Origin of the sequence: Roseomonas aeriglobus (assembly GCA_016937575.1) — a bacterium.
Classification (GTDB): Bacteria; Pseudomonadota; Alphaproteobacteria; order Sphingomonadales; family Sphingomonadaceae; genus Sphingomonas; species Sphingomonas aerigloba.
Window position 1 is genome coordinate 2,439,615 of sequence record JAFHKN010000002.1, and the last position, 56,427, is coordinate 2,496,041.

Sequence of the window (56,427 nt, forward strand, 5' to 3'; positions counted from 1 at the left end):
GCGCGGCCACCAACATCATCTTGGGCACCGATTTTTCGGCGACATCGCCCAGGTTCATCAGCGGCCCGGCCTGCAACCGGATCGCCTCGACCCTGGCCTTCATGTCAGTGTTCGCATCCAGCGTCTCGCGATCCTCATAGCCGGTTATGCCAACGTCGCCGGCGGCGATGACCACGCACGGCATCCCGTTGTCGATCAGCGTGCAGGCGATACCGTCGATCGTGTCGACGCCGTTCCCGGTCGGCAGCAGCGCGCCGCACGATGACCCCGCGGTATCGCGGAACGCCAGCGGCACCGGCGCTGCACTGCCCGGCACGCCGCTGATCGTCGCATCGCCGGCATAGGTCACGCGCCCGCCCGGCGTCTGGACGGTGGCGACGGCAACCTGCCCGGTATTTTCCATGAAGATCGCGACGCGGGTTTCGCCGTCCTGCGCCGGCACCAGCCCACGCTCGATCGCAAAGGGGCCGACGCCGGCAAGGATGTTGCCGCAATTCTGCGCATCGGTGACCACGGCCGTATCGACGAAGACCTGAAGGAACAGATAGTCGACGTCGACGCCTGGGCGCTCCGACCGGCTGACGACCGCGACCTTGCTGGTCAGCGGATCAACGCCGCCCATCCCGTCGATCTGGCGCGGATCGGGCGAGCCCATGACGCGCAGCAGAAAGGCGTCTCGGGTCGCCGGGTCGGCAGGCAGGTCGTCGCGCAGGAAATAGCCGCCCTTCGACGAGCCCCCGCGCATCCACATGCAGCGGGTCACGAGATCCTCCCCTGCAAGGGGAGGTGGCAGCGCGAAGCGCTGACGGAGGGGTGTTGCCCTCTCGATAGCGGGACACCCCTCCACCACCGCTTCGCGGCGGTCCCCCTCCCCTTGCAGGGGAGGATTGCCGCCTTACACATATTTCAGCCCCATCGCTTCGAGCCGCGGTCGCATGTCGTAGATGTCGAGGCCCAGCTCCCCCGCCGCGAGCCGCTGGCGCTTGGCCTCTTCCGCCGCTTCGCGCGCCTGCGCCTTGGCCAGCACTGCCGCCGCGTCGGCGCGCTTGACCACGCACACGCCGTCGTCGTCGGCGACGATCACGTCCCCCGCCTCGATCGCGGCTCCGGCGCAGACGATCGGCACGTTGACCGATCCCAGCGTGTTCTTGACCGTTCCTTGCGCGAACACCGCCTTCGACCACACCGGAAAGCCCATCTGGGTCAGGTCGCGCACGTCGCGTACGCCCGCATCGATCACCAGCCCGCGGCAGCCGCGCGCCATCGCGCTGGTCGCCAGCAGGTCGCCGAAATAGCCGTCGACACATGGGGACGTCGGCGCGAGGACCAACATGTCACCCGCCTTCAGCTGCTCGATCGCGACATGCACCATCCAGTTGTCGCCGGGCGCGGCAGAGATGGTCACCGCGCTGCCAGCGACGCGCGCGCCGGGGTAGATGGGTCGCATGTAATGGGCAAGCAGGCCGATCCGACCCTGCGCCTCGTGCACCGTCGCGACCCCGGCGGCGGCCAGGCCGTCGATGACGGCCGGATCGGCGCGATCGATATTCTGAACGACGACGGTCATGGCGATCCTTTCGAATGTCGGCGGCGTCGTCCGCCCGGGCGCGCGGCTTGGCCAATCGATCTTGCGGCGCACCCATAAGTTTTTGCTATAACCGATTCGTGAAACCGTTTGACCTGAACCTGCGCCATCTCCGCGCGATCGGGCATATCGTCGCCCAGCGCAGCCTGAACCGTGCGGCGGAGGCCGCCGGGCTGTCGCAGCCGGCGCTGACGCAGGGGTTGGGCAAGATCGAGCGGCAGCTGGGCGTCCAGCTGTTCGATCGCAATCCCGACGGCATGACCCCGACCGCTGCGGGACAGGCGCTGGCCGAACGCGCCGAACGCGCCTTCGCGCTGCTTGCCGGGGCGGGCCGACGTGGAGGCAAGCGTGGCTTCGCGCGGCCGGAAGCGTTGGTGACCGCGACTCAGGCGGAGGCGTTCCTGCATTTCGCCGACGCGGGCAGCTTCGCTGGCGCCGCCGCCGCGGGAGGACTGTCGCAACCGGCGATCCACCGCGCGGTACGCGAACTCGAACAGATCTGGGCGACGCCGCTCGCCGAACGGCGCGGGCGCGGCATGGTGCTGACCCCGGCCGGGCGCGCGCTCGCCCGGGGGGTCCGACTGGCGGCGCGGGAGATCGCGGCGGGAATCGCGGAGGCACGGGGCGACCCACAGGGCGGCGGGAGGATCGCGGTCGGCGCCATGCCACTCAGCCGGGCGCGACTGCTGCCCCACGCGCTTGCCCGCTTCCTGCCCGATGCGCCGGGCACGGTGGTCGATGTGGTCGAGGGGTCGTGGCGCGAGCTGGTCGATCCCCTGCTCGACGGCGTCATCGACCTGATGATCGGCGCGCTGCGGCCCGACCCGCCGGCCGGGCTCGACCAGGTGCCGCTGTTCACCGACCGGCTGGCCATTTTCGGCCGCGCGGGCCATCCGCTGGCGGGACAGGCCATCACGCTCGACGCGGTGGCGGCGCAGCCCTGGATCGTCGGCCCGGTCGGCACGCCGCTTCGCACACATTGGGAGGCGCTGTTCGCCGGGCGGACGCTGCCGGCCGTGCCGGTCGAATGCGGATCGGTGATGGTCATTCGCGGGCTGCTGGCCGAAAGCGACCTGCTGACCCTGTTGTCCCCTGACCAGGTCGCGCTGGAGGTGGCGGCCGGGCTGCTCGTGCGGATCGGCCCGGAACTGCCCGATACGGTGAGGAAGATCGGCATCAGCACACGGACCGGCTGGCGCCCGACGAGCGCGCAGACCCGATTGATTGCCTTGCTGCAACGCGCGTCGGTTGAAACAAGACTTCAGGAAAACCGATAGGCAGCAGCACTTTCCGATTGGCCGGTGTCCCGTGGCTCCGCCTAGCGGTGCGCCATGGCACGACCGCTCGTCTTCATCGGGTTCGGAGAGGCCGGACAGGCGTTTGCCCGATCCGGCGCCCGTGCCTTTGATCGCAAGACCGCCGACCCCGCAACCGCCGCCGCCAAGCACGCCGACTATCACGCCGCGGGCGTCACCGGCTGCGCGACCGCGGCAGAGGCGCTGGACGGCACGGATGCCGCCGTCTCGCTCGTGACCGCCGACCAGGCCCTTGCTGCCGCGCGTACCGCCGCCGCGCTGCTCGCCCCCGGGGCGCTGTGGCTCGACATGAACAGTGTCGCGCCGGGCACCAAACGCGCTGCGGCCGAGGCGGTCGAGGCGGCCGGCGGACGCTATGTCGACGTTGCCGTCATGTCGCCGGTCCTGCCCGGCCGGCTGGGCGTCCCGCTGCTGGTCGCCGGCCCGCACGCGCAGGCGGCCGTCGCGGTGCTCGAGGCGCATGGCTTCACCGAGGTCGCCCTCGCCGGCCCGACAGTCGGCGATGCGTCGGCGATCAAGATGATCCGGTCGGTGATGGTGAAGGGGATCGAGGCGTTGAGCGCCGAATGCATCCTCGCCGCGCATCGTGCGGGGGTCGCCGATGCGGTGCTCGCCTCGCTCGACGCCAGCTGGAAGCCGCAGGGGTGGAGCGCGCGGGTCGACTACAATCTCGACCGCATGATGGCCCATGGCCTGCGCCGCGCCGCCGAGATGGAGGAGGTCGCCGCGACGCTGGAGGCGCTGGGCGTCGAGCCCGCCATGACCCGCGGCACCATTCGCCGCCAGCGTGCGATCGGCGATCTCAGCCTGCCCGCGCCGGACGGGCTCGCCGCGAAACTCGCCGCCCTTGGAGACTGTGCATGATCATCGACTGCCACGGCCATTATACCGTGCTGCCCCAGGGGCACGACGCGTGGCGCGAACGCCAGGTCGCGGCGTACAAGGCCGGGGAGGCCGCCCCGCCCTATCCCGACATCACCGATGCCGAGATCCGCGAGACGATCGAAGCGAACCAGCTGCGCCTGATCAAGGAGCGCGGTGCCGACCTGACGATCTTTTCCCCGCGCGCCTCCGCCATGGCACCGCATGTCGGCGACGAAGGCGTCGCGATCGAATGGGCGCGCCGCTGCAACGACCTGATCGCGCGCGTCGTGGGGCTGTTCCCGGAGACCTTCGTCGGCGTCTGCATGCTGCCGCAGAGCCCCAAGGCGGACATGACCGCGAGCATCGCGGAGCTCGAGCGCTGCGTGCGCGACCTCGGCTTCATCGGTTGCAACCTGAACCCCGATCCCGGCGGCGGGCATTTCACCCACCCGCCGCTGACCGACCGCTACTGGTATCCCTTCTACGAGGCGATGGTCGCGCTCGACGTGCCGGCGATGATCCATGTGTCGGGCAGCTGCAACCCGGCGATGCACGCGACGGGCGGCTATTACATCGCCGCCGACACCGTCGCGTTCATGCAGCTGTTGCAGGGCGACCTGTTCGCCGACTTCCCTAAGCTGCGCTTCATCATCCCGCACGGCGGCGGCGCGGTCCCCTATCATTGGGGCCGCTACCGGGGGCTGGCCGACATGCTGAAGAAGCCCGCGCTCGACACGCATCTGATGAACAACGTCTTCTTCGATACCTGCGTGTATCATCAGCCGGGCATCGACCTGCTGGCCGATGTTATCGAGACCAAGAATATTCTGTTCGGCAGCGAAATGGTCGGCGCGGTCCGCGGGATCGACCCGACGACCGGTCAGTATTTCGATGACACCAAACGCTATGTCGACGCGCTCGACATTTCGGACGCTGATCGCGCGGCGATCTTCGAGGGCAATGCGCGCCGCGTGTTTCCGCGGTTGGATGCCAAATTGAAGGAGCGTGGGTTATGAGGACGATGATCGATCCTCCCCTGCAAGGGGAGGTGGCAGCGCGCAGCGCTGACGGAGGGGTGTCCTGGTCCGGAGGCGGGGGACACCCCTCCACCACCGGCTGCGCCGGCGGTCCCCCTCCCCTTGCAGGGGAGGAAAATCGATGACCCAGCCCCGCGACATTCACGCCTATCTCGCCGAGTTCGAGGATATCCCCGGCACCCGCGTCTTCACCGCCGCCCGGGCGCGTCAGGGCTATCACATGAACCAGTTCGCGATGAGCCTGATGAAGCCCGAGAACCGCGAACGCTGGAAGGCGGACGAGGCGGCGTATCTCGACGAATGGCCGCTGAGTGCGGAGCAGCGCGAGGCGATCCTGTCGCGCGACTACAACCGCTGCCTCGATCTGGGCGGCAACATCTATTTCCTCGCCAAGGTGTTCTCGACCGACGGTTTGAGCTTCGTCCAGGCGGTCAGCACCATGACCGGCGTGTCGGTCGAGGACTATCAGGCGATGATGAACGCCGGTGGCCGCTCGCCCGACGGCGTCCGTTCGAAGAAGGACAACAACTGATGGCCCGCATCACTGCCGGCGTGGCGACCAGCCATGTGCCTCTGCTGGGCGTCGCGCACGACCAGCGCAAGGACCGCGACGCCTATTTCGGCCCGATCTTCGCGGGCTACGACTGGACGCGCGAATGGGAGAAGACGGAGAAGCCCGACGTCGTGATCCTGGTCTATAACGACCACGCATCGGCGTTCGACATGAAGATCATCCCGACCTTCGCGATCGGCTGCGGCGAGCGCTACACGCCGGCCGACGAAGGCTGGGGGCCACGCCAGGTGCCCGACGTCCACGGCCACCCCGATCTCGCCTGGCATATCGCACAGAGCCTGATCCTCGACGAATTCGACATGACGATCATCAACGAGATGGACGTCGACCATGGCCTGACCGTGCCGCTGAGCATGGTATTCGGCGACGTTCCCGAATGGCCGGTCAAGGTCATTCCGCTTGCCGTGAACGTCGTCACCTATCCCCCGCCCTCGGGCAACCGATGCTGGGCGCTGGGCGAAGCGATCGCGCGCGCGGTCGCGAGCTTCCCGGAGGATCTGAACGTCCAGGTGTGGGGCACCGGCGGCATGAGCCACCAGCTCCAGGGCCCCCGCGCGGGGCTGATCAACGCCGAATGGGACAACGACTTCCTCGACGGGCTGATCGGCGACACCGATCGCCTGCGGCACGTGCCGCACATCGAATATCTTCGCGAAACCGGCTCGGAAGGGATCGAGATGGTGATGTGGCTGATCATGCGAGGCGCGCTCGGCAAGCGCACCGCGGCGCTGCACCGCCACTATCACGTCCCGTGCAGCAATACCGCCATCGGGCATCTCGTGCTGCGGCCGGACAATGGCGAGGGGCTCGACATGGCGGGGAGCGGGTACGCGCAGGCCGCGGACTAAGCCCTCCCCCCTTCAGGGGAGAGGGTCGGGAGAGGGGCAGTCCTCAAACCACAAGCGACAGGGCCGGAGACGAGAGACTGCCCCTCTCCCCGGCCAGTTTGAGGTGAACGTCACCCCGTGACGTTCAGATCATGCCCGGGGGCATGATCGACCACAAACTCCCCGCAAGCGGGGAGAGGGAGATATCATGAAAATCGCACTCGCAGGCGCTGGCGCATTCGGCGAAAAGCATCTCGACGGCCTGAGGAACATCGACGGGGTAGAGGTGATCTCGGTCGTCGGCCGCAACCTGGAACCGACCCAAGCCGCCGCCGCGAAATACGGCATAGCCCACGCGACGACTGACCTCGCCGAGACGCTGGCGCTTCCCGGGCTCGACGCGGTCATTCTCTGCACGCCGACCCAGATGCACGCCGCACAGGCGATCCAGTGCCTGGAGGCGGGCAAGCACGTCCAGGTCGAGATTCCGCTGTGCGACAGCCTGGCAGACGGCGAAGCGGTGCTGACCAAGGCACAGGAAACCGGCCTCGTCGCGATGTGCGGTCATACGCGCCGCTTCAATCCCAGCCACCAGTTCGTGCACAACAAGATCACGGCGGGCGAGCTGAACATCCAGCAGATGGACGTCCAGACCTATTTCTTCCGGCGCAAGAACATCAATGCGAAGGGCGAGCCGCGGTCGTGGACCGATCATCTGCTGTGGCACCATGCCGCGCACACGGTCGACCTGTTCGCGTACCAGGCCGGGCCGATCGTCCAGGCCAATGCGATCGAGGGGCCGCACCACCCCGAACTCGGCATCGCGATGGACATGTCGATCCAGCTGAAGGCGGAAAGCGGCGCGATCTGCACGCTGTCGCTGTCGTTCAACAACGACGGCCCGCTCGGCACCTTCTTCCGCTACATCGGCGACACCGGCACCTATATCGCGCGCTACGACGATCTGGTGACCGGCAAGGAAGAACCGATCGATCTGTCGGGCGTCGCGGTGTCGTCGAACGGCATCGAGCTGCAGGACCGCGAATTCATCGCCGCGATCCGCGAAGGGCGCGAACCCAATGCCAGCGTGGCGCAGGTCATGCCCTGCTACCGTGTGCTCGACGCACTCGAAAAGCAGCTCGAAGCCGCGCGATGAAGACCGGGGTCGCCATCATCGGCGCCGGCCCGTCCGGGCTGCTGCTCGGGCACCTGCTGCGTGCGGCAGGGGTCGATTGCGTCGTCGTCGAGCGTCAGTCGCCGTCCTATGTCCTCGGCCGCATCCGCGCCGGCGTGCTGGAGACGGTCACGACCGACCTGATGGCACGGCTGGGGCTCGATGCGCGGTTGAAGGCGGAAGGGCTGATCGAGGACGGATTCAACCTCGCCACCGCCGATCACCTCATCCGCATCGATATCAAGGCGCTGACCGGTCGCCATGTCACCGTCTATGGGCAGACCGAAGTGACCCGCGACCTGATGGACGCGGCCGACGAACGCGGGCTGCGCGTGATCTACGAGGCGAAGGACCTCGCGCTTCACGATATCGACGGTGATGCGCCGTTCGTGACCTATAGCAAGGACGGCGCCGAACACCGCATCGACGCGCAGTTCATCGCGGGCTGCGACGGCTTCCATGGCCCTTCGCGCAAGGCGATTCCTGCCCCGGCGGTGCGCGAGTTCGAGCGCGAATATCCCTTCGGCTGGCTGGGGATCCTGGCCGACGTGCCGCCCTGCCATCCCGAATTGATCTACGCCGACACGACCAAGGGTTTCGCGCTCGCCTCGATGCGGTCGTCGACGCGCAGCCGCTATTACATCCAGGTGCCGCTGAGCGACCGGGTGGAGGACTGGAGCGAGGACCGGCTGTGGGACGAACTCGCCGAGCGGTTCGATCCGCTGAGCGATCACAAGGTCACCCGTGGCCCCGCACTCGAGATGTCGATCGCGCCGCTGCGCAGTTATGTCTTCGAGACGATGCGCCACGGCCGCCTCTTCCTGGCCGGCGACAGCGCGCACATCGTGCCGCCGACGGGGGCGAAGGGGCTGAATCTGGCCGCTTCGGACGTCGCCTATCTGGCCGATGCGCTGACGGCGTTCTTCGCCCGGGGTGACGAGGCCGGGCTGGCCGGCTATCAGGCGCGTGCCCTGGCGCGCATCTGGAAAGCGGAACGCTTCAGCTGGTATCTGACCAAGCTGATGCACCGTTTTCCGGAGGACGGCGCGTTCGAGCACCGGATGCAGACCGCCGAGCTCGACTATGTCGCGACGTCGCGCGCGATGCAGACCGCGATCGCGGAGAATTACGTGGGACTGCCCCTTTGACGTCCATACCCAACCGTTCGATCGGTCCGTTTTCGGTTTCGGCGATCGGGCTCGGTTGCATGAACCTCAGCCACGCCTATGGCACGCCGCCGACCGAGGAGGAGGGCGTGGCGCTGCTCGACCATGCGCTCGACCTGGGCGTGACCTTCCTCGATACCGCGGCGCTGTACGGCGGCGGGGCGAACGAGCGGCTGGTGGCAAAGGTCATGCACCGGCGCGCCGAATTCACGCTGGCGAGCAAGTGCGTGCTCGACATGCGGGGTGGGCAGCGCGTGCTCGACGGCTCTCCTGACGCCATTGCCGCGACGCTCGACGCCGCGCTGGACCGGCTCGGGACCGACCATATCGACCTCTATTACCTCCACCGGCTCGACCCCGCCGTGCCGATCGAAGAGTCGGTCGGCGCGTTGGTGCGGGCGAAGGAGGCGGGCAAGATCGGCGCGATCGGACTGAGCGAGATGTCCGCCGCGACCATCCGCCGCGCGCACGCCGTCCACCCGATCGCCGCGGTCCAGAGCGAATATTCCCCCGCCGTCCGCAATCCGGAAGTCGCCGTGCTCGATGCGTGCACGGCGCTCGGCATCGGCTTCGTCGCCTTTTCGCCCGTCGCGCGCGGATTGCTCGCCGGCAGCGTCCGCGACGACGCCTATGTCACCGGCGACATTCGGCGCAGCATGCCACGGTTCGTCGAACCTCAGCTGTCGCGCAACCTGAGCGTCATCGAGCGCTTCGACGTCCTGGCCCGCGATGCCGGGCTGACGCCTGCGCAGCTGTCGCTCGCCTGGCTGCTCGCCCAGGCGCCGCATATCGTCCCGATCCCCGGCACGCGGTCGATCGCGCATCTGGAAGAAAACGTCGCGGCGGCGACGGCGACCGTCGATGCCGAACTGCTGGCAGCGATCGACGCGCTCCTGCCGCCCAACCGCCTGGTTGGCGCGCGCTATCCGGCAGCCGCGCAGGCGCAGATCGACACCGAACTTCTACCCGACGAACCGCTGGACGCGTAATACCAAACGGCGTTCGATCGAAAACGCCTTCCAACCTCGCCCGCAGGCCGTATAAATACTCAGACAATATCGGTTCGTCTGGGAGGGGTAACAAATTATGGACCGCGCGATCTGGCGCAAAGCGACGGCGATACTGGCCGCGTGTTTCGCGGCCGCCCCGGACCTGACCGTCCCCGCAGCGGCGCAAGCGCCACGGGCCCCGCGCGCCGTCGCCGCGCCGAGACCGCTCTACCGCGACCCGGTCCACGACGGGGCGGCCGATCCCGCGATCGTTCGCGACCCGGCCTCCGGCGACTGGGTGATGTTCTACACCAATCGCCGGGCCGATCTGGTGCCGGAGGATGCCAAGGACGTGCGCTGGGTCCACGGCACCGCGATCGGCGTCGCCCGGTCACGCGACGGCGCGCACTGGCGCTACGGCGGGACTGCGGCGATCCCGGCGCGCTGCACCGGCGAGACGTTATGGGCGCCCGACGTCCAGCGGTTCGGCGGGCTGTGGCATATGTGGGTCACCGTCGTGCCGGGCGTCTTCCGTGACTGGAACGCGCCGCGCTTCATCCAGCATCTGACCAGCCGCGACCTGAAGCGATGGACGTGCGCCGACCGCCTCGACCTCGGGTCCGACCGGGTGATCGACCCCAGCGTCATCGCCCTGCCCCGCGGCGGATATCGCATGTTCTTCAACGACGAGCGCATGGGCAAGGCGATCCGCACGGCCGACAGCCCCGACCTCGTCCGCTGGACGGTCGGCCCCCGCCTGACCGAAACGCCGGGCGAAGGGCCGAAGGCGTTCCGCTGGAAGGGCGCGTGGTGGCTGGTGTCGGACGCGTGGAAGGGCCTGCTGGTCATGCGATCCGACGACGGCGAACGCTGGACCCGCCAGCCCGGCTATCTCCTGGCCGACCCCGGCCGCACCTCGACCGACCGTGCCAAGGGGCAGCATCCCGACGTGATCGTCGCCGGCGACCGCGCCTATATCGTCTATTTCGTGCATCAGGGCGGCGAGGATCAGGCAAAAACAAATCCCCATTGGCACCAGCGATCGGTCCTGCAGGTCGCCGAACTGATCGAGAGCGGCGGCACCATCAGCGTCGATCGCAACACCCCTGCCATGTTGAGGCTTCGATAATGCGGACAGACGATGTGATCGCCACCGACCGCCGCGCCTTCCTGGCCGGGACCGGCGCGCTGCTCGCCGCCGGATGCGCGCCGCGCAGTCGATCCATTCCGCAGGGCCCACTGCTCTTCGCCTATTTCACCGGAGGCAAGGGCGAGGTGCTGGGCCTGAAGCTCGCGGTCAGCGACGACGGCTTTGCCTTTCGTCCGCTGGGCGCCGGGCGCAGTTATCTGGTGCCGCAGGTCGGCGAGGCGCGGCTGATGCGCGATCCGTTCCTGTTCCGCGGGCCCGGTCGCGACGCCCCCTGGCATCTGCTGTGGACGACCGCCTGGGACGGTCAGACGATCGGTCATGCGACCAGCCGCAACCTGATCGACTGGTCGCCGCAGGCCGCATTGCCGGTGATGGCGGGCGTGACCGGTACCCGCAACTGCTGGGCGCCCGAGGCCTATGTCGACCCCGTGACCGGGCTGGTCACGCTGTTCTGGTCGAGCACGGTCACCGGTCGCTACGCGGAGACCGCCGGCACGTCGGAGAGCGGTTACAACCACCGGCTGTGGCGAACGACGACGCGCGACTTCATCCGCTTCACGCCGGCCGAGCCGATGTACGACCCCGGATTCAGCGTGATCGACGGAACGCTCGGCCGTGCGCCCGACGGCGGACTGTGGCTGATCGTGAAGGACGAGACGGTGACGCCGCCGCGCAAGTGGCTGCGCGCCGCGCGGGCGGACGGTCCGGCGGGCCCCTTCGGTCCGCTGTCGCCGCCGTTCACGCCGTCCTGGGTCGAGGGGCCGATGACCGCGATCGTCGAGGACCGGCTGATCTGTTACTACGACGTCTATCGCGACGGCCGCTGGGGCGCGATGGCGACGCGCGACATGGTCCGCTGGGACGACGTCAGCGCCCGCCTGGCCATGCCGCCCGGCGCTCGCCACGGATCGCTGGTGCGCGTCCCTCCTGCGCTGGTTGCCGGTCTGGAGGCCTGAGACGCCGCCCGATGTCGGCACCGCCGTCGTGCCGGCTCGACATCCCTGAACATCATGATATTGTCTTACAAAATACCGTAGACGATTTTTCAGGGAGCCAGGGATGTCCGATCAGTTCATCGCACAAAGCGACGCGCCGCGCGCGGGAGTGTCGCGGCGCGTTGTGTTGGGATCGGCGATCGGTGCCGCAGCGGTCGCGCCCGTGCTTGCCGCAGCCGCGCCCGTCGCCAAGCCAAAGGGGCAGCTGGCCCCGACCCCGCCAATGGGGTGGAACAGTTGGAACAGCTTCGCCACGACCATCACCGAAGCGCAGGCGATCGAACAGGCCGACATCATGGCGCGGGTGCTGAAGCCCGCCGGCTACGACATCTTCACGGTCGATATCCAATGGTATGAGCCGGGCGCATCGGGCTATGGCTATTCCGCCCGGCCGGTCCCGACGATGGACGGCTATGGCCGCCTGCTGCCCGCGCCCAATCGCTTTCCCTCCAGCACCGGCGGCCGCGGGTTCGCGCCGCTGTCGGCGCGGGTGCGCGCGCTGGGCCTGCGCTTCGGCGTTCACCTGATGCGCGGCATTCCGCGGCTGGCGGTGCAGCGCGACCTGCCGGTGCTGGGCACGAGCGTCACCGCGCGCGCGATCGCGGATACCGGCAGCATCTGTGCCTGGAACCCGGACATGTACGGCGTCGACATGACCAAGCCCGGCGCGCAGACCTATTACGACAGTGTCTTCCGCCTGCTGGCCGACTGGGGCGTCGATTTCGTCAAGGTCGACGACCTCAGCCGCCCCTATGATTCGCACGCGCCGGAGATCGAGGCGATCCACCGCGCGATCGAACGCTGCGGGCGGCCGATGATCCTCAGCATGTCGCCGGGCGAAACGCCGGTGATCCGCGGCGACCATGCCCGGCGCCATGCCGAGATGTGGCGCATCTCCGACGACTTCTGGGACGACTGGGGCATGCTGGAGGCGCAGTTCACCCGGCTGGAGAACTGGAACCCCTATATGGGCGACGGGCATTGGCCCGATGCGGACATGCTGCCGCTCGGCAAGCTCGCAATGGGCGAGCGCAACACGCGCTTCACCCCCGACGAGCAGCGCACGTTGATGACGCTGTGGTCGATCGCGCGATCGCCGCTGATCATGGGCGGCGACCTGCGCCACCTCGACGCGGCGACCACCGCGCTGCTGACCAACCCGGAAGTCATCGCGGTCAACCAGGCTTCACGCGCCAACCGCCCGCATTTCGTCGCCGACGGCATGCGCATCTGGTCCGCCAAGGCCGCGAACGGCGACACCTATGTCGCGCTGTTCAATACCGCCGGCGACCCGCGCGATGTCGGCGTGCCGCTCACGATGCTGGGCCTGTCGGGCACTCCGAAGGTCCGCGACCTGTGGGCCCGCAAACCCGACGGCACCGCCACCAGCCACCTCACCCGCCGCCTGCCCCCACACGGCAGCGGCCTGTACCGGCTATCGGCCTGAGCCCCCGCACCGCCGGGCCGCACACCGGCCCGGCATAGCGGTTGACGACGGGATCATGCCCGTGGCAAGGACCCGAGTGCACGCGGGTGTAGCTCAATGGTAGAGCAGAAGCTTCCCAAGCTTACGACGAGGGTTCGATTCCCTTCACCCGCTCCACCTTGCCGTACGTAGCGAACTCTCTCTTCCCTTATGGCGCTTCGTCCTGCTGGGCTTCGCTAGGGGTTCGATCCCCCTCTCCCGCCCCACCTCCGCGCCGATCGGTTGGCGTTCGTGCCGTGATCAAAAGTCCGCCGTCACGCTGAGGGTCGCGCGGCGGCCCGGCAGCAGCGTGTACCCCCCGCCCCCCGATACACGCCAGCCGAACGTGTCGGCGACATTGCGGACCTGCGCGCGGATCAGGGTGGGGACGCGGGCGATGCGGGTGCGGTAGCGGGCACCGACATCGAGGATCGCACGCGCCGGCAACGCGGCGGTATTGGCGGCATTGGCGGTGCGCGCAGCCTCGAACGTGGCATGGGCGTCGATCGACAGCCGCGTCAGGCCGGGAATCTGATAATCGACGCTGGCATCGACGAACAGCGGCGTACGGCCGATCGGGCGCGCGCCGATCCGCCCATCGTCCACCGCCTGACCCGTGACCCGGGGGTGCAACCACACCGCACCGGCAACGACGCTGAGACCGGTCAACGGGCTCCCCGACAGAGATGCCTCCGCCCCGCGATGGGTGACCGTGCCGAGCTGGCGATAGACGCCGTCGCGGCGGTCGAGGTCGAAATAGGGCTTGGCGATGTCGAACACCGCCGCCGTGGCGCGCCAGCCGCCGGGAAAAGCATAGCGCGCACCCGCTTCATATTGCCGCGTACGCAGCGCCGGCAACGCCGCGCCCGGATTAGCGGCGTTGCCGGGCGCGATCCCACTTTCTTCCAACCCGCGTGTCGTCGCCGTATACAGCGTCAGCCGGTCAGTCGGCAGCAGCGCCAGTGCGGCATTCCACAGCCACGGTCGGTCGCGCTCCGTGACGACCGCCACCCCCGGCACCGCCACCGCCTTGCGACAATCGGTCCGCGTCAGCCCCAGGTTGAGCTCGAGCAGTTTCGCCCACCGCAGTTCATAAGCGACAGCATAGCTCGTCTGGCGCACGTCGTCGCGGGTGCGTTCGCCAACCGCAAACGCGGGTCGGGGCCGCGGATCGGGCACCCCGATCGCGGCGAGGCCGAAATCGGCGGTCGCCAGCCCGCCATACTGCGCCGTCACGTCGCGCGCGCGGATCGACGCCAGCACGCGGTGACGCCGTGGGCCATCGGCGAACACCCGGCTCGCCCGCAATTCGCCCGATGACGACGCCGTCGTCTGATCTTCGCCTGCCAGTACGAAGGATCGTCCGATACCGCTGGCATCGACCGCGCGGTAGAAGGCGGTGTGATATTCGTCGCGCGAGAAGCGGCTGCGGAAGGCACCGGCGGCGATCTGCCAATTGCCGAGCGTCACTTTGGCCAGCCCGCCGGCATTATAGGCCTGTCCTGCCCAGTCCGCCCAGTCCTGGCCAAAATAGCGGCGCCGTGCGATCCGCTGGGGCACGCGGCCGTCGGTGGTGAAGATCACCGGCGCCTGTTCCTCATCGCCATAGCTGTAACCGCCGTAGAAGCCCGTCAATTCGACCCCGTCCGCCGGCCGCACGCGAACGATGCTGCCGTAGCTGACGAAGTGCGCGCCGGCGCCGCTGACATATTCGTCGTCGTACAGGGCGAAATCGAGGTTGAGCCCGACGCGATCGCCAAGCGGAATGGCGGCATCGACGATCAGGTCGGTGCCCAGATAGTCCCCACTGTTCACCTGGACGCTGACCACGGTTTCGGTCCCGGCGCGGCGCAGGTCGTAATCGATGATGCCGGTCGGCGCCGGCAGGGGATAGCCGAACGCACTGAGCCCGACGCGCGTGGTCGATCCGCGCGTGATGACGCTGCTCAGCGTCGCCACCCGGTCCCAATAGACGCCTTCGATCCGGTTGTTGCCCGCCTCCGTCGCACTGAAGCCGCGGACGTCGCCGTTCGAATAGATGCCGATCGCTTCGCTGCCGACGCTCTTGCCGAAGCCGTCTTCAGCCTCCCGGACGGTATTCTCGGCGGTCCGCTGCGCGATCGCGGGCAGATGCCAACCGCCGGCGACGATCGCCAGCGCGATATGCCACCGCCTCACAGTGCAAATGCGATCCGGGCGCGAATCGTGCGCGGCGCGCCGGGCGTGATCCAGACGTTCGAATAGCTGCTCTCGAGATAATAGGCGTCGAACAGATTTTCGCCATCGAGGTGCGCAGTCAGCCCCCGGGTCAGCTGATACGACAGGTTGAGGCGTCCGGTGACATAGCCCGGCAGACGAAAGCCGCTGGCGACGTCGTCGCCGGCGCGGCTGCCGACATAGGTGACGCCGGCGCCGATTCCGACCGATCCGACCTCGCGCCCGCGCGATTGCCAGAACCCATAGGCGGCGGCGCTGTGGTGCGGGATGTTCGACAGCGCCGTACCGCTCAACCCCGGTCGCGTATCGCGCGTGACCTTGGCGTCGGTATAGGCATAGACCGCCGTCAGCGTCAGGCGATCGTCCGCGCGATAGTTCACATCCGCCTCCACCCCGCGGCTGCGTGCTTCACCGGTCGCGATCGAAAAGCCAGGGTTGCCGGGGTCGTTGACCAGGATATTGCGCTTGGTGATCTCGAACAGCGACACGGTGCTCGTCAGGCGTTTGTCGAGCGCGGCGAGCTTGATCCCGCCTTCCAGCGCCTCGCCGCGTTCGGGGGCGAAGGCGTTGGCGGTCGCATCGACACCCTGGTTGAACCGGAACGAGCGGCCCCAGCTGACATAGGCCGACACGGTGTCGGTCGGGGCGAAGGTGAAGGCGGCGCGGGGGCTCGTCGCCTGCGGGCGCTGTCGGTCGGTTCGCCCGGTGCGGAAATTGACGTTGTCCTGGCGGATCCAGTCATGCCGGATGCCCAGCAGCAGCGAAAAGCGGTCGTCGAGCGTCAGCAGGTCCTGCGCGTAGACGCTTTCGCCCCGCAGCTTTTCGAGAAGGTCCTGATTCAGCGTCGCGACCGGTTTGCGCTGACCATAGACGGGGTTGAAGATATCGATGTCGTACGGCTGTGCCGCGGTAGGGCTGAAGCGGTAGAAGACGCGTCGCTGGTCGAAGGTGAACGCGTCGGCGCCGACGCGCAGCTGGTGGCCGATGCCGAGCAACGTGCGGTTCGCGCTGAGTTCGACGCGGCCCGACACATCCTGCCAGTCATAGTCGTGGATACGCAGCTGGCGCCGCAGCCGCGTGCCGACTAGCGACGCATTGTGAGTCGATTGGCCGCGCAGCGACCCGTCGCGATACTGGACGCCACCTTCCAGCGCGATGCCGGAGGCCAGATCGACATAGGCTGTCGCCTGGTGTTGCGAGGTGCGCTGGGTCATCTGTCCGTCGTTCGGCTCGCCCAGGAAGCGGTTGCGCGGCAGCGCGCGCCCGTCGCCGTTGACGGCGACCAGCCCGCGGTCATGCGTGAAATGGACGAGGTTGTATTCGAGCTGGTAGAGCAGCCGGATCCGGTCGCTGAGCTTCAACCCGAGCGAGGGCGCGAACAGCAGCCTGTCGTTGTGGACGAAATCGCGGAAGCTGTCGCCGGCCTGATAGACGCCGATCACCCGCGTGCTCAGCCCGCCGCCGGCCGGTCCGCCGACGTCGAAGCTGCCGCGCCAGGTGTCGAAGCTGGCATAGCCGAGCTCGCCGCCGGCGTGGAACTGATCGAGCGGGGCCTTGGTCACGATGTTGATCGAGCCGCCGGGCTCGCCCTTGCCGGACAGCGCTGACGCAGGCCCTTTCAGCACCTGGAAGCTTTCGACCGTCGCCACGTCGCGTCGCGCATTGAACCCGCGGTTGGCGGTGAAGCGGTTGATAAGCAGATCAGGACCCTGGTTGATGTCCCCGGAAAAGCCGCGAATGGCATAGGCGTCCCACGCCCCGCCGAAGCTGTTCTGGCGGGCCATCCCGCCGGCCAGATCGAACAGCTGCGACAGATCCGTGAAGCCGGTCTGGATGATCAGCGCGTCGTCGAGCAGCCGGACGTTCTGCGGCAGCAGCAAGGGATCGACATCGAGGCCGTTGATACTCGCATTCGCCTGGCGGGAACCGGTGATGACGACATCGCCCGTCTGATCGTCGCTCGTCGGCGACACAGCGACAATATCGTCGTTCGCCGAGGCCGTGCCCGCAAGCAGCAGCGGCGCAAGCATCAGTCCCGGTGCAAGCCGGCGCAGGCGCATGGTCATGACAGTCCCCCAAATCGATGTGATGATGTATCGACGTGTCCGCGCTAAAACGGCGCCCCGCGGCAAATGTCAATGCCATGATACATCATTACACTTGACGACCGTTCCCGTCGCGGGCCACAGAGCGCGCCATGCAGGATATGTCCCCACCACCCGCCGCGTCGCCGGAAATCGCCATCGACCATGTGACGCTGTCCTATGGCACACACCGCGTGCTCGACGGCCTGTCGCTGTCGGTAGCCGCAGGGGACGTCTACGCCCTGCTGGGCGGCAACGGTGCCGGCAAGTCGACGACGCTGTCCGCTCTGCTGGGCTTCGTACGCGCCGATGGCGGTAGCGTGACGGTCGGTGGGATCGATCCGGCGGCCGACCCCGATGCGGCGCGCCGGCGGATCGCCTATCTCCCCGAAAATGTCGCGCTGTACGAACATCTGAGCGCGGTCGAGAATGCCGATTATCTGCTGGCGCTGTCGGGCACGCCACGGACGCGGACCGAGATTACCGACGCGCTGATCGCGGCCGGGCTGCAGGAACGCGCCTTCGACCAGCGGCTCGGCGGCTTTTCCAAGGGCATGCGCCAGAAGGTCGCGATCGCCGTTGCGTTGCTGCGCGAAGTGCCGGTGCTGTTGCTCGACGAGCCGACATCGGGCCTCGATCCGCGCGCCACGGCGGACTTCAACGCGCTGCTCCACGCCGTTCGTGCCCGCGGCACCGCGGTGCTGATGGTCACCCATGACCTGCTGAGCGCCGCCGATGTCGCCGACCGCATCGGCTTCCTCGAACGCGGGCGAATAGTCGAGGAAGTAAAGGCCGAGGGCAGCCAGCGCTTCGATGTACGCGCGTTGCACGAACGCTTCGCGGGCGCGACGTCGGCATGAGCGCGATTTCCCTTATCGCGCGGGACGAACTGCGGCTGATGCGGCGCAATCGCGTCGCCGTGACCGCGGTCATCCTCTTGCTGGTGCTCACCCTGACCGCAGTCGTCACGTCGTGGACCCATCAACAGGGCATCGCCGAAACGCGCGCGCGCCATCAGGCGGAGGCGAACCATGCCTTCGAAGCGCAGCCCGACCGCCATCCGCACCGCGTCGTCCATTACGGCCACTTCATCTTCCGCCCGCTGGGGCCGCTCGCCGCCTTCGATCCCGGCGTCGATGCCTTCACCGGCAACAGCATGTTCCTGGAGGGACACCGCCAGAACACCGCCAATTTCGGTGACGTGCGGCAAAGCTCGCTGCTGGTCCGCTTCGGCCAGTTGACCCCGGCGTTCGTATTACAGGCGGTCGCGCCGTTGCTGCTGATCTTCCTGGGCTATGGCGTCGTCGCGCGCGAAACCGAACGCGGCACGCTGCGTCCGCTGATGCTGCAAGGGGCGTCGGCCAAGGCGATCGTCCTCGGGAAACTCGGCGCGCTCGGCCTGGTCGCCGTTCTGGTCGGGTTGCCGGCGATGATCGGTTTCGTCCTGATCTCGGGCCAGCCGGGTGCCTATGCCGGACCGATGGCGGTTATCGCACTCGCCTATGCCGCCTATCTCGCGCTGTGGGTCGTCGCCATCACCCTGGTTTCGATCCTCGTCCGGCGTCGGCGCGACGCGCTGCTGGCGCTGCTGGCGATCTGGGCCGTGACGGTCGTGCTGCTGCCGCGTGTGGCCCCCGATATCGCGGGCCAGGCCCATCCGCTGGCGAACCGGCTCCAGACCGACGTCGCGATCGCCCGCGACCTGCGCCGCATGGGCGACAGCCATAACCCTGACGACCCGCACTTCGCCGCGTTCAAGGCGAACGTCCTCAAACGCTACGGCGTGAGCCGGGTCGAGGACCTGCCCGTCAACTACAAGGGTCTGCTGGCGCTGGAAGGCGAAGCGATGACCAGCAAGCTGTTCGATCGCTATGCCGGCGACAGTTTCCGGGTCCAGGCGGCACAGAACGGCCTGGTCGCCGGCATCGGCCTGCTCAGCCCGACGATCGCGCTGAAACAGGCGTCGATGGCCGCTGCCGGCACCGACTTCGCCGGACACCGCCGCTTCCTGGAGCAGGCGGAGGCGTATCGCTACGATCTGGTCCAGCGGCTCAATCGACTGCAGGCGGAGGCGGTCAGCTACGCCGACGACACCGCCAAGGATGCCGGTGCCGACCGCCGCAAGCGGATCGGCGCGGATAACTGGCAACGGATGCCCGAGTTCGCCTTCGTCCAGCCCGATCCCGCGACGCTGGTACGCGCCAGCCTGCCGGGGCTGGGCATCATCCTTGGCTGGCTGGCGATCGGCGCGCTTGCGCTGGCCGTCGCCACCCGCCGGTTGGGAGCGAAGTGATGCCGATCTGGATCCACGAAACCCGGCTGCTGCTCCGGTCGCGCCTGGCGAGCATCGCGCTCGTCCTGCTGGCGGTGCTGAGCGCCGCTGCGGTCACCGCGGGCATGGCCGAGATTGCGCGTCAACGGGCAGCGATCGCCGCCATCCACCCGGCGCAGACCGAGGATATCACCGCGATCGCCAATTTCGTCGATCGCGACAAGGATGCCGGCACCGCCGCCTATTACAGTTTCTACCCGACGTGGGACGCCCCCGCCCCGCTCGCCTTCGCCGCGATCGGCATGCGGGACGTGGCGCCCTATATCCTGCGCGTCCGCGCGCTGGGGCTGGAGGCGCAGATCTATGACGGCGATACGTTCAATCCCGAACTCGCGCTGCCGGGGCGGTTCGATTTCGCCTTCGTCCTGGTTTTTCTGGCGCCGCTGTTCGCGATCGCGCTGTTCCACGATCTGAGATCGGGCGAGCGCGAGGCGGGACGCGCGCGGATGCTCGATGCGATGCCGGGCAGCGGGCGGCTATGGCTGCGACGCGGGCTCGTGCGGTTCGCGCTGCTGCTGGCGGCACTGATCTTACCGTTCGTGGTCGGGGCGATCCTGTCCGGCGTGAGTGCGGGCGCGATCGTAGCGATCGTCGCGGTCGCCGCGCTCTACCTTCTGTTCTGGATCGGGCTGTCGGGGCTCGTCTCGCGGTTCGGGCGGGGCTCTACCGCCAATGCCGCGACGCTTGCGGGATTGTGGCTGGTGCTGGTGCTGGTCATCCCGACGCTTGCCAACGTGCTGGTCAATCGCGCCATCCCGGTCGACGAAGGCTCGCAGATCGCACTCGCCCAGCGCGAAAACGTCCATCACGCCTGGGAAATCCCGCGCGAGGAAACGATGCGCCGATTCTATGCGCGCAATCCGGAGTGGGCGGATTCGGCACCGCTTCCGGTCGCTTTCCACTATAAATGGTATTTCGCCTTTCATCAGAATGGCGACGACAGCGTCGCTGACCGAGTGAAGGCATATCGCGCCGGGCTGGAACGTCGCGCGGCGACCGCCAATGCGCTCGGCTGGGTCCTGCCCTCGGTCGGTGTGCAGGCACTTCTCACGCGAATGGCGCAAACCGACCTCGCCGCGCAGCTCGCCTACCAGGATCGCATCCGCGAATTCCATCGCCGGCTGCGGACCTTCTTCTACGGCTATATGTTCCGGGACCGTCCCTTCGCGAAAGCGGACTTCGATCGCGCGCCAAGGTTCGTCGACATCCGGTAACCATTAGCCATCTTCGCCGGCGCCAGGAACGCGCCCGATTGCACCGCCCCCCGGCGCCGGGGGCGGTGACACGGCGTCGGCGAACTAGGCGCAATCACACCAACCGTACAAAAACGCCGCTTTCCAGAACCTTACCCGGCATCAGTCGTTAACCACGCCAGCGACGAGCAGGCGTGAAGCGCCTTTTCGTATCTTCGGAGAGGCAATTGATGCTGGGCGATCGACCCGAACTGCACACAGTCGCGGCCGCGCTCGAGTCCGGGGCGACGGCCTTCACCGTCTGCGAGCTGGCCGAAGGCGTCACGCTGGCCGGCCCGGCTTTCGAAGGCGTCGCGGCCTATCATGTCCTTGCCGGGACGATGCATGTCCGCCTGCAGTGCGGCGCGCATCATGTCGCCCCGGCCGATACCATGATGCTTGTGCCCGCCCGACAGGCACCGCGTCTGTCGATGGCCGCGGACGGAGACGACGACGTCGTAATGGACGGCCGTAGCTGCTTGGTCCGCGCCGGCGGCTGGATCGTCGCCGATGCGACCGGTGGCCGCCCACCCGGGCTGATCGTCGCAGCCGCGCGGATTACGGGCACGGATCAGGCTTCGCTGTCCGCGCCACAGATCATCCCGCTGAGTAACGACGCCGTCGGGCGGCGCCTGTCGGCGCTGCTGCGCGAAGAGGTCGCCAATCCGGGTGCAGCCAATGGCGCGTTCGCGATCGCCATCATGACGTCGTGCATCGTACTCGCGCTGCGCAAGGCGATGGTCGACGATGGCGCCGGCGCTTCGACGACCGGACGGTCGGCGCCGTTCGTCAGCCGCGCGCTCGCCGCGGTGCGGTCGGAACCCGGTGCCCCGCATACCCCCGACACGCTGGCGACAGCAGCGGGCATGAGTCGGGCGACGTTCGTCCGCCAGTTCGCGCGTGCGACGGGCAAATCGCCGATGCAGTTCGTCCAGGAACTGCGCCTGAGCGAGGCGGCCGGAATGCTGCGCACCGGCGCGTTGCCGGTGAAGACGGTCGCCGCACAGACCGGCTTTGCCAGCAGGAGCCATTTTTCGCGCGCGTTTCGAAAGGCCTATGGCTGCGATCCGACGAGTTTTCGCCAGCAAGCCCCGCTTGCGTCGTCGGTGGAATAAGCGTGCTGCCGATGCCGCGGTGCTCACGCGTCTCAAAAGCGTGCTTCTTGCGCACCTATCGCGGATGGCGACACCAAGCATTTTCCGCCGAAATCAGGGCATCGTTTCGACTTCAATACACTTCGATCATGGTATTTGGCAAATTCTGCCGAGGAACGCCCTAAAACTCCACCCGTTCTTTCACCACGACCAACGACCCGCAGGTCGGTTCAAGGTCTTTTACGGACGAGGATAGGAGTTTCATCATGGCTGGTCTTACGAACATTTTTGGCGGCAACGACGATAGCTCGAGCAGCAACGATTCGAACTTTGCGACGGACACCGTCGCCGATGCGTCGAGCATGGTTGGTCTCGACGTCAACTCGTCGCAGTCGAACTACAGCGAAGACGAAGACGGCAACATCTCGTCGACGCAGAACGACAACAGCCTGGGCCTGGACGCCGATACCGACGGCCTGCTCGGCAACATGACCGACCTGGTGTCGAGCAGTGATCAGACCACCGAGTGATCGGCCTGACGTGATCTAACCAAGGGGCGGGCGGTCATTCGCCTGCCCCTTTTTCGTGATGTCGCACATGATCGAGACGCTGCTCAATCCCGACAACCGTCTGCTCACGTGGTCGATCAACGACCTGGGGCTCTACGGCGCTGCGTTGACGCCGGCGACGGTGTCGGCTGCTGAGCAACGGCGCGAATATTTCCGCGACGACAGCGCGCGGCCAGCGACGTCGAGCGACACGTCGCTGCATCCGGGCGGCGCCGCCGGCGGGCCTCCGTTCGAACTCGCGACAGGATCCGATCGCACGACGGTCACGGACGATGGGCCGGACGGGCCGGTCGCCACCGCTGCCGTCCAGCCGACGATGCTGCCCCTGCCGGCCCTCTCGGCCCCGGCGATCTCGACCTTGGCGACCAGCGCCCCGACCGATCTGAGCATGGGATCGACGACCGGGGTTTTCGTCCCCGCCCCCGTTCCGCCGCCGACGGCGCCGACCCTGGTGTCGACCAGTCCGATCGATCCCGCCACCACCCTGTCCGCACCGGTCCTTGCCACCGGATCGGTCGTCGACACCGCGACGCTGACCGTCCCCGGCCTCGTCGGACAGACGCAAACTCTCGCAACCGATACTGTCGAAGGCGTCGTACCGGCGGTCGCGCAGACCGCCCCGCCGCTCGTGGAAGCAGCCGCCGACACGGTGCAGGCCGCGACTGAGACGCTTGCCGATGCAGCAGCGACGACGGCGGCAACCCTGGACGCGGCGGTCGACGATATCGCGACGCGCGCCGAACAGGCCGCCGACGGCGCGCTGGATCCCGTGATGGCGACGGCGGATGGCATCATTGCTCCCGCGGTGGCCCCGGTCGTCGATGCTCTCGCTGCGACTGAAATTCCCGACACTGCGTCGGCGCTGATCGAGACCGCCGCGACCTCCACGACCGACCTGTTGTCCGGCGTCGGTGGAACCGATCCCGCCGGCGGTGTCGCCACATTGGTCGATATCGTCGCCGCCGCCGATGAATTCGACCTGTCGCACGTCGATGCAGCGCCCGTCGCCGACACCGGGTCGATCGTCGACCTGCTGGCGGTCGACTTGGACGACGCGCCGTTGCTGGGCGCCGGCGACGACGATCACGGCCCCACCGACGACGAGTCGCATGGGCTGCTCGGATTGGGATTATGAGGAGCGACACGCAGTGACGGCACCCCTGACCCCATCCGATATCCAGGAAGAGCAGAAGAAGGCCGACGTCGCCACGGCCGAGCTCGTCGCCCTCGACAGCGCCGCGCGCTCCGCCGAACTCGAACAAGGCGACGAGTTCGCCTCCGCGCTTCGGCAATGCAAGCGACTGATCTGGACCGCGGCGATCTTCAGCGGCGGGGTCAATCTGCTGTTCCTCGCCTCCCCGCTCTACCTGATCGAGGTCTATCAGCGCGTCATCCCCAGCGGCAGCATCCCGACGCTCGTTTCCTTGAGTATCGGCCTGGTCATGGCGCTCGCGACGCTGGCGGTGTTCGACGCGGTGCGCGCGCGGATCCTGGTGCGGGCCGCGGCGCGGCTCGATCGCATCCTCGCCCACCGCGTTTTCCAGGCGATCGTCGACATCGCGCCGCGCACCGGCGCGACGGCACGCAACGCGCAGATGCTGCGCGACCTCGACCAGTTCCGCACCGCGCTCGCGGGACAGGGCGCGCAATTCTTCTTTGACGTGCCGTGGATGCCGCTGTTTCTGATCGCGCTGTTCATCATCCACCCGATCCTGGGACTGACCGGCCTGATCGGGGCCGCCATCCTGCTGGCGATCGCGGTCTACAACAACGCCTCCACCAAGGAGAGCGCGAAGGACGCGCAGGAGGCATCGGTGCGCAGTTACCAGTTCACCGACAGCGTCGCGCGCCATGCCGGCCCGGTCCGCGCGATGGGGATGGAGGATGCGCTGGCGGTCCACTGGCATATCGACCGTGAGACGATGATGCGCCGCCAGGCCGACGGCAGCGATCGCGGCGCGGACGTGACCGCCGCGTTCAAGTTCGTCCGCCTTGTCATGCAGAGCGCGATGATCGGCGTCGGTGGCTATCTGGCGGTGCAAGGCGCGCTGCTGCCCGCCGCGATCTTTGCCGCCAACCTGTTGCTGGGCCGGGCGCTGGCCCCGCTGGAGCTGGCCGTCACCGGCTGGCGCACGATCGGCAATGCGGTGACCGCCGGCCGTCGCGTCCAGCGCGCACTCATCCAGGCGCCGCCGCGCCCGACCAAGGTCAAGCTGCCCAACACCGATGTCGACATCGCCGTCGAAAACGCGATCTACATCCCGCCGGGCGGGCGACGCCCTATCCTGAAGAATATCTCGCTGCGTATTGCCGCGGGTGAAGCCGTCGGCATCGTCGGACCAAGCGGGGCGGGCAAGTCGAGCCTGGCGCAGATGCTGGTCTGCGTCACCGACCCCACCCAGGGGCGCGTGACGGTCGGTGGGGTGGAGGGCAAGCACTGGACCCCCGAAAGCCTGTCCGAACATGTCGGCTACCTGCCGCAGACGGTCGGGCTGTTTCCCGGCACGATCCGCGAGAACATCGCCCGCTTTACCAAGGCGACCGATGAAGAGGTCGTGCTGGCGGCCTGCCGCGCCAACGTCCACGACATGATCCTGAAATTGCCTGACGGCTATGAGACGCGCGTCGAGGAAGGCGGATCGGGGCTGTCCGGCGGGCAGCGCCAGCGGATCGGCCTGGCACGCGCGATGTTCGGATCGCCGCGCCTGCTGGTGCTCGACGAGCCCAACGCCCATCTCGACAGCGACGGCGAGGAGGCTCTTGCCGCGGCGCTCGCGACGCTGAAGTCCGAGGGGTCGACCATCGTCCTCATCGCGCATCGGCTCAATCCGATAGCGCATGTCGACCGGGTGATCGTGCTGAACGACGGCGAATTGCAGCTCGATGGACCCCGCGCGCGCGTGTTCCGCAAGGTGAAGACCGAACTGATCCGCTCGGTCGCCCGCCAGCCGGTGGAGGCATGATGCCATGAAGCTCGATTTCCTCTCCCTCGGCGGTGGTGGCGCTCCCGATGCCAGTGCGCCGCGCCGGACGATCGACCGGCGAATGCGGCTGCTCGACATGCAGCCGCTCGACAAGGCCGACAGGACCGTCCGCGTCGGCTTGATCGTCGGCTTCGGCTTCATCGCGCTCATCCTGTTGTTCGCGCTGGTCGCGCCGATCTCCAGCGCCGCCATCGCCAGCGGGGAAGTCACCGTCAGTGGCGACAAATACCAGATCCAGCCGGTCACCGGCGGCATCGTCACGCAGGTGTTGGTGAAGGAGGGGCAATTGGTCCGCGCCGGTCAGCCGCTCGTCCGGCTGAACGGGGTGAAGTCCGGGGCGTCGCTGGCGCAGGCGCAGGCCGAACGCGATACGCTCCAGGCGCTCGAGGCACGGCTGGTCGCCGAACGCGACGGGGCGGAGCGGCTGGTCTTCCCTGCCGATCTCACGTCCCGCGCGTCCGATCCCGTCGTGGCGCGCGCCATGGCCGGGCAGCAGGCGCTGTTCGCCCGGCACATGGCCGTTCTGGCAGCCGACCGGGCAAACAGCGACCAGAGCCTGGCCGCGGCCACCGCGCAACAGGCCGCCGCACGCAAGCAGCTTGCGCTGATCGAGGACGAGCTGCGAGATTATCGGATGCTCTACGAGCGGGGCTTTGCCCGCAAGACGACGATCCGCTCGCTCGAACGCACGCAGGCGCAGCTGCAGGCGGATACCGCCGCAGGCCTGGCGACCACAAATCAGGCGCGGATCGCCGCACAGAAGGTGCGCGACAGCCAGATGGTCGATCTTTCCACCGAACTTGCCGAAACCCAGGCCAAGCTCGCCCAGATCACCCCGCAACTGGAAGTCAGCCGCTACGCCGCCGATCAGGACGTATTGCGCGCGCCGACGACAGGTCGCGTTTCGGGCATTCAGTCGATGGGGCCGGGAATGGTCCTGTCGGGCGGAGCGACGATCATGGAACTGGTTCCCACCGGTCGTCCGCTGATCGTCGAGGTGCGCGTGAAGCCCGCCGACATCGACGATGTCCGCGTCGGGCAAAAGGCGACGGTGCGCTTCTCGACCGCCAACCCGCACGGACAGAACGCCTTCGACGGCACCTTGGTCACCCTGTCGCCCGCCAGCATGACCGTCGGCGAGCAGACCTTTTACAAGGCGCAGGTCACGATCGACGACCCGGCTGCGGTGCGCCGCGAGGGGCTCGGCCTGCAGCCCGGCGTCCCTGCCTCGGTCAACATCACCACCGCCGACCGAACCCTGTTCGAATATATCTTCGGCCCCCTGACCGCGGCCTTCAGCCGCAGCTTTCGAGAGGAGTGACCCATGCCCGGCCTGTTCAGCACGATCTTCGACGAAACGGACAGCGACGGTGGTCGCGAGACACAGACGAGCGACCACAGCGCCGATGCCGGCACCGACCTGCATCTCGATCCATCGATCACCATCGAGAGCCACATGGGCGGGACGTATGAAACGCCCGACGGGACGACGCACAGCTGGGAACGCACCGATAGCGTCACGCTGGAAACCGACACGCAGATCGTCACGCATGTCAGCGCGACGGTAAGCGACATGACCGTCGACGAAGGCTAGCGCGTTCCCCGACCCGGCTGAACCACTGTCATCTCCCAGCAGACGACCGCTCGATCGCGGAGAGGTGCGCGCGACTGGCGTCGTTCGGAGCGCGCACCCGGGATCGCTCGCCGTCGTCGACGCGCCCTTCCCGCCAACATCGTCGACATATGCGCGCCGCCGCGGGAGAAGTGTGCCGGCTCAGACGATCTCGAACAGCCCCGCCGCGCCCATGCCACCGGCGGTGCACATGCTGACGACGACATAGCGTACGCCGCGCCGCCGCCCTTCGAGCAGAGCCGCCCCGACCAGGCGGCTGCCCGTCATGCCGAACGGATGGCCAAGCGCAATGGCGCCGCCGTTGACGTTGTACGTCGCCGGGTCGATGCCCAGCGTGTCGCGACAATAGAGGCACTGGCTGGCGAAGGCCTCGTTCAACTCCCACAGGCCGATGTCGGCGACCGACAGCCCGGCGCGCTCCAACAGCTTGGGAACGGCGAAAACCGGACCGATACCCATTTCCTCCGGTGCGCACCCCGCCACCTGGAAGCCGCGGTAGAGCCCCAAAATCTCCTTGCCCTCCGCCTCCGCCATCGCGCGGTCCATCACGATCTGTGCAGCGGCGCCATCGGACAGCTGGCTGGCGTTGCCCGCGGTGATCGCGCGGCCTTCGGGCACCAGCGTCCCACCCGACCAGACGGTGCGCAGGCCGGCGAGCGCTTCATAGGTCGTGCCGGCACGGACGCCTTCGTCGGCCGTGACGGTTACCGTCTCGGTGCCAGTGACGGTCCCATCCTTGTCGAGCAGCGCTCTTTCGACCGTGACGGGAACGATCTCCTCGGCGATGCGGGACGCAGCGGCAGCGGCGCGCTGCTGGCTCTCGGCGGCATAGCGATCCTGCGCCTCGCGGCTGATACCATAGCGCTCGGCGACGACCTCGGCCGTCTCGATCATCTGCATCGTCGCATGGGGCACGCGTTCGGTGACCGAACGGGCCGCCATCCGCGGCGCCCCCTTCACGACGGTATGGCTGATCGATTCCATGCCGCCGGCCAGCGCCACATCGATGTCCCCGGCGATGATCGAGCGCGCCGCCAGCGCGACCGCGGTCAGGCCGGAGCCGCATTTGCGGTCCAGCGTGAAGGCCGGCACCGACTGTGGCAGGCCGGCGGCAAAGACCGCCATCCGGCCGGCGTTACCGCCCTGCTCGCCCCACTGGCTGCCCACGCCCCAGAAGATGTCGTCGATCCGCGCCGGATCGATGCCTGCACGCTCGATCGCTCCGTTCATCGCGAACCCGGCGAGCGCGGGCGCCTCGGTCGCGTTGAAATAGCCGCGATAGGCCTTGCCGATACCGGTCCGGGCGGTGGCGATGATCGCGGCTTCACGCATGGGGGGTGTCCTGATCGAGGGTTATGCCGGCCAGCGCGACCCGCCACGCCTCGGCAAGCGGCTGGGGGCGGCGATTGGCGCGGTCGACATAGACATGAACGAACCGTGCCTCGGCCGCCGCCTCCGCGTCTCCTGCTGCGAAGGCGCCGAGGACATAAGTGACGCTCGATGTGCCCACCCGATCGACCGCCAGCCCGATCTCGATCGCCTGCGGGTAGGACAAGGGCCGGGCATAGCGGCAGCCGGTTTCGACGACGAGGCCGATCGTCTCGCCCGCCTCCACATCCAGCAAACCAACCGCGAACAGCCAGTTGTTCACCGCTGTGTCGAACCAATGATAGTAGATCGAATTATTGACGTGGCCATACATGTCGTTGTCGCTCCACCGCGTCACGATGGGCTGCCACTGGCGATAGGCGGCACGCGGCCGGAACGGGAGCTTGGACATCGCGAATCGATGTAGCGCCCGAGGCGACGCCGCTAAAGCGCTAATCGGGCTGGCGATTTGCCGTTCGTGCGCGCATCGTCGCGGACCCAATCGACGGAGCCGCCGAGAATGCAGATCACCGCCGCCGTCCTGCGCACCCGCGACGCGCCGCGCCCCTATGCCGACAGCCGCCCGCTCGCCATCGAGACTTTGGAGCTCCAGCCGCCGGCCCGCGACGAAGTGCTGGTGCGCATCGCCGCCGCAGGGCTGTGCCATTCGGACCTATCGGTCATCAATGGCCAGCGCCCGCGGCCGTTGCCGATGGCGCTGGGGCATGAGGCGGCGGGGGTTGTCGATAGCGTCGGACCGGGCGTCACCGACCTGGTGCCGGGCGATCCCGTCGTCATGGTGTTCGTCCCCAGCTGCGGCCACTGCGTGCCGTGCGCCGGGGGGCGGCCGGCGTTGTGCGAGCCCGGCGCCAAGGCGAACGGTGCGGGCACGTTGCTGACAGGCGATATCCGCTTGGCCGATGCCACGGGCCAGGCCGTCCATCATCATCTCGGCTGTTCGGCCTTCGCCAGCCACGCGGTCGTCTCGCGCCGGTCGCTGGTGAAGATCGACCGCGATCTGCCTTTGCACGAAGCCGCGCTGTTCGGCTGCGCGGTGCTGACCGGCGTCGGTGCCGTGGTGAACACGGCGGAGGTGAAGGCAGGCCAGAGTGTAGCGGTGATCGGACTGGGCGGGGTCGGTCTGGCCGCGGTGCTCGGGGCCTTGGCGGCGGGTGCGGCGCAGGTGATCGCGGTCGACCTCGACAGCGACAAGCTGGCGCTTGCCGAAAGTCTCGGCGCAACCGCAGTGGTCCAGGCGGGCCCGGACGCGGTGGCCGCGGTGCGCGCACTGACCGGCGGCGGTTGCGACGTGGTGCTGGAGATGGCCGGCTCGGTCCGCGCGCTCGAAAGCGCGGTGGCAATGACCGCGCGGGGCGGCACGACCGTTACTGCCGGCCTCCCGCCGCCTGATGCGGCGCTGCCGGTCAACATCGTCTCGCTGGTCGCCGAAGAACGGACGCTGAAGGGCAGCTACATCGGCACCTGCGTACCGACCCGCGACATTCCGCGCTTCATTGCGCTGTATCGTGCTGGCAGGCTGCCGGTCGACCGGCTGGTGAGCGGTTACCTGACGCTCGACCAGATCAACGAAGGCTTCGACGCGCTCGATGCCGGGAAGGCTGTCCGGCAGATCATTAGATTTTAGGAGCTGTGCTTCGGCGAAGACCGGAGCGCTGGCGAGTGGCAGCCAGCGGAGACCAACGCTTCGGCCTTCGCCGGAGCACGAGATGATTTGAGGAACCGCCCGCTCACTCCTGCGCTTGGGCTTCGAACCCCTTCAGGAGCGCACCCATGGCCGACAACGGCATCACGATCGACCCGGCAAGCGTCATCGACAACCCCACCGACCTGCAGGTCGAATTCCGCGGCGAAGTCGATGGCGAACGTTACGACTTCGCCGTCCGCCATAGCGTGATCGAGGCACTGACGGGCCGCGTGCCCGACGCGCCCGCGACGGACTTTGCGGCGGTGTCCGACCAGATCGCCAAGGCCGCCCTTGTCGCACTCGGCCGTGGCAGTGGCGACGATCTCGTCATCGTCAGCGAAAACGATCTCGATCAGCCGATCGAAACCGCCCCGCCCGCAGCGGATGTCGCGGAGGCCGAAGCCCACCCCAGCTAAGGTTCAAATCCCGTCGCGCGTCACCGGATGGCCGAGATCGGTCAGGCGCGCGGCGAGGTCAGTGACGCAGGCCTTCAACCGCGCAGGATCGGGGGAGCGGACGACGAAGTTCGCACCCACACGCCCTTCGCGAAAGAAGGGATAGCTGCCGATCGACACATCGCCGCCGTCCTCGCCGCGGTGGTCCTTCTCGACGCTGCGCAGCGTGTCGGCGACTTCGCTTTCGGCGACCCAGCAGCCGAGCGTGACCGACTGAACCGGACGCCCACCCTCCAGCGTGCCCGTCAGCGTGTCGAGCATGCCGGCGGTGATGTGGGGCACGCCGGCCATGATGAAGATATTGCCGGTGCGGATGCCGGGTGCCCCCGAAATGCGGTTCTCGATCAGCGTCGCGCCCGCGGGCACCCGCGCCATCCTGAGCCGCGCGTCGGTCAGACCGCCGCGGGTTTCGTAGTATCGCTCCAGCGTCGCGCGCGCGTCCGGGTGCACCTCGACTCCGACGCCCAGCGCCTTGGCGATCGCATCGACGGTGATATCGTCATGCGTCGGACCGATGCCGCCGGTGGTGAACAGATAGTCGTTGCGGGCGCGAAGCGTGTTCACGGCCTCAACGATCGCATCCTCGACATCCGCGACGATCCGTACCTCGGCCAGGCGGATTCCCTGGACGTTCAGCCAGCTCGCCAGTTGCGCGACATTCTTGTCCTGGGTGCGCCCGGAGAGGATTTCGTCCCCGATGACGATCAGGGCGGCGGTCCAGATGCGTTCGCTCATGGTCGCGGACATAGCGAAAGCGCGCGCGAGCCGCTATATGCGCGCACATGACCGATTATGTGACCGCCGACGCCCCGCTGACCCGCACGGGCGCGATCCGCCTGCACGGCCCCCAGGGGTTCGAGGGCATGCGCAAGGCCGGGCGCGCGGCGGCCGAAGTGCTCGACGCCGTCGTGCCGCACGTGGTGCCGGGCGTAACGACGCAGGAACTCAACGACATCGTCCACCGCGAAATGCTCGCGCGGGGCGGCGTGCCGGCGACGCTCGGCTATCGTGGCTATACGCACAGCACCTGCATCTCGATCAACCACGTCGTCTGCCACGGCATTCCGAGCGAGCGGACGCTGAAGGACGGCGACATCGTCAACATCGACGTGACGCCGATCGTCGATGGCTGGCATGGCGATTCGAGCCGCATGTACCTTGTCGGCGACGCGGTTCCGATCAAGGCGAAGCGGCTGGTCGACGTGACCTATGAGTGCCTGATGCTGGGCATCGAACAGGCCAGGCCCGGCAACCACATGGGCGATGTCGCCCATGCCATCCAGGCGCATGCCGAAAAGCATCGCTATGGCGTCGTCCGCGACTTCTGCGGCCATGGCCTGGGCCAGCTGTTCCACGACGCGCCCGAAGTCGTCCACGTCGGCCGCCCCGGCACCGGCCCGGAACTGCGGCCGGGCATGTTCTTCACGATCGAACCGATGATCAACATCGGCCGCCCCGACGTGAAGCTGCTCGACGACGGCTGGACCGCGGTGACGCGCGACCGGTCGCTGTCGGCGCAGTTCGAACATTCAATCGGGATTACCGAGGACGGCTGCGAAATCTTCACGCTGAGCCCGGGCGGGTTCGACCGGCCGCCATATTGATGGCTTGAGAGAGAGTATTGAGCATGGCGACGGCACCCGACATCGATGAGGCGCTTCTTCGTGATGCCCTGAACGCGACTGGCGCTCACACGGCGCGTGAGGTGATCGAGGAGGGCTTACGTACGTTGATCCGCCTCAAGAATCAGCGCGAACTGCTAAAGCTGCGCGGCAAGATTCGTTGGGAGGGTGATCTGGACGCAATGCGGACCGATATCGACGAATGATGATCGTCGATTCGAGCGTCTGGATCGACTTCCTGCGGCACCGCGACAGCGCAGGTCGAACTGCTCGCGATTGCTCTTCAGCGCCAAACAGTCCTCATCGGCGACCTGATCCTGACCGAAGTGCTGCAAGGCATCGATGATGATCGCGAGCATCGTTGGACAAGGGAGTTGATGACGAAGCTGCCGGTCGTGACCATCGCTGGAAACGCAGTGGCGCGCGAAGCGGTCGATCATTACCGCGCCCTTCGCAAACGCGGCATCACCGTCCGCAAGACGATCGACACGCTCATCGCGACGCGCTGCATCCTCGATGGGCTCCCCCTGCTCTACTCCGATCGCGACTTCGATCCGTTCGTCGAGCATCTGGGGCTTCAGTCGGCCCTCGCACTTTCATAATCCCGCCGCGCCGCGTTCGCGGCGTCATGTGCGAGGCGGATCGGGAGCGGCAGGCGGCGGCCATCGCTCAGCTTGAGGATCCAGTCGACCGCGCTGTCGAGCGACACGCGGTGCCCGCTGCCAATGTACACCGGCGCGGTCTTCGGCCGCGTGCGTAGCGCATAGCCGACCAGTTCGCCGCGATCGACCAGGGGCGCGCGGTCGCCGATATCGGGACCCAGTTCGCCCTCGACCGTGCCGCACAGGATCGTCTTCGCGCAGCCGATGCTGGGGATGTCGAGCAGCACGCCGACGTGCACCGCGATGCCGCAGCGGCGGGGGTGCGGGCGGCCGTGGCCGTCGACGATCAGCAGGTCCGGCCGGCGCTCCAGCGCTTCCACCGCGGTCACGATCGCCGGGGCTTCGCGAAAGCCGAGATAGCCGGGAACATAGGGGATCGGCGGGACGACCGACACGGTTGCGGCCGGCATCGGCGTCCTATCGGGCCATCCGACCGGCGCTGCAGCGGCGTGGATCGGTCCACGGCTGTCGCGCCATTTCATCGAGCTATCGACACCCGCGATCGTCGCGACGGGTCCGAGTCGGTCGTCAGTTTCCGCAGCCTCCGCCATTTCGCGCTGGGCAACGCTGGCGGCGCGCAGATCGGATGGCGCGCGCCAGTGGTCCGGACGATCGGTCACGCGGAGCCCCTTCTGCCGCAAAACCGGGCATGTGCGACACCGATGCCCGTTTTCAAGGCAGGCCTGCGCCATGTTAACCAATCGTTAGCGAGGGAATCTCGCACGCCAGCGACTGGCACGCTTGCTGCAAAGCGCGGGATCGGAGAGATTGGCGCCCGTCCGGCAGCCAGTTGGTGGGGTTCACGTGAAAAAGATCGAAGCGATCATCAAGCCGTTCAAGCTCGATGAAGTGAAGGAAGCGCTGCACGACGTCGGCGTCAGCGGCATCACCGTCACCGAGGCCAAGGGCTTCGGGCGGCAGAAGGGGCACACCGAACTCTATCGCGGTGCGGAGTACGTCGTCGACTTCCTGCCCAAGGTGAAGCTGGAAGTCGTCGTCGAGGACGCGCTGGCCGAACGCGTGGTCGAGGCGATCGCGGGCGCGGCGCAGACCGGCCGCATCGGCGACGGCAAGATCTTCGTGATCCCGGTCGAAACCGCGCTGCGTATCCGCACCGGCGAGCGCAACGAAGACGCGATTTGACCTCCCGCAATATTCAGTGAAGAGATTGCGCTGCGGCGCAACATGATTCTGCCGTCCCGGGGGACGGCGTTCCAACCAGAACGAAGGGCATCACCATGGCGAATACGGCCAGCGACGTACTGCAGAAGATCAAGGACGAAGAGATCGAGTGGATCGATCTGCGCTTCACCGATCCCAAGGGCAAGTGGCAGCACCTGACCATGGTCGCGAGCGTGATGGGCGAGGACGAGTGGACCGACGGCCTGATGTTCGACGGCTCGTCGATCGAGGGTTGGAAGGCGATCAACGAATCGGACATGATCCTGAAGCCGGATCTGGACGCGGTCTACACTGATCCCTTCTCGGCCACCCCGATGCTGATCGTGTTCTGCGACATTCTGGAGCCGTCGACGGGCGAGGGCTACACCCGTGATCCGCGCACGACCGCCAAGCGCGCCGAAGCCTATGTCAAGACGCTGGGCATCGGCGACACTGTGTATGTCGGGCCGGAAGCCGAATTCTTCATGTTCGACGATGTGCGGTTCGAGAACACCTATTCGTCCAGCTACTACAAGCTCGACGACATCGAACTGCCGGGCAATTCGGGCCGCGAATATGAAGGCGGCAACCTGGCGCACCGTCCGCGCGCCAAGGGCGGCTATTTCCCGGTCGCGCCGGTCGATAGCGCCGTCGACATCCGCGGCGAGATGGTGTCGACCATGCTCGAAATGGGCCTGCCCTGCGACAAGCACCACCACGAAGTCGCCGCCGCGCAGCACGAACTGGGCCTGACCTTCGGCACGCTGACCACGACCGCCGATCGCATGCAGATCTACAAGTACGTCGTCCATCAGGTCGCGCATGCCTATGGCAAGACGGCGACGTTCATGCCCAAGCCGATCAAGGAAGATAACGGCTCGGGCATGCACACCCACTTCTCGATCTGGGAAGGCAAGACCCCGCTGTTCGCCGGCAACGGCTATGCGGGTCTGAGCGACATGTGCCTCTACTTCATCGGCGGCATCATCAAGCACGCCAAGGCGGTCAACGCCTTCACCAACCCGACGACCAACAGCTACAAGCGCCTGGTCCCGGGCTATGAAGCGCCGGTGCTGCTGGCCTATTCGAGCCGCAACCGCTCGGCCTCGTGCCGCATCCCGTACGGCTCGGGCGCCAAGGCCAAGCGCGTCGAAGTCCGCTTCCCCGATGCGCTCGCCAACCCGTATCTCGCCTATGCCGCGCTGCTGATGGCGGGCCTGGACGGCATCCAGAACAAGATCCATCCGGGCGAGGCGATGGACAAGAACCTGTACGACCTGCCGCCGGCCGAACTCGCCGAAGTGCCGACCGTCGCCGGTTCGCTGCGCGAGGCGCTGGACAGCCTGGAAGCCGACATGGACTTCCTGCTGAAGGGCGACGTGTTCACCAAGGACCAGATCGAGGCCTATGTCGAACTCAAGCGTGCCGATGTGGCGCGTTGGGAAATGACGCCGAGCCCGGTCGAGTTTGATATGTACTACAGCGGCTGAGCCGGCCGTGCCGGCAGGCGGTGCGAGCGGCAAAGCCAGCTCGCACAATCGCTGCCGGCCGGCGTCGCTCAGGCGACGACCGACGACGCGGCTTTGCCGCGGCAAAATCTGAAAGGGGCGTGCGGGAAACCGGGCGCCCTTTTCTTTTGCCCGTCCGCATCCACCGTCATTCCCGCGCAGGCGGGAATCCATCGTCGCTGAACGACATGAGACCACGGCAACCAGCGTCAATTGATCCCCGCCTTCGCAGGGATGACGGAAAGTAATTCCGGCATCCTGACGCACTCCTGGGGACGGGCAATCGCTTGCCGCACCGGGAGCCCTCGACTAGCCTCGCCCCATGATCCGCGCCCTCCCCCTCCTCGCTCTCGCTGCCACCCTCGCCACCCCGGCCATCGCGCAAACCCCGGCGCAGATCGCGACGATGCGCAAGACGATCGCGGCCGAGGAGGCGCGCACCGTCGATCTGCTGACGGCTCTCGTGAACCAGAACTCCGGCTCGTTGAATCTCGACGGTGTCACCAAGGTCGCCGAGATGATGCGGGCGGAGCTGGAGCCACTGGGTTTCAACGTCACCTGGGAGGACCAGAAGGCCGCCGGCCGCGCCGGGCATCTGGTTGCGACCAAGCCGGGCAAGGGCGCCAAACTGCTCCTTATCGGCCACCTCGACACGGTGTTCGAGCCCTCCTCCCCGTTCCAGAAGGCGGTGCGGGAGGGCAACAGGCTGACCGGCCCGGGGTCGGGCGACGACAAGGGCGGGCTGGTCGTGATCGTCGCGGCGCTGCGCGCGATGCAGGCGGCGGGGACGCTGCGGGATGCGGCGATCACCGTCTATCTGACTGGCGACGAGGAGAAGACCGGCACCCCGCTCGACGTCGCGCGCGGCGGCCTGATCGCGGCGGGCAAGGCCGCCGACTATGCGCTGGAATATGAGGGCCTGTACGTCGAGGATGGCAAGGAATGGGGCACGATCGCGCGGCGCAGCGCCGCGAGCTGGGAGCTCCGTACCAAGGGCAAGACCGGGCATTCGGCCGGCATTTTCAACGAGAAGATGGGCTATGGTGCGATCTACGAGATGGTGCGCATCCTCGACGCCTTTCGTCGCGACCTGCCCGAACCCAATCTGACCTATAACGTCGGCGTGCTGGCGGGCGGCACCCCGGCGACGATCGACGCGGCAGGGGTCGACGTGGCTGCGACCGGCAAGACCAATGTCATCGCCGCCGACGCGATCGCGCGCGGCGACCTGCGCACGCTGACGCCCGAACAGGACGCGGGCGTACGCAAGAAAATGGCGGGTATCGTCGAACAGCATCTGCCCCTCACCTCGGCGACGCTCAGTTTTTCGGACAGCTATCCGCCGATGGCGCCGACCGACGCCAACGCCGCGCTGCTGGTCAAGCTGAACGCGGTCAACCGCGACCTGGGTCTGCCGGAGACGCCGCCACTCGATCCGCTGAAGCGGGGTGCGGCGGACTCAGGCTTCGTTGCTGCCAATGTCGCGACGATCGGCGGGCTGGGCGCGGCCGGCACCGGTGCGCATGCGGACGGCGAATGGGTCGACCTTGCCTCCATCCCGCGCCAGGCGCTGCGTTCGGCAGCGCTCCTTACCCGCTTGTCGAAGGAACGCTCGAAGCGGTGACGCGTCTGTCCGGGCAAACCTCCCGGAGAATAGCCATGGCCAAGCTGAAAGCGATCGCGCTCAACTGTACCCTGAAGGCGAATGCCGCCGACAAAAGCTCGACCGATGCGATGATCGCGGTGCTCGAACAGGCGTTTGCCGAGCATGACGTCGAAGTCACCGAGACGATCCGCGTCGCGGCATGCGACGTCAAACCCGGCGTCACCAGCGACGAGGGACCCGGTGACGACTGGCCGCTGATGCGCAAGAAGATCCTCGACCACGACATCCTGATCTTCGGCGGCCCGATCTGGATGGGCCAGATCGGCAGCATCGCCAAGCGCGTGTTGGAGCGGATGGACGCCTTCATCAGCGAAACCGACGACCAGGGCCGGATGCCGTCCTACGGCAAGGTCGCGGTGGCGGCGATCGTCGGGAACGAGGACGGCGCGCATTTCAGCTCCGCCCAGCTGTTCCAGTCGCTGAACGACACCGGCTGGACCATCCCTGCAGTCGCCGCCTGCTACTGGGTCGGCGAAGCGATGGGGTCGACCGACTTCCAGGACCTGCCCGAAACGCCGGAAAAGGTAACGAAGACCGCGAAGATGGTCGCATCGAATGCGGCGCATCTGGCGGGGTTGCTGAAGGGCGCGAATTATCCGGGGTGATCCGATCCTCCCCTGAGAGGGGAGCAGGACCATCGGAAGGATGGTGGAGGGGTGTCCCGCTCAGGATAGGCCGACACCCCTCCGTCAGGCCTGCGGCCTGCCACCTCCCACTACAGGGGGGATGGGCTTATCCCGGAATCAGCAATGTGCTCCCCCGCGTCTCGCCTGCTTCCATCGCGCGGTGCGCTTCCGCGGCGTCCTCCAGCGCGAAGGTGCGGCCGATCTCGGGCCGGATGTGCCCGGCGCGGAGCATGCCGAACACCGCGTCGAAGCCCGCTGCGCGTTCCTCTGGCGTGACGTAGTAATCGAACATCGTCGGGCGCGTGACGAACACCGACCCGTGCGCGGACAATGTGCCGAGATTGACGCCCGTCACCGCGCCCGAGGCATTGCCGAAGCTGACGATCAGCCCCCGGCGCCTGACCGATGTGAGCGACGTCTCCCAGCTTGCCTTGCCGACGCCGTCGAACACGACGTCGGCACCCGCGCCGCCGGTGATCTCGCGTACCCGCGCGGCGATGTCGTCGCTGCGATGATCGAGCACATGGTCGGCCCCGGCGTGCCTGGCGTCCTTGCCCTTCTCCGCGCCCCCGGCGATGCCGATGACGGTGCTTCCCCGCGCCTTCAGCCAGCCGACGAGCAGATGCCCGACCCCGCCCGCCGCGGCCCAGACGAGCGCGGTCTGGCCCGGCTGCACCTTCGCACAGCGATCGACGAGAAATTCCGTCGTGCCGCCCTTCAGCAGCACCGTCGCCGCGGTGCGATCATCGATGTCGTCCGGTAGCGGGATCAGCTCCTTCGCCGGCAGAACCCTCGCGGTCGCATAGGCGCCGCGGGTCGGGCCGAAAGTGCCGACGCGATCGCCGGGCTTCACCGTCGTCACGCCCGGCCCGACCGCCTCGACCACGCCGGCCGCTTCGCTGCCTAAGCCGGCGGGAAGCTCGACCGGATAGAGGCCGCTGCGGTGATAGGCGTCGATATAGTTCAGGCCCACCGCAGTGTTGCGCATCAGCACATCGCCCTCGCCAGGCGGATCCAGGTCGACATCGACCCACTGGATCACCTCGGGTCCGCCGGTACGCTCGATCCGTGCAGTGCGTGCCTTCATCTCATCAGTCTCCGTTTCGCGCGGCGATGGCAAAGGCGCCGGCGGCCGCCAGCCACAACGTCGTGACGACCAGAGTGGCTCCGATGATGTCCCGCGGATAGTTGCGGCTGCCCTCGCCCCAACCCATCGCGAGTGCAAGGATGCCGATCGCGACCTGCACCGCGGCGGCGACGGCGAAGGTCCAGGCCATTCCCCGGGCGCGGGCATGCGTCACGAAGGCCCCGCCAACCGCCACTGCAATGACGAGTGCATAGAGCTGGTTAGCGGCGTTGTCCTCGCTGCCAATGATGCCGACCGCCAGATTCACCCAGACCAGGAAGAAGCCGGCGAATACCCCGATCGCCGCACCGATCCGGTAAGGCCAACCGCCCGCCATTCGTGTCAGCCGATCGAACGCGAGTCCGGCGACGGCAAGCATGGTGCCGAAGACGAGGAAGTCGAACGCGGTCCAGTTGACCTCGCGCGTGAACTGCATCGCGACGAACGGCAGCGCGAGCAGGGCGACGGCGCCGCTCCAGGCGGCGATGCGCAGGCGGCGGCCAAGCGAGTCGTTGGTGGTGCTGGTCATGGGTGTCCTTCCGGTGAGCTTGGATGGACCGGATGTGGCAGGTCGGCGGGTGAGCGGCATGAGCGCGGTGTGAGGAAGCGGTGAAAAGCGCAATACCGTCGGACGGGACCGCGGCGCGGCCCCGCCACCCGCCGTGGCGAGTCCGCGATGTGCTTTAAGCAAATCGCCGGCCGCCCGCTCAGTAATCCTTCGTCACGCGGACGTTCACGCTCTGTCGCCCGATCGTCGACACCGACGACAGCAGCGACAGCCAGCGCGTGACCTGAAACTCCAGGCGCGTTGCCGAATAGCCCTGACCGTCGGAGATGATTTCCGCATAGACCCGTCGAGTCAGGAATTTGCCGGCGGCGATCGAGGTGGCCGCCCCCGTCTGCGGGTCGGCGGGCAGGATGCGCAGGCGGTCGAGTCCGGCTGCACGACGCACCGCGTTGATCGGATTGAGCCCATTGCCGCCGTTCTGCAGCGCCGACACCGCCGCGGCCAGCTGCAGCGCCTCGGGCGCCGACAGGCTGGTGATCGACGTCCCGAACAACAGTCGCGAAAGCAGCTCGTCTTCGGGCAGCGCGGGTACGCTGGTGAAACCGATCTCGGGCCGTTCCGACGTCCCCGTCACGCGGATCGTCGCGTTCAGCCCTTGCGTGTTCGCATTCGCGGCGATGTCGAGCGCCGGGTTGGCGGGCACGCTGCCGTCGAACCGGATATTGCCGCGGTCGATCTCGAACTCGCGACCGGCGAATTCGTAATCGCCGCGAACCAGATCGAGACGGCCGGTGATCTTCGGATTGGTCGGCTCGCCGGCAATCTTGAGATTTCCCGACCACACGCTGTCGAGGCCAAGCCCCTGGACGACGAACCCTTCGCCGATCCGTGCATCGAGATCGAGCTGCCAGGGCTCGGCGGGCTGGTCGTCTTCGTCTCCGCCGCCCGGCACATTGATCTCGCGGATGTTGAGCCGCGGGATGGGCACCGTCTGCGCAGCCTGGCCCAACCGGTAGCGTCCGCGGTTGACGGTAACCTGACCCGAGATGGTGCCGCCCACACCGTCCGAACGGAACCGCAAGGGGCCACTGACCGTCGCCGAGATATCGTCGCGGCCGATCAGCCGGGCATTGTCGGCCTGAACCGACAGGTCGATGCCGAGCCCGCGCGCGGCGGCGAAATCGAAACTGCCGCTGCCCGATACGCGGCCGGCGCCGCTGTCCTGCGCGGTAAACTGATCGATGACCAGTCGCGACCCGCCGAAGCGCCCGCTCGCCGCCAGGTTGCGCAGCACGGTGCCGGTGACGCTGCTCTCGATCCGCGCGGTCTGGGTGCGCAGCGAGCCGCGGATCTGCGGGCTTGCCAGCCGACCGGTCACGTCGGCGCCGATCGCGACGGGACCCGACAGGTCGAACAGCTCGACGCCCGTCAGTCGCCACAAGGTGTCGGCGGGACCCGAATACCGAATCTGCCCGAACAGCGGCGCATTCATCAGCCGCGTCATCAGGTCGCCCCCGCCAAGCGGCGACAGCAGCATCTGCGCGCGGCCGATCGTCTGCCCGCCGCTCGCCATGACCGCGCGGACGCCCGCCTTGCCAGCGTCGAGCGTGCCGGCGATGCCGACATCGATCGGGCGGGAGGACAGGACGAGGCCCGATCGGGTGAGCCCGCGTATCGTCATGTCGATCGTACCGGTCGGGGCCGCCCCGGTGCGATCGACGTAACGGAGGTTGCCCGTCGCGCTGCCGCCGAGGCCGAGGCCGGGATAGCCGATGTCGAGCACCGACAGCGGCATGCGGGTGAGACTTGCGTCGATCGCGGTCTCGACGCCTGAGAAACGCCCGCCGACCTGGGCTTCGCCGCCCGCGAACGTCAGTCGCGTCGGCTCCAGACGCCAGCCATCGCCATCGCGGATGATCACCGCAGGCGCCTGAAGGGCGATCGGCCGGCGGTCGACGGTTCCTTGTGCCTGAACGGTGTAGCGGTCCGTTGCGACGCCGATGACCGATTGAATCGCGAACGCGCGCCCGCGGCTGCCGGCGATCGAGGCGCGGATCTCCCCGACGCCGCCGACCAGCTTCGCGTTCGCCGCGAGCCGGGCGAGCGATAGCGATCCGCGGCGCAGGCCTTGCGCGGTCACCGTCGCCTCGATCGAGGTGCCGGCAGGGTCGAGCAGCACGGCCGCCTCGACATGCCCGCGGCGGATCCGCAGTCCGTTCAAATCGGCGGCCTGTGCGTCGAGCAGAATGTCGATCCGCTGGACGTCGCCCTGCGGCCGGAACGCGAGATTGCCGCTCAGCCCGCGCCCGGCGACGTCGAGCTTGCCGGCGAACCCACCGTCGACGACGTCGAGCACACCGGTCGATCGCGTGCCGGCCACGTCCAGCCGGGCGATCTGGATCCGCGCGTCGCTGCCCTGCGGTAGCAGGATCGCTCCTGCCGCCTGGAACGCGCCGAGCCGCGACCCGCCCGCAGCGGTGAAATCGAAGCCTTGCGCCGTGGGGTCGAGGTGGGCGCGCACGTCGCTCAGCCCCAATGCATCGGCAGGGCGGCGCAACAGCAGGTCGATCGTCGGCCGCTCGATCCGCCCGTCGAGGCGCAGCGTGAGCGGACCATAGCGCGCCTGGCTACCCGAACCTTCGAAGAAAAAGGTCCCGTCGCGGCGGCGATAGCCGTTGCCGCTCAGCTTCAGCCCCGGCGAGATCAGTTGGAGCCCGCGCAGATAGAGGATGCCGTCGTTGCCGCGTTCGAGTCCCGTCACGATCCGCGGCAGGCCATTCGTCAGACTGGCGAAGAAGGCATTGTCGAGACGCACCACCGTGGCTTGTCCGCGCCCGACGACGCGGGTGCCCTTGCCCCCCGGCCCGGGCACGACGGTCAGGCGCGACTCCACGTCGACCAGACCAATGCCGGGGATCAGGTAGCGCCTCAGCCCGCCACTCAGGCCGACCTCGTAGCGCCCGGTGCGCAGGTCCAGGAACAGAGTGATCCGGCCGTTGAGTTTGTCGGAGCGCAGGATCAGGCCGTCGCCGGTCAGCTCGCGGGCGGTGACGCGCAGCGGGCCGGTGACATGCAGGTTGCGCAGGATGCCGCCGGCAACGTCGCCGACTCCGGTCACGCGCGCTGCGGTCAGGTCGACCGGCACGATCACCGGCGGATCGGACAGGCGCAGCCGCCCGGCGGCGCGGACGACCTCGAACCCGGTGTCGTCGAACTGCACCTGGGCCGCGGTCAGACGGTAATCGACCCCGGCGGTCGCGAACGCGCCATCGACGATCGCGCGCAGCTGAATGTCCCGGCCGGTCATGTTGGGGAACAGTGCAGGCGGGCGAAGCAGGCGGCCCGCGATGCGGACGTTGCGGAAGCGGCTGGCGGCAAGATCGATCTCGCCCGTCGCGTCGAGGCTAAGCGCGGGCGAGCGGAGCGACAGGTTGCCGTCGAGCTGGCGCCGGGCGAGCGTGGCGGCACCGTTGACCAGAATACGCGGGCTGCTCAGCCGCTGGAGCTTGCCGCCGACCAGGCTTGCAGGCGCGATCATGCCGGTCAGCGCATAGCGGCCAGCGTCGTTGGCCAGCGCCAGATCGACGATCCGCGCCCGAGCGGCATCCATTCGCGCGTTACCGCGCCATTGCTGCCAGTCGCCGTCGCCATGGATTTCGGCGGCGAGCGGACGGGCGATGCCGGTCAGCTTCGCCAATACGCCCTGCGCCGTCCCGCGGGCGGAGACATCGACGTCGAAGCGATTGCGGTCGGGCTCGGCATCGAGGAACAGCCGCAACCGGTCGCTGCCCTGCACGACCGCATCGAGCTTGGCCATCGCGCGCCCGGAGCGGATCACGGCGTTGCCGCTGAGCGACCCCGTCCGCGCGACACCCGTCACCGCCGGCGCGATGTCGAGCCGGTCGATCCTGAGCTGCCCGATCGCAATGTCGATCTTCGGCAGGATCGGACCCTTCTTACCCGTCTTCAACGTCCGCGGCAGCTTGTGGAGGGTGGCCTGCGGTATCGCCAGCGTGCGGATATCGAGCCTTTCGGCAACCAACGCGAACGGTCGCCAGTCGAGCTCGGCGCGCGGCACTTGCAACACCAGGCCATCGGGGTCGCGCAGGCGGACGTCGATCAGCCGCGCCTTGCCGTACAGCGACCCTTCGATCCGGCCGACCGAATAGCGCAGGCCGTTCGACGGCCGTTGCGCCGCGATCCGGTCGGCGACGAAGCGGTGCCCCATCTGCGTGTCGAGCAGCGCAGCGGCGGCCAGCAGCACCGCGACGACCAGCAGCGCCGCGACCAGGAACCGCCCGATCCACAACCGATGCGCCGGGCGTGGCGGGGGCGAATAGTCCTCGGGCGCCCCGTTCCCGCTCAAGACGTCGTCGCTCAAAAGGCTTGTCCCAGAGAAACATAGACCCCGATCTTGGGATCGCCCGGCTGCGGGTTGAGCGGCGTGCCGACGTCGATGCGGATCGGCCCGAAGTTGGAATAATAGCGTACGCCCAGGCCCGCACCGTAACGGAAGCCCGAGAATTTCGGCAGTGGCGTCGTATAGATGTTGCCCGCGTCGAAGAAGGGTACGACGCCGAAATTGCCGAACGCCTTCACCCGCGCTTCGATCGAGAATTCGGTGATACTGCGCCCGCCGATCGGCGCGTTGTTCGGGTCGCGCGGTCCGATCGACTGGAAGCCATAGCCGCGGACCGACGCCCCGCCGCCCGCGTAGAAGCGCCGCGACGGTGCGATGGCGTCGCGGGGTGCACCGGCGATGGTCCCCAGACGAATGCGGCTCGCCAACACCACGCTGTCGGTGACGGGCCGATACACGCTGCCGTCGAACTGGATTCGCGAATAACCGAACGCGCTGCCGACCAGCGACAGTTCGGGGCTGAACCGTCCGCTCAGGCGGAACCCGCGGGTCGGGTTGAGCAGGTCGTCGGAACCGTCATAGGTCAGGCTCGTCGGCAGGGCGCCGATGAAATAGGTCTGGCGCCGCGGCTGGCCGGTATCGGCGATCACGTCGCGCTCGTCGGTCGCGACCAGTTCCGCCCCCAGCGACCACGTCCAGGTCTTCTGAAAGAAGATGTTGGTCTGGCGTTCGAGCGAGGCCGCGAGTTGCAGCGTATCGGCCTCATAGGCGTCGCGCTCGGTATGCGCGGCGCTCAGTTGCGCGGTCAGCACGCGGTCGCGACCATGGAAGTTGTTGCGCCGGAAGACGAGGCTGCCGAGCTGTTCGCGCGTGCCGAGCACGCCGCGGACGGTCAGTGCGCCTTCGGGCGGGAACAGATTGCGGTGCGTCCAGCTGAGTTCGGCACGCGCGCCTTCGCCGGTGCCGTAGCCGAGCTCGCCCGCAATGGTGCGCGGCGGGGCGGGTTCCAGCGCGACTGCGATGTCGACCGTGCCGGGCGTCTGCCCCTCGACCGTATCGACCCTTGCGGAGGAGACCAGCCCGGTCTGGATCAGCGCGCGGCGCAGGTCGATCAGCGCGCTTTCGGTGAACGCCTGGCCGGGCTTGAACCGGGCGATGTCCTGGACGTGCTCGGGACCGAAGATGCGCGTGTCGGTCATCGTCACCCGGCCGAAGCGGCGCTCGGTGCCGGGCGCGACCGCCAGGTCGAGCGTCGCGGTGCGCGCCGCGCGATCGACGACGATTTCGGGCTCGCCGACGGTGCCGAACGCGAAGCCCTCCTCGCCGACGGCCGTGCGCAGCCGGTCGGTCGCCGCCGCGATCGCGTCGCTGTTGACCGGCGCCCGCGGCTCGAGGCCGAAGGCGGCGCGCAGGTCGTCGGCCTTGGGCCCCGCCTGGTCTACGCCGGCCAGGGTCACGCCGCCGAAACGATACAGCGGGCCGGCATCGACATCGAGCGTCACCGCCACCGCGCCGCCGTTTGGCTCGACCCGCGTCGCGATGCGGGCGTCGTAATAGCCCTCCGCCTTCAACAGCGTCTCCAGCAGGCCGGCGTCCTCGCGTGCGCGGCGGTCGATCTGCGCGGCGTTGGCCGGGTCGCCGCGGTTGGCGCGTAGGGCAGAGGCGGCGTCGAACCGTTGCCGTAGCAGCGGGCTGGCGATGTCGTCGATGCCGGTGACGGTGTAGCTATAGCGCGTTTCCGCGGCGAGATCGGCGCGCGCATCGGACGCCGCATCGGTATCGGCCGGCGCCTTCGACAGATCGGGCCAGTCGACGCCGATGCCGGGAATGTCGGTCATCGGCGACATCGGGTCGAGTGTGTCCTGGCCGCCCGGCACGGCAGGCGCAGGCGGTTGCGGCGCGGGCGGCACGCTCTGGGCAAGGGCGGGAAACGGCAGGAGCACCAGGCAACAGGCCAGCGCACGATGCCGGCGGACGGGCCCGGTCATGGCCCTTCTCTAGCCCGCGGCAGCGACGGGCGACAATATTTTAGTGGACGGTGCCGACCACGTCTCCACTCGCCAGCAGCACGATCAGCCGCTCGATCTGCCGCCAGTGGCAGAATTGCGCGGCATTGCCCTGGTCGCGGCTGCGCTCGGCACGGATCGCGGCTTCGAAACAGGCGTCGTCGCCATGTTTGTCGAGCAGTGCGGTCGCATCGGCAACGGCCTGGGGACCTGCCAGATACGGCAGGGGCGTCTCGAGGATTTCGTCGAAGAACATCGCCGATGACCTATCAAGCCGCGTGCCAGAACCGGCGGTTCGACGCAGGTCTGCGGGCGACGAGGGTTAACGTGCAGCGTGCCGCCCCCCGCCCCGCGTCCCGCCGATCCCGCAACGGGACGGTGGCGTCCGGATGCGGGACATGGCAAAGGCGCCTGACGATGGCCGAGCTTCCCCCTGACCGTAACCCGATCGGCGCCGGTGCGCCGTTCATCCTGCTGCTGATCGCGGGCGTCGTCATCGGTTTGGTGACGGGCCAGGTGACGCTGGGATTCCTGGGCGGCGCCGCGGCGGGGATATTGGTCGGCGTGCTGCTGTACCTGAACGACCGGCGGCGGGGCTGAAGCGCCACGGCGCATCGGTTTGCGCGCGACTGTTGCGAATGTTTTCCGCCGCCACTGTTTCGACGTGCCGCGGCCTCCGCCGGGGCACCGGCATGAGACCAAGGACCAGCTGAGCGAATACGGCGGCTCATAGACGCCGCACGAGCTCCACGACGCGGCCGAGCACCTCGACGTCCGCCAGCGGCACGCTGCGTTCCGCGGCATTGTCGCTCAGAATCCGCCACCGGTCGTCGTCGCGGACCAGGCGCTTGACCAGCAGCTCGTCGCCGCAGCGTAGCACCCAGATCGCCGCCTTCTTTCCCGGCGTGCGCTGGCCGCGGTCGACCAGGATGCGGTCGCCATCGATCAGTGTCGGCTGCATCGAATCGCCGCGCACGTCGAGGATCGCGGCGTCGGTCGCGCGGATACCGAGCCGGGCAAGATCCTCCGCCGCATAGCCCGCGCTCGCCACCGTCGCTTCGCTGGTAACCAGCCGGCCCGGCCCGGCCGATACCGACACCGCCAGCCGCGGCACGCGAATGATCACGGACGGAGTCGCGCCGCCCAGTACCGCATCGTCCACGCCGAAGAAGCCGGCGATCAGCCCCCGCTCCCGCTCCGGCAACAGCTTGGGCGTACCCCGGCGCATATATTGCTGCATCCACGCCGGGTTACGCCCGACGACGCGCGACAGGGTCGACAGGCTGACACCGTCACGGGCGATCAGGCCGTCCAGCACGGCGCGTTGGTCGATTGGGTCCATAGCGGCACAATATGCGTAGGAAATATCCTAGACAAGTTGGAAATTCCCGAGAACATTAGTGGAACATTTGGTCTGCGAGTCTCGGGAGGGTTCACGATGTTGGTCAGCAAGGTGCGAGGGTATCTCAAGCGGACGGGTATGCCGCGAACGCAATTCGGGCGCTGCACGATCAACGACCCCCGGCTGGTCGACGATCTGATCGCCGGCCGCCAGCCGCGCCCGCACACGAAGGCGAAGATCGAAGCCTTCATCGAATCGCATCCGGAGGGCGTGCAGTGAGCGGCCGGGCGACCGCCGCGACGCGGCTGGAGCGGACGCTGGTCAGGCACGCGGCGGCAGGCGGCGTCGGGTTGACGATTGACGGGATGACGTCGACGCGCTGGGCGAGCGCGACCTTCGTCGGCGCGCGGCATCGGCTGGAGCTGACGGTGGCAGGGGCGACCGCACGGACGTGGCTGGACGATCTGTTGGAGGCCGATCTACCGATCCCCGGTCATCTGGTCGCGGACGTGGCGATGGTTCACCAGCGCCATGGTCCGGCGGGATCGACCGCGATCGTGGAAATGCTGACCGTCGAGGACGGGGGGTGAGGCCGTCGGCCCTAGGGGAACGGCGAAAGCGACCCCGGACAGGCCGAAGTTCCGGTAGGCGACGGGCTGCGACCCCGAAGGCTCCGGCCTGCGCCGAAACGCGATCGCAAGGATCTAGCGCGTGGCGAGCCGGCGAAGTTCGTCGAGCGTGCCGGCGACCGACGGCTTGGCGGCGTCGCCCTGGCGCCGCGCCGCAACGCCGCGTTCGAGCCGGTCGAGCAGCGCGTGAATCGTCGCATCGGTCCGCGGCGCGGCGATCGGGGCCGAATCGGCCTGGACCGCCGGGCGCGGCAGTTCGAACGCCTCGATCCGCTCGCCCGGTTCGAGGTCGGGCTTGATCGGCCGCGGCTGGAGCGGCGCGACGACAGGCTGGGGTTCGGCCGGCACCGGCGGAATCGCGGTAGGATCGAAGGCCGCGAGCGGAGCGTCCAGATCCTTGGGTAGCGCGCGCTCGACCGGCGGCGGAGCCGGCTGCGGCGCGACCGGCGCATCGTGGAACCAGGCGCCGAGTTCCTGCGCGGCGTTGAGCGGGGCGCGGGCCGGGGCGTCGGGATGCGCATCGGCCCGACGCAGGATCGGGGCGGGCGCGGCCGACTCGACGGTCGATACCGGCTTTGCCCGGGCGGCGCGCGGCCTCAGCGTGACCACGCCCTCCCCGCCGAAGGCCAGGAAGGCCGCGAGCCAGACGATGGCGCCGGCCGCACCGCCGGTGATCATCGCCAGCGCAACGCGCGCGGTATAGCCGAGCGGCGGTTCGGCCGCAGGCAGGATCGCCGGAATGCCGCTGTTCAGGACCAGCGCCTCGAGAGTCGCCGAGGGCAGGACCAGACAGATCGTCGCCGCGCACGTCGCCGCCGCGACGCCCAGCGACGGGGTCAGCGACAGCGTTACTGGCCGGTGAATCGGTAACGTAACCATGGGGTTGTCCTTACATCCTGGCTCGTCACCTTTTGGTAAACGGGGTCGTAGCGCGCAACATTGGTCGCCCAGTCGCGCTCCGCCTCGACGAAGGCGCGGCCGGCGGCGCGGCGCGCGTCCCAGCTCGACCGATCGGCGAAGACGCCGGCAACGGCGGCGGCCAGCGCCGCCGGATCGTCGGGCGCGAACAGGGTGCCGGTGATGCCGTCGCGGATCAGCTCGCGGTGCCCGCCGACGTCGGAAGCGGCGACCAACCGACGCTGCGCCATCGCCTCCAGCGGCTTCAGCGGCGTAACGAGATCGGTCAGGCGCATGTGGCGGCGCGGATAGACCAGCAGGTCGATGACGCCGTAATAGCGCACCACCTCGCTATGGGCGACGCGACCGACGAAGCGGATCGCGTCCGCCGCGCTCGACGCTGCAGCCTGCGCGCGCAACGCGCCTTCCATCGGACCGCCGCCGACCAGGACCAGTTTCAGCTTCGGTCGCCGCGCGACCAGATCGGGCATCGCAGCGATCAGATGATCGAGCCCTTCATAATCGTAGAAGCTCCCGACGAAGCCGATCGTCTCGCCCGACAGGCCCAGGTCCGCCGCCAGCGCGTCGTCGCGCGCGGGCGGTTCGCCGAACAGGGTCAGGTCGACGCCGTTGGGCGACACCATGATCTTGTCACCGTCGATTCCGCGCGCAATCAGGTCGCCGCGCAGCCCTTCGCAAATGACCGCGACCGCATCCGCCCGACGGACGGCGAACGTCTCCAGCGCGCGGGTCGCACGATATTTCGCCGAACCCTCGCGCCCCGTTCCATTGCCGACCGCCGCATCCTCCCAGAAGGCGCGAATCTCATAGACGATAGGAATGGCGCGCCGCGCCGACACGGCAAGGCCCGCCAGCGCATCGAGCACCGGCGAATGTGCGTGGAGCACGTCGGGGCGGAACTCGTCGACAACCTGACCGATGCGCCTGGCAAAGGCGGCGATCTCGGCGATCTCCCCCAGCGGCGCCGGCCAGCGGGGCGTGTAGGACGTGCGATAGAAATCGATTCCCTCGATCGTTTCGCGCGGCACGCGCGCATCACCGTGGCGCGGGCCGGTCACCGCGGCGACGACATGCCCGCGACGCATCTGCGCCGACAGGATCGCACGGGTGCGAAAAGTGTAGCCGCTGTGGAGCGGCAGACCGTGATCGAGCAGGTGAAGGATGCGCATCTCAGCGCGGGTCCTGCCATGCGGGTGTTTAACGTCGCGCTAACCCGACCGGGGTAATCACGATCCGTTCGTCCTGAGCCTGTCGGCGGACCGTTCTTCTTGACCGCGCGTCTCGCCGAAGAAGAGCGATGCTTCGACAGGCTCAGCACGAACGGTATTCCTTCGCAGGCCGGGCAACGCATGATCGACAATTTCTCGCTCGGCCTGACGCATGGCCTGATGGCACTGGCGGTCTGGTATCTGCTCCGCCGCCCCGACCTCGATCGCGAGGGCACCGCAGGCGACGACACCCGCGCGCCCAAGCGATCGAAATGGGGGCGCCGCGATGCGTGACCTCGTCTTCGTCGCCTTCCTGGGCGCCTTCTTCGCGGCGGGCTTTCGGCGGCCGTTCATTTTCGTGCTGGCCTATGTCTACATCGACATCGTCTCGCCGCAGCGGCTGACCTATTATCTGCTGAACGCCGTGCCGATCTCGGCGATGGCGGTCGCTCTGGCGATCGGGGCCTGGCTGGCGGTCGACGACAAATCCGACACGCGGCTCGCCCCGCGCCAGGGGCTGCTTGCGATCCTGCTGCTCTACTGCTGGTACACGACCATTCACGCCGATTTCCCGGTCGACGCTCTGTCGAAATGGGAATGGGTTTGGAAAGCGCTGGCCTTTGCAATCTTTCTGCCGCTGACGCTGCGCACCAAACTCAGGATCGAGGCGCTGCTGCTGTTCATGATCCTGTCGGCAGCGTCGATCATCATCGTCGGCGGGATCAAGACCTTGGGCTCGGGCGGCGGGTACGGCCAGCTCAACCTGATGGTCGACAACAACTCCGGGCTTTACGAGGGCTCGACCATCTCGATGGTCGCGATTGCGATCATCCCCATCATCCTGTGGTTCACGAAGTTCGGGACCATTTTCATCCCCGACTGGCGGGTGAAGGCGTTCAGCTTCGCGCTGATCTTCGCCTGCCTGCTGATCCCCATCGGCACGTCGACCCGGACCGGCCTGCTGTGCATCGGCCTGCTCGCGGTGCTGCTGCTGCGCGATACCAAGCGGCGCATCCTCTACCTCAGCCTGATGGCCGCGGCCACCCTGGCGGCGGTGCCGTTCCTGCCGTCGTCGTTCACCGAACGCATGGGGACGATCAAGACCTACCAGGCCGATGCCTCGGCCTCGACCCGCCTCGCGGTGTGGCAGTGGACGATGGACTATGTGAAGACCCACCCGATGGGCGGCGGGTTCGAGGCGTATCGCCAGAACAAGATCCGCTATGACAAGGTGAAGGTCGAAGGCGCGCCCGCCAACGCCACCGTCGACACGCAGCTGGAGGTCGATTCGGGCCGCGCCTATCATAGCGCCTATTTCGAGATGCTGGGCGAACAGGGCTATTTCGGGCTCGGCCTGTGGCTGCTCATCCAGGTGATCGGCCTGCTCCGGATGGAAGTGCTGCGTCGCCGGTACGCGAGGGAGACGGGCGAGCTCGCCTGGGTCGCGCCGCTGGCGGCCGCGTTGCAGAACGCACATTTCGTCTATCTGCTCGGCGCAGCCTTTATCGCCATTGCCTTCCAGCCCTTCGTCTACATGCTGATCGGCGCGCAGATCGGGCTCGACACCTATGTCGCGCGCAAGCGCAGCGAGACGGCGTGGGTCGGCTTCGGCAAGCGCCGCACGGTGACGGCACCGGCATGACCGAGCTGCGTGCGCTGACCAGCGTCCGCGGAATCGCCGCGTGGCTGGTCGTGCTGTACCATATCCGCGCGTCGATCGCGGGGCTGCCCGCGCAGGTCGTCCACGCCCTGTCCTACGGCTATCTTGCGGTCGATTTCTTCTTTCTGCTGTCGGGCTTCGTGATCTGGCTGGCCTGGGGCGCGCGGCTTCGCGAGGGCGGGCCCGGCACGGCGGCCGAGTTCCTGCGGCGGCGCATCGCGCGAATCTGGCCGCTCCACGCGGTCGTGCTGACCGGCACCGTGCTGATGGCGGTCGCGCTCGCTGCAACGGGGCGTACGAACCCTGAGCAATATCCCTTCGCCGATCTGCCGCTCCATTATCTGCTCGTCCAGAATTGGGGGCTCGCCGATCTCGCCTGGAACGACCCGGCGTGGTCGATCAGCTGCGAATTGTTCGCCTATCTGCTGTTCGTCGCTGTTGCCGGCGCGATCGACCTGCGGCGGCTTTCGACGCCGGCGCTGATCGCAGCGGCGGTCGGACTATTGGTCGTGCTGCATGGCGTGTTCCGGGTGCGCGGCCTCGCCCATCTGGGTGATCTCATTCCGCAGATGGGGATCATCCGCTGCGTACTGCAATTCGCCTGCGGTGCGACGATCGCGGCACTATGGCTGCGGTGGCGGGACCGGTCGCGGGTGCCGGCCGTAAGCGCGGCCTGTATCGCGGTGGCCGCCGCCGTGCTGACGTTGAGCGGATGGGTGCCCGAGACGCTGGGCGTGCCGCTCGCCTTCGCCGCGCTGCTGCTGATGCTCGCACTCACCGCCGGGATACCCGGAAACCCGGTGGAGGGGCGCATGCTCCACTACCTCGGCGAGATCAGTTTCGCGACCTATCTGGCGCATTATCCGCTGTGGACCGCGTTCAAGCTGGTCTTCGTGCGCGATGCCGACGCCGTGCCCCCCCGCCTGATCGCGCTCTACCTCGCCATGGTGCTGGTGGCGTCGGTCATCCTCTATCATGGCGTCGAGCGCCCGGCGCAGCGTGCGATCAATGGGTGGCGCCGCCGCGAAACCGCGACCGCCTGAGTCAGCCCGCCGCCGGCTTCGATCGCGCCGCGACCATCGACCCCGCGACGATCGCAACGGCACCGGCGATGGTCCAGGGCGACAGCGTCTCGCCAAACACCAGCCAGCCGAGCGCCGCAGCCCAGACGAACGACGTATATTCGGTCGGCGCCAGGTAACTTGCCGGCCCGTGGCGATAGGCCCAGCCCAGCAGCAGCAGCGACGTGACGGCCAGCACCGCGGCGCCGGCGATGACCGGCCAGTGTTCGGGCCCCGGCACGCTCGCGAACCACGGCGCGGCGGGCGCCAGGCAGGCGCCGACGATGACGCTCTGCCAGAAGGCGACTTCCACCGGTTCCGCCACCTGCGCCTGGGCGCGCATCAGGACGATGTTGAACGCATAGCAGACCGCGCTGGCCAACACCGCGATCGTGCCGTCGATCGCGTCGGCACCCAGATCGGCGCGCGCTTGCCCGGTCAGGATCAGTCCGACGCCGACCGCGGCACAGGCGCAGGCGATGATCGATCCGCGCGGCACCCGTTCCTTCAGGATCGCGGCGGCGAGGAACAGCGACAGGATCGGGGCGATGAATGCGAGCGCGATCGCCTGCGCCATCGGCACGCGCGCCAGCCCCCAGAAAAAGGCCAGCGCCATCACCGTAGACACCAGCCCGCGGACGATATGCAGCCGCATCGCCGGCCGCGACGGCCACGGGCTGCGCACCGTTGCATAGAGCGCCCCCGACACCAGGATACCGGCGAGCGAACGCCACAGTATCGTCGTATAGACGCCCAGCGCGATGACCAGGCCTTTCATGACCGCGTCCATGCCGGAAAACACGAGGATGCCGAGTGCCGCTGCGGCGAAGGCGAGCGGCAGTGGCACAGGCCTGCTATTGGTCGTCATCGCCCCTCCCCGGCCGGTTCGCGGGCGGCTATAGCAGCGTGATGTCTGCGCACCAGCCGACCATCGGCAACCGCCTTGCCCCGCCTCGCTTCCTCGCCTTTTGTGGCATCGCGCTCGTCGCCGTGCCGCTGGCGATTGCGCGCTCCGACTGGTCGACGGGCACGATGGTCGGCTTCGACATCGCCGCAGCGGTCTTCCTCGTCTCGATCGTGCCCTTGCTGCGACGGGCCGACAGTGCCGCGATCCGCGCATCGGCGGCGCGTAACGACGCCAACCGGGCGATGCTGCTGGCGCTTACCGCCGCGACCTCGCTTGCGATCCTGGCAGCGGTGACCGGCGAATTGATCGCAAAGGGCGCAGTGCCAGCACCGAAGATCGCGCTGGTGCTGACGACGCTGGCGCTGTCCTGGCTGTTCGCCAACACCGTCTATGCGCTGCACTATGCCCACATGTTCTACCGCCGCGACGAGGAGCAGGGCGGGGACGAGGGCGGGCTGGACTTTCCGGGCTGCGACGAGCCCGACTATTCGGACTTCCTCTATTTCGCCTTCACGCTCGGCATGACGTTCCAGACCAGCGACGTCAGCATCACCGATCGCAGCCTGCGCCGGACGGTGACGGTCCACAGCCTGGCGGCGTTTGTCTTCAACCTCGGGATCGTGGCGTTCACGATCAACGTGCTGGGGGGTGGCTGACCCTCCGAATATCGACTATATTCCGAGGTAGTACCGGAGACTATAGATGGCGACTTCGCTGAAGATCGACGACGTGACCAAGGACCGGATCCGCCGTTTGGCCGATGCCCGCGAACGCACGCCACATTGGATTATGCGCGAAGCGATACGCGAGTATCTCGAGCGCGAAGAGGCACGGGAAAGCTTCGTCGCCGACGCGGTGCTTGCTTGGGAGGGCTATCGTGAAACCGGGCGGCATCTGTCGGGTGACGACGCGTTCGCCTGGCTTGCGACCTGGGGCACCCCGGGCGAGCGGCCGGCGCCAAAGTGCCGCGACTGATCCTGACCGAACGCGCCGTTGCGGATGTCGAGCGGTGCCGCCTGTTTCTGTCCGCCCGAGACGAAGCCGCTTCGGCGCGGGCAGCAGCATCGATAGCGGCAGCGCTTCGCAAACTGACGGAAGCGCCGGTCATCGGCCGCCCGCTGCGCACCCACCCGCCTTTTCGCGAACTCGTCATTCCCTTCGGCACGACCGGATATGTCGCGCTCTATGTACACGATGTCGCTGATGACGCGGTCGTCAGCCTCGCGCTCCGCCATCAGCGCGAAGCAGGCTATTGAGGGGGTTGGGAGCCAATGCCCACCTTGGCGAGTCGAAAACCGCGACTTTGAATCCCGTACACAGCGCCACCGACGCAGCGGTAGGTGAGTGTTTCATAGCCCACGATTTCGATGACATACCGCTTTGCATCGTACCGCGACAGCACGGCCGAAACCGCCGTATCGTCGCGTTGATCGACGCGGTCCTTGCCGATCGTCATCATGCACGTATCGCCAGCCTGATGCAGCTTGATGCGCAGAACGGATGGTCCGGCCTCTGCGAACGCGAGCAGGGCCGCCCAGGCGATCATGCCGCCTGCGCCGGCGCTCCGCTCGCTTCCATCTCCGCGGCCTTCGCCTCGACCAGCTTGACGATGTGGTCGAGCATGTCGGCATCCTCGACCGTATGATCGGTCACGCCCGACAGATAGACCATGTGCTTGCCGTTGCCGCCGCCGGTGAGTCCAATGTCGGTTTCGCGCGCTTCGCCGGGGCCGTTGACGACGCAGCCGAGGACCGACAGCGACAGCGGCGTGCGGATGTGCTGCAGGCGGTCTTCCAGTGCCTGGACGGTGCGGATCACGTCGAAGCCCTGCCGTGCGCACGACGGACACGACACGACGCGGACGCCGCGGTTGCGGATACCCAAAGCCTTCAGGATTTCGAAGCCGACGCGCACCTCTTCCTCCGGCTCGGCCGACAGCGACACGCGGATGGTGTCGCCGATGCCGAACCACAACAGGCTGCCGATGCCGATTGCCGACTTGACCGTACCTCCGACGAATCCGCCGGCTTCGGTGATTCCCAGGTGCAGCGGGCAATCGACCGCTTCGGCGAGCTGCTGGTAGGCGGCGACCGCCAGGAAGATGTCGCTCGCTTTCACCGCCACCTTGAATTCGTGGAAATCATGGTCCTGCAGCAGCTTGATATGGTCGAGCGCGCTTTCGACCAGCGCTTCCGGACAAGGCTCGCCATATTTCTCGAGCAGGTCCTTCTCGAGGCTGCCGGCATTCACGCCGATGCGGATCGCGCAGCCATTGGCCTTGGCGGCGTTGACGACTTCCTTCACCCGCTCGGACGACCCGATGTTGCCCGGGTTGATCCGCAGGCAGGCCGCGCCCGCGTCGGCAGCCTCCAGCGCGCGCTTGTAGTGGAAGTGGATGTCGGCGACGATCGGCACGCGCGAGGCGCGGACGATGCCCTTGAGCGCCGCGGTGCTTTCGACGTCGGGGCAGCTGACGCGGATGATGTCGACGCCGGCATCCTCGCAACGGCGGATCTGGTCGATCGTCGCCACCGCGTCGCTGGTCGGGGTGTTGGTCATCGTCTGCACGGTAACCGGCGCATCGCCACCGACGGGGACGTTGCCGACCATGATCTGGCGGCTGGGGCGGCGCACGATATCGC

General features: G+C 67.8%; 56 protein-coding genes, 1 tRNA gene and 1 pseudogene (2 of these 58 running past the window's edge). 39 read left to right on the forward strand and 19 right to left on the reverse strand.

Going from position 1 to position 56,427, the window contains the following annotated elements:
- On the reverse strand, window positions 1–751 hold the 5' portion of the coding sequence (locus JW805_12170) for a 4-oxalomesaconate tautomerase (GenBank protein MBN2972773.1). It extends 284 nt beyond the left edge of the window; the window shows 751 of its 1,035 coding nt (coding positions 1–751); the start codon lies at window positions 749–751; its stop codon lies off the left edge, out of view.
- A gap of 144 nt (window positions 752–895) precedes the next feature.
- Window positions 896–1,567, reverse strand: a complete 672-nt coding sequence (ligK, locus tag JW805_12175; protein MBN2972774.1) for a 4-carboxy-4-hydroxy-2-oxoadipate aldolase/oxaloacetate decarboxylase — start codon at window positions 1,565–1,567, stop codon at window positions 896–898.
- Between the two features lie 98 nt (window positions 1,568–1,665).
- On the opposite strand from ligK, the gene JW805_12180 reads away from it, so the two are divergent.
- The 12 genes from JW805_12180 (at window position 1,666) to JW805_12235 (ending at window position 13,280) form a co-directional block, all read left to right on the forward strand.
- Window positions 1,666–2,862 (forward strand): LysR family transcriptional regulator, encoded by a 1,197-nt coding sequence (locus JW805_12180; protein ID MBN2972775.1) that lies wholly within the window; start codon window positions 1,666–1,668, stop codon window positions 2,860–2,862.
- 54 nt (window positions 2,863–2,916) lie between these two features.
- The gene (locus tag JW805_12185) at window positions 2,917–3,765 is read left to right on the forward strand and encodes an NAD(P)-dependent oxidoreductase (protein MBN2972776.1); all 849 of its coding nucleotides are present in this window, start codon (window positions 2,917–2,919) and stop codon (window positions 3,763–3,765) included.
- Window positions 3,762–4,781: an amidohydrolase gene (locus tag JW805_12190; GenBank protein MBN2972777.1), complete on the forward strand. Its 1,020-nt coding sequence runs from the start codon at window positions 3,762–3,764 to the stop codon at window positions 4,779–4,781. Before JW805_12185 ends, JW805_12190 begins: the two co-directional genes overlap by 4 nt.
- A 142-nt stretch (window positions 4,782–4,923) precedes the next feature.
- Window positions 4,924–5,334 (forward strand): protocatechuate 4,5-dioxygenase subunit alpha, encoded by a 411-nt coding sequence (gene ligA / locus JW805_12195; GenBank protein ID MBN2972778.1) that lies wholly within the window; start codon window positions 4,924–4,926, stop codon window positions 5,332–5,334.
- Window positions 5,334–6,224 carry a protocatechuate 3,4-dioxygenase gene (locus tag JW805_12200; protein ID MBN2972779.1) on the forward strand — a complete coding sequence of 297 codons (891 nt, stop codon included), beginning with the start codon at window positions 5,334–5,336 and terminating at the stop codon, window positions 6,222–6,224. The genes ligA and JW805_12200 overlap by 1 nt, the downstream gene beginning before the upstream one ends.
- Before the next feature lie 187 nt (window positions 6,225–6,411).
- The gene (locus tag JW805_12205; protein MBN2972780.1) at window positions 6,412–7,359 is read left to right on the forward strand and encodes a Gfo/Idh/MocA family oxidoreductase; all 948 of its coding nucleotides are present in this window, start codon (window positions 6,412–6,414) and stop codon (window positions 7,357–7,359) included.
- Window positions 7,356–8,525, forward strand: coding sequence for a 4-hydroxybenzoate 3-monooxygenase (pobA, locus tag JW805_12210; protein MBN2972781.1), 1,170 nt, complete (start codon window positions 7,356–7,358; stop codon window positions 8,523–8,525). Before JW805_12205 ends, pobA begins: the two co-directional genes overlap by 4 nt.
- A 5-nt stretch (window positions 8,526–8,530) precedes the next feature.
- Entirely contained in the window at window positions 8,531–9,532 is a 1,002-nt protein-coding gene (locus JW805_12215) for an aldo/keto reductase (GenBank protein ID MBN2972782.1), read from the forward strand.
- A gap of 97 nt (window positions 9,533–9,629) precedes the next feature.
- Entirely contained in the window at window positions 9,630–10,661 is a 1,032-nt protein-coding gene (locus JW805_12220) for a hypothetical protein (protein ID MBN2972783.1), read from the forward strand.
- Complete coding sequence (locus JW805_12225) at window positions 10,661–11,638, forward strand: glycoside hydrolase family 43 protein (GenBank protein ID MBN2972784.1); 978 nt, start codon at window positions 10,661–10,663, stop codon at window positions 11,636–11,638. Before JW805_12220 ends, JW805_12225 begins: the two co-directional genes overlap by 1 nt.
- Window positions 11,639–11,741: 103 nt before the next feature.
- Window positions 11,742–13,124 (forward strand): glycoside hydrolase family 27 protein, encoded by a 1,383-nt coding sequence (locus JW805_12230; protein ID MBN2972785.1) that lies wholly within the window; start codon window positions 11,742–11,744, stop codon window positions 13,122–13,124.
- An 82-nt stretch (window positions 13,125–13,206) separates the two neighbouring features.
- Window positions 13,207–13,280 (forward strand) — tRNA-Gly (locus JW805_12235).
- A 123-nt stretch (window positions 13,281–13,403) separates the two neighbouring features.
- Here JW805_12235 and JW805_12240 read toward each other — a convergent pair.
- Window positions 13,404–15,320: a TonB-dependent receptor gene (locus JW805_12240; GenBank protein ID MBN2972786.1), complete on the reverse strand. Its 1,917-nt coding sequence runs from the start codon at window positions 15,318–15,320 to the stop codon at window positions 13,404–13,406.
- Window positions 15,317–17,425 (reverse strand): TonB-dependent siderophore receptor, encoded by a 2,109-nt coding sequence (locus JW805_12245; protein ID MBN2972787.1) that lies wholly within the window; start codon window positions 17,423–17,425, stop codon window positions 15,317–15,319. The genes JW805_12240 and JW805_12245 overlap by 4 nt, the downstream gene beginning before the upstream one ends.
- 131 nt (window positions 17,426–17,556) lie before the next feature.
- On the opposite strand from JW805_12245, the gene JW805_12250 reads away from it, so the two are divergent.
- From JW805_12250 to JW805_12290, 9 genes are all read left to right on the forward strand, one after another.
- On the forward strand, window positions 17,557–18,303 hold the full coding sequence (locus JW805_12250) for an ATP-binding cassette domain-containing protein (protein ID MBN2972788.1): 747 nt from the start codon (window positions 17,557–17,559) through the stop codon (window positions 18,301–18,303).
- Window positions 18,300–19,736: a DUF3526 domain-containing protein gene (locus JW805_12255; protein MBN2972789.1), complete on the forward strand. Its 1,437-nt coding sequence runs from the start codon at window positions 18,300–18,302 to the stop codon at window positions 19,734–19,736. Before JW805_12250 ends, JW805_12255 begins: the two co-directional genes overlap by 4 nt.
- The gene (locus JW805_12260; GenBank protein ID MBN2972790.1) at window positions 19,736–20,989 is read left to right on the forward strand and encodes a DUF3526 domain-containing protein; all 1,254 of its coding nucleotides are present in this window, start codon (window positions 19,736–19,738) and stop codon (window positions 20,987–20,989) included. Before JW805_12255 ends, JW805_12260 begins: the two co-directional genes overlap by 1 nt.
- Window positions 20,990–21,198: 209 nt before the next feature.
- Complete coding sequence (locus tag JW805_12265) at window positions 21,199–22,122, forward strand: helix-turn-helix transcriptional regulator (GenBank protein ID MBN2972791.1); 924 nt, start codon at window positions 21,199–21,201, stop codon at window positions 22,120–22,122.
- 245 nt (window positions 22,123–22,367) lie between these two features.
- The gene (locus tag JW805_12270) at window positions 22,368–22,631 is read left to right on the forward strand and encodes a hypothetical protein (GenBank protein ID MBN2972792.1); all 264 of its coding nucleotides are present in this window, start codon (window positions 22,368–22,370) and stop codon (window positions 22,629–22,631) included.
- Window positions 22,632–22,698: 67 nt separating this feature from the next.
- On the forward strand, window positions 22,699–23,805 hold the full coding sequence (locus JW805_12275) for a hypothetical protein (GenBank protein MBN2972793.1): 1,107 nt from the start codon (window positions 22,699–22,701) through the stop codon (window positions 23,803–23,805).
- A 13-nt stretch (window positions 23,806–23,818) separates the two neighbouring features.
- The gene (locus tag JW805_12280) at window positions 23,819–25,633 is read left to right on the forward strand and encodes a type I secretion system permease/ATPase (GenBank protein MBN2972794.1); all 1,815 of its coding nucleotides are present in this window, start codon (window positions 23,819–23,821) and stop codon (window positions 25,631–25,633) included.
- Window positions 25,634–25,637: 4 nt separating this feature from the next.
- Entirely contained in the window at window positions 25,638–26,975 is a 1,338-nt protein-coding gene (locus JW805_12285) for an HlyD family type I secretion periplasmic adaptor subunit (protein ID MBN2972795.1), read from the forward strand.
- A gap of 3 nt (window positions 26,976–26,978) precedes the next feature.
- Complete coding sequence (locus tag JW805_12290) at window positions 26,979–27,248, forward strand: hypothetical protein (GenBank protein ID MBN2972796.1); 270 nt, start codon at window positions 26,979–26,981, stop codon at window positions 27,246–27,248.
- Between the two features lie 180 nt (window positions 27,249–27,428).
- On the opposite strand, the gene JW805_12295 is transcribed toward JW805_12290, so the two are convergent.
- Window positions 27,429–28,619, reverse strand: coding sequence for an acetyl-CoA C-acyltransferase (locus tag JW805_12295; GenBank protein ID MBN2972797.1), 1,191 nt, complete (start codon window positions 28,617–28,619; stop codon window positions 27,429–27,431).
- Window positions 28,612–29,067 (reverse strand): acyl-CoA thioesterase, encoded by a 456-nt coding sequence (locus JW805_12300; GenBank protein MBN2972798.1) that lies wholly within the window; start codon window positions 29,065–29,067, stop codon window positions 28,612–28,614. The genes JW805_12295 and JW805_12300 overlap by 8 nt, the downstream gene beginning before the upstream one ends.
- A gap of 108 nt (window positions 29,068–29,175) precedes the next feature.
- Between JW805_12300 and JW805_12305 the strand changes: the two genes are divergently transcribed.
- Together JW805_12305 and JW805_12310 are read left to right on the forward strand one after the other, a co-directional pair.
- Window positions 29,176–30,300 (forward strand): zinc-dependent alcohol dehydrogenase family protein, encoded by a 1,125-nt coding sequence (locus JW805_12305; protein MBN2972799.1) that lies wholly within the window; start codon window positions 29,176–29,178, stop codon window positions 30,298–30,300.
- A gap of 146 nt (window positions 30,301–30,446) precedes the next feature.
- Window positions 30,447–30,776, forward strand: a complete 330-nt coding sequence (locus tag JW805_12310) for a hypothetical protein (GenBank protein MBN2972800.1) — start codon at window positions 30,447–30,449, stop codon at window positions 30,774–30,776.
- A gap of 3 nt (window positions 30,777–30,779) precedes the next feature.
- On the opposite strand, the gene JW805_12315 is transcribed toward JW805_12310, so the two are convergent.
- Window positions 30,780–31,562, reverse strand: coding sequence for a competence/damage-inducible protein A (locus JW805_12315; GenBank protein MBN2972801.1), 783 nt, complete (start codon window positions 31,560–31,562; stop codon window positions 30,780–30,782).
- Between the two features lie 35 nt (window positions 31,563–31,597).
- On the opposite strand from JW805_12315, the gene map reads away from it, so the two are divergent.
- From map to JW805_12330, 3 genes and pseudogenes are all read left to right on the forward strand, one after another.
- Window positions 31,598–32,419: a type I methionyl aminopeptidase gene (gene map, locus JW805_12320; GenBank protein ID MBN2972802.1), complete on the forward strand. Its 822-nt coding sequence runs from the start codon at window positions 31,598–31,600 to the stop codon at window positions 32,417–32,419.
- 23 nt (window positions 32,420–32,442) lie between these two features.
- Complete coding sequence (locus JW805_12325) at window positions 32,443–32,643, forward strand: type II toxin-antitoxin system VapB family antitoxin (GenBank protein ID MBN2972803.1); 201 nt, start codon at window positions 32,443–32,445, stop codon at window positions 32,641–32,643.
- Window positions 32,640–33,039 (forward strand): annotated as a pseudogene (locus JW805_12330) (PIN domain nuclease). Before JW805_12325 ends, JW805_12330 begins: the two are co-directional and overlap by 4 nt.
- Here JW805_12330 and JW805_12335 read toward each other — a convergent pair.
- Window positions 33,015–33,719, reverse strand: coding sequence for an endonuclease V (locus JW805_12335; protein ID MBN2972804.1), 705 nt, complete (start codon window positions 33,717–33,719; stop codon window positions 33,015–33,017). The pseudogene JW805_12330 and the gene JW805_12335 sit on opposite strands and share 25 nt — an antisense overlap.
- Window positions 33,720–33,903: 184 nt before the next feature.
- Here JW805_12335 and JW805_12340 point away from each other — a divergent pair, with 184 nt between their 5' ends.
- The 4 genes from JW805_12340 to JW805_12355 all read left to right on the forward strand — a co-directional run bounded on the left by JW805_12340 (window position 33,904) and on the right by JW805_12355 (window position 38,039).
- Window positions 33,904–34,242, forward strand: coding sequence for a P-II family nitrogen regulator (locus JW805_12340; GenBank protein ID MBN2972805.1), 339 nt, complete (start codon window positions 33,904–33,906; stop codon window positions 34,240–34,242).
- A 95-nt stretch (window positions 34,243–34,337) separates the two neighbouring features.
- Complete coding sequence (gene glnA, locus JW805_12345; protein ID MBN2972806.1) at window positions 34,338–35,750, forward strand: type I glutamate--ammonia ligase; 1,413 nt, start codon at window positions 34,338–34,340, stop codon at window positions 35,748–35,750.
- Window positions 35,751–36,090: 340 nt separating this feature from the next.
- Complete coding sequence (locus JW805_12350; GenBank protein MBN2972807.1) at window positions 36,091–37,392, forward strand: M20/M25/M40 family metallo-hydrolase; 1,302 nt, start codon at window positions 36,091–36,093, stop codon at window positions 37,390–37,392.
- A 35-nt stretch (window positions 37,393–37,427) separates the two neighbouring features.
- On the forward strand, window positions 37,428–38,039 hold the full coding sequence (locus JW805_12355; protein MBN2972808.1) for a flavodoxin family protein: 612 nt from the start codon (window positions 37,428–37,430) through the stop codon (window positions 38,037–38,039).
- Window positions 38,040–38,166: 127 nt separating this feature from the next.
- Here the strand turns inward: JW805_12355 and JW805_12360 are convergent, their stop codons facing one another.
- From JW805_12360 to JW805_12380, 5 genes are all read right to left on the reverse strand, one after another.
- Entirely contained in the window at window positions 38,167–39,147 is a 981-nt protein-coding gene (locus JW805_12360) for a quinone oxidoreductase (protein ID MBN2972809.1), read from the reverse strand.
- A gap of 4 nt (window positions 39,148–39,151) precedes the next feature.
- The gene (locus tag JW805_12365; GenBank protein ID MBN2972810.1) at window positions 39,152–39,715 is read right to left on the reverse strand and encodes a hypothetical protein; all 564 of its coding nucleotides are present in this window, start codon (window positions 39,713–39,715) and stop codon (window positions 39,152–39,154) included.
- Between the two features lie 178 nt (window positions 39,716–39,893).
- The gene (locus JW805_12370; GenBank protein ID MBN2972811.1) at window positions 39,894–44,075 is read right to left on the reverse strand and encodes a translocation/assembly module TamB domain-containing protein; all 4,182 of its coding nucleotides are present in this window, start codon (window positions 44,073–44,075) and stop codon (window positions 39,894–39,896) included.
- Window positions 44,072–46,042: an outer membrane protein assembly factor gene (locus JW805_12375; protein ID MBN2972812.1), complete on the reverse strand. Its 1,971-nt coding sequence runs from the start codon at window positions 46,040–46,042 to the stop codon at window positions 44,072–44,074. Before JW805_12375 ends, JW805_12370 begins: the two co-directional genes overlap by 4 nt.
- A 40-nt stretch (window positions 46,043–46,082) precedes the next feature.
- Window positions 46,083–46,316 carry a hypothetical protein gene (locus tag JW805_12380; protein ID MBN2972813.1) on the reverse strand — a complete coding sequence of 78 codons (234 nt, stop codon included), beginning with the start codon at window positions 46,314–46,316 and terminating at the stop codon, window positions 46,083–46,085.
- A gap of 161 nt (window positions 46,317–46,477) precedes the next feature.
- Here JW805_12380 and JW805_12385 point away from each other — a divergent pair, with 161 nt between their 5' ends.
- Complete coding sequence (locus JW805_12385) at window positions 46,478–46,660, forward strand: hypothetical protein (GenBank protein ID MBN2972814.1); 183 nt, start codon at window positions 46,478–46,480, stop codon at window positions 46,658–46,660.
- Window positions 46,661–46,787: 127 nt separating this feature from the next.
- Here JW805_12385 and JW805_12390 read toward each other — a convergent pair whose 3' ends face one another.
- Complete coding sequence (locus JW805_12390; protein ID MBN2972815.1) at window positions 46,788–47,402, reverse strand: S24 family peptidase; 615 nt, start codon at window positions 47,400–47,402, stop codon at window positions 46,788–46,790.
- A gap of 96 nt (window positions 47,403–47,498) precedes the next feature.
- Between JW805_12390 and JW805_12395 the strand changes: the two genes are divergently transcribed.
- Window positions 47,499–47,681, forward strand: coding sequence for a hypothetical protein (locus JW805_12395; GenBank protein MBN2972816.1), 183 nt, complete (start codon window positions 47,499–47,501; stop codon window positions 47,679–47,681).
- Complete coding sequence (locus JW805_12400; GenBank protein ID MBN2972817.1) at window positions 47,678–47,992, forward strand: hypothetical protein; 315 nt, start codon at window positions 47,678–47,680, stop codon at window positions 47,990–47,992. The genes JW805_12395 and JW805_12400 overlap by 4 nt, the downstream gene beginning before the upstream one ends.
- Before the next feature lie 114 nt (window positions 47,993–48,106).
- Here the strand turns inward: JW805_12400 and JW805_12405 are convergent, their stop codons facing one another.
- Window positions 48,107–48,910 carry a hypothetical protein gene (locus JW805_12405; GenBank protein ID MBN2972818.1) on the reverse strand — a complete coding sequence of 268 codons (804 nt, stop codon included), beginning with the start codon at window positions 48,908–48,910 and terminating at the stop codon, window positions 48,107–48,109.
- Window positions 48,880–50,118, reverse strand: coding sequence for a glycosyltransferase, exosortase A system-associated (locus tag JW805_12410; protein ID MBN2972819.1), 1,239 nt, complete (start codon window positions 50,116–50,118; stop codon window positions 48,880–48,882). The genes JW805_12405 and JW805_12410 overlap by 31 nt, the downstream gene beginning before the upstream one ends.
- A gap of 99 nt (window positions 50,119–50,217) precedes the next feature.
- Between JW805_12410 and JW805_12415 the strand changes: the two genes are divergently transcribed.
- Genes JW805_12415 through JW805_12425 form a run of 3 tightly spaced genes read left to right on the forward strand, consistent with a single transcriptional unit; the run spans window position 50,218 to window position 52,860 of the window.
- Window positions 50,218–50,451, forward strand: a complete 234-nt coding sequence (locus JW805_12415) for a hypothetical protein (GenBank protein ID MBN2972820.1) — start codon at window positions 50,218–50,220, stop codon at window positions 50,449–50,451.
- On the forward strand, window positions 50,444–51,799 hold the full coding sequence (locus JW805_12420; GenBank protein MBN2972821.1) for a putative O-glycosylation ligase, exosortase A system-associated: 1,356 nt from the start codon (window positions 50,444–50,446) through the stop codon (window positions 51,797–51,799). The genes JW805_12415 and JW805_12420 overlap by 8 nt, the downstream gene beginning before the upstream one ends.
- The gene (locus JW805_12425) at window positions 51,796–52,860 is read left to right on the forward strand and encodes an acyltransferase (protein MBN2972822.1); all 1,065 of its coding nucleotides are present in this window, start codon (window positions 51,796–51,798) and stop codon (window positions 52,858–52,860) included. The genes JW805_12420 and JW805_12425 overlap by 4 nt, the downstream gene beginning before the upstream one ends.
- Before the next feature lies 1 nt (window position 52,861).
- On the opposite strand, the gene JW805_12430 is transcribed toward JW805_12425, so the two are convergent.
- Window positions 52,862–53,725 carry a DMT family transporter gene (locus tag JW805_12430; GenBank protein ID MBN2972823.1) on the reverse strand — a complete coding sequence of 288 codons (864 nt, stop codon included), beginning with the start codon at window positions 53,723–53,725 and terminating at the stop codon, window positions 52,862–52,864.
- Here JW805_12430 and JW805_12435 point away from each other — a divergent pair.
- From JW805_12435 to JW805_12445, 3 genes are read left to right on the forward strand one after another with little or no spacing between them, the layout of a single operon-like run.
- Window positions 53,719–54,441 (forward strand): DUF1345 domain-containing protein, encoded by a 723-nt coding sequence (locus JW805_12435; protein MBN2972824.1) that lies wholly within the window; start codon window positions 53,719–53,721, stop codon window positions 54,439–54,441. The two genes, JW805_12430 and JW805_12435, sit on opposite strands and share 7 nt — an antisense overlap.
- Window positions 54,442–54,487: 46 nt before the next feature.
- On the forward strand, window positions 54,488–54,760 hold the full coding sequence (locus JW805_12440) for a CopG family ribbon-helix-helix protein (GenBank protein ID MBN2972825.1): 273 nt from the start codon (window positions 54,488–54,490) through the stop codon (window positions 54,758–54,760).
- The gene (locus tag JW805_12445; GenBank protein ID MBN2972826.1) at window positions 54,748–55,041 is read left to right on the forward strand and encodes a type II toxin-antitoxin system RelE/ParE family toxin; all 294 of its coding nucleotides are present in this window, start codon (window positions 54,748–54,750) and stop codon (window positions 55,039–55,041) included. Before JW805_12440 ends, JW805_12445 begins: the two co-directional genes overlap by 13 nt.
- Here the strand turns inward: JW805_12445 and JW805_12450 are convergent.
- A complete protein-coding gene (locus JW805_12450) occupies window positions 55,035–55,331 on the reverse strand; it encodes a hypothetical protein (protein MBN2972827.1) in 297 nt (98 codons plus the stop codon). The genes JW805_12445 and JW805_12450 overlap by 7 nt on opposite strands.
- Window positions 55,328–56,427, reverse strand: the 3' portion of a protein-coding gene (gene ispG / locus JW805_12455; GenBank protein MBN2972828.1) for a flavodoxin-dependent (E)-4-hydroxy-3-methylbut-2-enyl-diphosphate synthase. The gene runs 19 nt beyond the window's last position; 1,100 of the gene's 1,119 nt are visible here — the last part of the coding sequence; the start codon falls outside the window, past its right edge; it ends in the stop codon at window positions 55,328–55,330. The genes JW805_12450 and ispG overlap by 4 nt, the downstream gene beginning before the upstream one ends.

Excerpts from the sequence above, each read along its gene's own strand:
- ligK (MBN2972774.1), bottom strand. The coding sequence starts at position 1,567 with ATGACCGTCGTCGTTCAGAATATCGATCGCGCCGATCCGGCCGTCATC.
- JW805_12185 (MBN2972776.1), top strand. The coding sequence starts at position 2,917 with ATGGCACGACCGCTCGTCTTCATCGGGTTCGGAGAGGCCGGACAGGCG.
- JW805_12190 (MBN2972777.1), top strand. The coding sequence starts at position 3,762 with ATGATCATCGACTGCCACGGCCATTATACCGTGCTGCCCCAGGGGCAC.
- ligA (MBN2972778.1), top strand. The coding sequence starts at position 4,924 with ATGACCCAGCCCCGCGACATTCACGCCTATCTCGCCGAGTTCGAGGAT.
- JW805_12200 (MBN2972779.1), top strand. The coding sequence starts at position 5,334 with ATGGCCCGCATCACTGCCGGCGTGGCGACCAGCCATGTGCCTCTGCTG.
- JW805_12205 (MBN2972780.1), top strand. The coding sequence starts at position 6,412 with ATGAAAATCGCACTCGCAGGCGCTGGCGCATTCGGCGAAAAGCATCTC.
- pobA (MBN2972781.1), top strand. The coding sequence starts at position 7,356 with ATGAAGACCGGGGTCGCCATCATCGGCGCCGGCCCGTCCGGGCTGCTG.
- JW805_12220 (MBN2972783.1), top strand. The coding sequence starts at position 9,630 with ATGGACCGCGCGATCTGGCGCAAAGCGACGGCGATACTGGCCGCGTGT.
- JW805_12225 (MBN2972784.1), top strand. The coding sequence starts at position 10,661 with ATGCGGACAGACGATGTGATCGCCACCGACCGCCGCGCCTTCCTGGCC.
- JW805_12230 (MBN2972785.1), top strand. The coding sequence starts at position 11,742 with ATGTCCGATCAGTTCATCGCACAAAGCGACGCGCCGCGCGCGGGAGTG.
- JW805_12245 (MBN2972787.1), bottom strand. The coding sequence starts at position 17,425 with ATGACCATGCGCCTGCGCCGGCTTGCACCGGGACTGATGCTTGCGCCG.
- JW805_12250 (MBN2972788.1), top strand. The coding sequence starts at position 17,557 with ATGCAGGATATGTCCCCACCACCCGCCGCGTCGCCGGAAATCGCCATC.
- JW805_12255 (MBN2972789.1), top strand. The coding sequence starts at position 18,300 with ATGAGCGCGATTTCCCTTATCGCGCGGGACGAACTGCGGCTGATGCGG.
- JW805_12260 (MBN2972790.1), top strand. The coding sequence starts at position 19,736 with ATGCCGATCTGGATCCACGAAACCCGGCTGCTGCTCCGGTCGCGCCTG.
- JW805_12265 (MBN2972791.1), top strand. The coding sequence starts at position 21,199 with ATGCTGGGCGATCGACCCGAACTGCACACAGTCGCGGCCGCGCTCGAG.
- JW805_12270 (MBN2972792.1), top strand. The coding sequence starts at position 22,368 with ATGGCTGGTCTTACGAACATTTTTGGCGGCAACGACGATAGCTCGAGC.
- JW805_12275 (MBN2972793.1), top strand. The coding sequence starts at position 22,699 with ATGATCGAGACGCTGCTCAATCCCGACAACCGTCTGCTCACGTGGTCG.
- JW805_12285 (MBN2972795.1), top strand. The coding sequence starts at position 25,638 with ATGAAGCTCGATTTCCTCTCCCTCGGCGGTGGTGGCGCTCCCGATGCC.
- JW805_12290 (MBN2972796.1), top strand. The coding sequence starts at position 26,979 with ATGCCCGGCCTGTTCAGCACGATCTTCGACGAAACGGACAGCGACGGT.
- JW805_12295 (MBN2972797.1), bottom strand. The coding sequence starts at position 28,619 with ATGCGTGAAGCCGCGATCATCGCCACCGCCCGGACCGGTATCGGCAAG.
- JW805_12300 (MBN2972798.1), bottom strand. The coding sequence starts at position 29,067 with ATGTCCAAGCTCCCGTTCCGGCCGCGTGCCGCCTATCGCCAGTGGCAG.
- JW805_12305 (MBN2972799.1), top strand. The coding sequence starts at position 29,176 with ATGCAGATCACCGCCGCCGTCCTGCGCACCCGCGACGCGCCGCGCCCC.
- JW805_12310 (MBN2972800.1), top strand. The coding sequence starts at position 30,447 with ATGGCCGACAACGGCATCACGATCGACCCGGCAAGCGTCATCGACAAC.
- JW805_12315 (MBN2972801.1), bottom strand. The coding sequence starts at position 31,562 with ATGTCCGCGACCATGAGCGAACGCATCTGGACCGCCGCCCTGATCGTC.
- map (MBN2972802.1), top strand. The coding sequence starts at position 31,598 with ATGACCGATTATGTGACCGCCGACGCCCCGCTGACCCGCACGGGCGCG.
- JW805_12325 (MBN2972803.1), top strand. The coding sequence starts at position 32,443 with ATGGCGACGGCACCCGACATCGATGAGGCGCTTCTTCGTGATGCCCTG.
- glnA (MBN2972806.1), top strand. The coding sequence starts at position 34,338 with ATGGCGAATACGGCCAGCGACGTACTGCAGAAGATCAAGGACGAAGAG.
- JW805_12350 (MBN2972807.1), top strand. The coding sequence starts at position 36,091 with ATGATCCGCGCCCTCCCCCTCCTCGCTCTCGCTGCCACCCTCGCCACC.
- JW805_12355 (MBN2972808.1), top strand. The coding sequence starts at position 37,428 with ATGGCCAAGCTGAAAGCGATCGCGCTCAACTGTACCCTGAAGGCGAAT.
- JW805_12360 (MBN2972809.1), bottom strand. The coding sequence starts at position 39,147 with ATGAAGGCACGCACTGCACGGATCGAGCGTACCGGCGGACCCGAGGTG.
- JW805_12365 (MBN2972810.1), bottom strand. The coding sequence starts at position 39,715 with ATGACCAGCACCACCAACGACTCGCTTGGCCGCCGCCTGCGCATCGCC.
- JW805_12375 (MBN2972812.1), bottom strand. The coding sequence starts at position 46,042 with ATGACCGGGCCCGTCCGCCGGCATCGTGCGCTGGCCTGTTGCCTGGTG.
- JW805_12380 (MBN2972813.1), bottom strand. The coding sequence starts at position 46,316 with ATGTTCTTCGACGAAATCCTCGAGACGCCCCTGCCGTATCTGGCAGGT.
- JW805_12385 (MBN2972814.1), top strand. The coding sequence starts at position 46,478 with ATGGCCGAGCTTCCCCCTGACCGTAACCCGATCGGCGCCGGTGCGCCG.
- JW805_12390 (MBN2972815.1), bottom strand. The coding sequence starts at position 47,402 with ATGGACCCAATCGACCAACGCGCCGTGCTGGACGGCCTGATCGCCCGT.
- JW805_12395 (MBN2972816.1), top strand. The coding sequence starts at position 47,499 with ATGTTGGTCAGCAAGGTGCGAGGGTATCTCAAGCGGACGGGTATGCCG.
- JW805_12405 (MBN2972818.1), bottom strand. The coding sequence starts at position 48,910 with ATGGTTACGTTACCGATTCACCGGCCAGTAACGCTGTCGCTGACCCCG.
- JW805_12410 (MBN2972819.1), bottom strand. The coding sequence starts at position 50,118 with ATGCGCATCCTTCACCTGCTCGATCACGGTCTGCCGCTCCACAGCGGC.
- JW805_12420 (MBN2972821.1), top strand. The coding sequence starts at position 50,444 with ATGCGTGACCTCGTCTTCGTCGCCTTCCTGGGCGCCTTCTTCGCGGCG.
- JW805_12425 (MBN2972822.1), top strand. The coding sequence starts at position 51,796 with ATGACCGAGCTGCGTGCGCTGACCAGCGTCCGCGGAATCGCCGCGTGG.
- JW805_12440 (MBN2972825.1), top strand. The coding sequence starts at position 54,488 with ATGGCGACTTCGCTGAAGATCGACGACGTGACCAAGGACCGGATCCGC.
- JW805_12450 (MBN2972827.1), bottom strand. The coding sequence starts at position 55,331 with ATGATCGCCTGGGCGGCCCTGCTCGCGTTCGCAGAGGCCGGACCATCC.